Raw genomic sequence first — 43,717 nt, forward strand, 5'->3', positions numbered from 1 at the left:
CCGCCCGCCCGGGCGGGCCAGCGTCAGCGCGGCCAGGGCCAGCGCCAGGGCCAGCACCCCCGACAGGGCGGCAAATTCGGCCGTGTAGGCCCAGTCGCTGAAGCCGATCTCCTTGTTCGGCCACAGCCAGGTCAGCGCCCCCAGCAGGGCCCAGGCCAGCGCCGCCACCAGCCCCTGGCGCCACACGCGCGCTGGGCGCAGGGCGCTGGCGGGCGCCAGGGGCAAGTCCCAGGAAGCTTGGGCCCCGCTCATGACAGCACGTCCTGGGTGATGTGGCGGGCAAAGCGCACGGGGTCGGTGCTCTTTTTCAGGATGCCGGCCTCGCGGAAGTCCTTGGCAAAGGCCAGCACCTCGTCCTGCAGGCGGCCACCGTGCGGGTGGTGCTTGTAGGTCAGCTCGGCAATCAGGCGCTGCAGGTCCGCCACCTCGAACTTGGGGGTGTAGCGCGCAAAGATCCGGGCCGATTCGTTGGGGTTCTCGGCCACGTAGTTGGAGGCCTGCGCCAGCGCCCGCACCACGGCGGCCGCGCTCTTGCGGTCCTCACGCACAAACTTGGCACCGGCGCCCAGCACGCAGCAAATCTTCTCGGCGTATTCGCCCGTGGCGCTGTTGCCCAGCTCGGCAAACACACCCGGGTTGCGCTTTTCGATCAGGTACAGGTTGGGGTCGCCGTCGGCAATCGCGTGGATCTCGCCCTTCTTCACGGCCACGTCCAGCAGATCGGCCGGGAACACGCGCCACTCGATGTCCTTGTCGATGTCCAGACCCTTCTTGGCCAGGTGGATGCCATAGAACTGCTTGGCCGGGCTGTTCAGGTCGGACACACCGATCACCTTGCCCTTGAGGGTGCGCACATCGGTGGTCACACCGGCCGACTTGACCCCCACCAGGCGCAGGCAGCCGCCGTGCACGCTGCCCACGATTTTCACGTCCAGGCCTGCTTCCAGCGGCTTGACCCAGCGGTGGATCAGGCCCACGCCCACTTCCGCCTTGCCGGTGGCCAGTGCCTCCAGCAACTGGTCGGCCGCGCCGCCCCAGTTCAGCACTTCCACATCCAGGCCGTTCTGTGTGAAAAAGCCGCGCTCCAGCGCAATCGGCACGGGCACCTGGCAGAAGCTGGCCTGGCTCCAGGCCAGGGTGATCTTGCGGGGCTGCGAGCGTGCCACCTGCGGCAGCAGGCCCGCGGCCGCGCCCACGGTGGCCGCGCCTGCGGCGGCACCCAGAAAGTGGCGACGCTGCCATGCACTGCGTGGTTCTTGCGAAAAATCTGCCATGTCGTCCCTCGTGATGAAGATGGAATGTGCCGCCACGATAGGCCGCCCCCTTGCGGCGCCACAAGGAACAAAAACAGGTATCGATATGCGCAAAACCGCAGATCCACCGTGCACAGCCTGCTCACAAAAAACGCATAAGCAAACACGCAAAACTTCGTAGCCGGGGCCGCGGGCCTGGCCAACCATGGCGTCTTTCCCCTTCCCACTTCCCACCTCACCGGAGTACCGCCATGGGCCTGAACAACTACCTCTCCCACAAACGCGCCGCCGTTCTGGCACGCCAGCAACGCATTGCCGAGGGCACGGCGCAGGCCAACCACCTGCACGCCCACGTCACCGCCGAATGCCGCAGCGGCGTGCGCCGCCTGCGCATCCGTGAGCACCAGATCCTCAGCGACAGCCCCTACGACTTCGCCGGCTTCAACCTGGGCCCCTCCTCGCCCGAGCTGCAACTGGGCGTGCTGGGCACCTGCGTGACCCACATCTTCGAAATCCAGGCCGCGCTGCTGCAGGTGCCGCTGGACAGCATCAGCGTGGATGTGCGCGGCACCATCGACCCGCGCGCTGGCCAGCCCGGCCACGAGGCCACGCCCATCTGGCCCCACGACATCCGTTACGAGGTGCAGGTGCAGTCCAGCGCCGACGACGCCCAGCTGCAAACCCTGTTTGACGCGGTCGAAAAGGCCTGCCCCATCCTGAACCTGCTGCGCAACCCCCAGTCCATCGCCGGCAGCTGGGTGCGCGCCCAGGCCGGCAGTGCCCACGCTGCCACCAGCGCCCCCCACCCCGAGGCCGTGCCCGCATGAGCACGGCGCCCGCCCCCCACTGGCAGGCCGACACCGTGGTGCTGCATGCCGGCTACGACGGCCTGCAGCACCAGCGCAGCGCCGCCGTGCCCATCTACCCCTCCACCTCCTACCTGTTCGAGAACGCCCAGCAGGGCGCCGAGCTGTTCGACCTGGTGCAGGAAGGCCACATCTACGCCCGCACCAGCAACCCCACCCAGGCGGTGCTGGAGCAGCGCATCACCCAGCTGGAGGGCGGCACGGCCGCCGTGGCCGTGGCCTCCGGCATGGCGGCGATCGACATCGCGCTGGCCACCCTGGCCCAGGTGGGCGACCACGTCATCGTGGCCTCCACCCTGTATGGCGGCTCGCACAACCTGATCACGCACGTGCTGCAGGGCCGCGGCATCCGCAGCAGCGTGGTGGCGCGCCAGGACAGTGACGCCCTGCGCCAGGCCATCACCGCCCAGACCAAGGCCGTGTTCGTGGAGTCCATCGGCAATCCTTCGGGCGATGTGGCTGACCTGGCCGCCATCGCCGCCGAGGCCCATGCCCACGGCGTGGCCGTGGTGGTGGACAACACCTGCGCCACGCCGCTGCTGATCCGTCCTTTCGAACACGGGGCCGACCTGGTCGTGCACTCGGCCACCAAGTACATCGGCGGCCACGGAGTGGCCATGGGCGGGCTGATCATTGATGGCGGTCGCTTCGACTGGCAGGCCCACGCCCAGCGTTACCCGCAGCTGACCCGGCCCGACCCGGCCTTCCACCAGGTGGTGTTCACCGAACGCTACCCCGAGGCCCCGGCCGTGGCCCGCGCGCGCACCGTGCTGCTGCGCAATGCCGGTGCCACGCTGGCGCCCCACTCCGCCTTTCAGCTGCTGCAGGGGCTGGAAACGCTGGCCCTGCGCATCGAGCGCATCAGCAGCAACACCCGCGCGGTGCTGGCCTTTTTGCAGGCCCACCCGCTGGTGCGCCACATCCAGCATGTGGCCCACCCCAGCCACCCGGACCATGGCCACGCCGCGCGCTACCTGCGCGCCGGCCGCATTCCGGGCCTGCTGTCGTTCGAGCTGCACGGCGGCCGCGCCAGCGCCCAGCGCTTTTACGACGCCCTGCAACTGTTCCAGCGGCTGGTGAACATTGGCGACAGCAAGTCGCTGGCCGCCATCCCCGCCGAAACCACCCACCACCTGCTGACCGATGCCGAACTGGCCCGTGCCGGCATTGCCCCCGGCCTGGTGCGCCTGTCCATCGGCATCGAGCACCCGGACGACCTGCTGAGCGACCTGCGCCAGGCCCTGTCCTACCAGCCCGCCCCCGTGACCGCGTCCCCATCCCTTCAGGAGTCTTTATGAGCACCCTTGCCTCCGCCCTGCGCCCCGCGCCCGCCCTGGACGCCCTGCCCGTCATCAACCTGGAAGAGCTGGGCGATGGCGAACAGCACACCCCGGCCCACAGCCGCCTGGCGCGCATTGCCCGTGAAATCGGCTTTTTCTACCTCGAAGGCCACGGCATCGCCCCGGACCAGATCGCCCGCCTGGAGGCCGCGGCGCGCCAGTTCTTTGCCCTGCCCCCGGCGGCCAAGCAGCAGATCGCCATGGTGCAGACGCGCCACTTTCGCGGCTACAACGGCGTGGGCGGCGAAATCACCCGCCTGCAGCCCGACCTGCGCGAACAGATCGACTTTGGCGAAGAACTGCCCGCCGTGCCACCCGGCCCGGACACCCCGCAGTGGTGGGGGCTGCAAGGCCCCAACCAGTGGCCCGCGGCGCAGCCTGAGCTGCAGGCCGACATCCTGCTGTGGCTGGACACCACGCGCGCCGTGGCGCAGCGCCTGCTCAAAGCCTTTCTGATCGCGCTGGAGCAACCGGCCAGCGCCCTCAACCAGCTGGTGGCGCCACCGCACAACAACCGGCTGAAGATCATCCACTACCCCGGCCAGGCCAGCGGCCAGTCGGACCAGGGCGTCGGTCCGCACAAGGATGGCGGTCTGCTGACCCTGCTGCTGCAGGACCAGGTGGGCGGCCTGCAGGTGCAGACCCCGCAAGGCTGGCTGGATGTGCCACCGCGCAAGAACGCCTTTGTCATCAACATCGGGGAAATGCTGGAGCTGGCCACCAACGGCTATTTGCGCGCCAACGTGCACCGCGTGCGCTCGCCCGGCGCGGGCATCAGCCGCTACTCCATCGCCTATTTCTTCTCGCCCAGTCTGCATGCGCACGAGGTGCCGCTGCTGCAGCTGCCGCCCCACCTGGCCAGCCAGGCGCGCGGGCCGGAGAGCGATCCGCTCAACCCCCTGTTCAGCCACATCGGCACCAACGCCCTCAAGGGCCGCGTGCGCTCGCACCTGGACGTGGCCCAGCGCTTTTACCCACAGCAGTACGCCGAGCACCAGGCCGCCCTGGCCAGCCTGGACCCGGCACAGACGGCCGCCGCCCAGGCCTACGCCTACTGACGGGCCGTCCCCAGCCCACCAAAAAGCCCGCACTTGGCGGGCTTTTTTCTTGTCGGTCGCTGGGGGGGGTGGGCTGCGGTGGCGCAGCAGCGGGTTGACCGCCTTCACACCAACACCCCTGGCCACCCATGCCCACCCGCAACCGGGCCGGCACAGCCGCCCCTCAAATCCCCAGGAACTGGAACGGTGCCGAGGGCTTGAACTGCGCCGTCGCATTGCCCGAATAGGTGTGGCTCTGGTCCGCGCCCAGGTCCAGCTTCAGCACCTTGCCGGTTGTGGGGCTGAAGTCCAGGGCCTTCAGGTCCACCCAGAAGGTGTTGGGCGTCAGGGCCGACTCGAAGAAATACAGCTTGCGCTGGTGGTCAAACACCGTGCGCCAGCGGGTGGAGGAAATATTCGGCTGCCCGGGCGTGCTGATGCCATACGGCACCGACACATTGCGGATCACGCTGAACACGCTGGCCAGGGCCTTGTTCGGGTTTGCGTCCTTGGGAATGGCATTCACATAGAACGCAGCGCGCGCAAACCGGTCGGCCGCGCGGTTGGTGCCCGGCAGCATGGTGGTGCCGCCAATCTGCTGCCAGTAGCTGTTGAGGGCCAGCTGTTCCTCAAAAACCGGCGAATTGGTCATCACCTGGTAGCTGCGGCTGTGGTGGATGACCTGCTTGCCCCCGATGTACTCGACGATGGCACTGTCCCCGCTGGCGTCCGACATGGACAGGTGCAGCGTGGTCAGGCGGTTCTCGCCGGGCACGCTGTCCGACACGATGGTGAACGGCTCGGCCGCCAGCGCCGTCACGGCCTCCTGGACCGTGGCAAAGTTGTCCAGCACGTACTGCGCCCAGGCCGCAATCGTCAATCCCGGCTTGCTGCTGGCGTCAAAGGCCGGGTACTGCGACTCCACCAGCCACAGCAGGTTGGCGTTCAGGCCGGCCTCGTTCACCCCGTCGGTGGTGGAAATGTCGTAGCCCGAAGTGATGACGCTGCCGTACTTGGACGTCCAGCGAATGGTGTGCGCCCCGGTCTGCCCCGTGCGCGCCATGCCGCGCGGCAGCACCCACAGGTTGCTGACAATGTCGCTCTTCCAGTCCATGGACCGCGCCGTCATCACCTGACCGTTGGCGCCATGGAACACCAGCCGGGTGCAGGCCCAAGCGCTGGAGGCGGCGGCCACACCGGCCAGACCCAGCAACATGGCCGCGAAGGAGGGACGAATGCGTGGAATGTGCATGGATGCAAGCCTTTCTGGATGAAAAAGTGGCAACAGAAACCGACAACACCCGGTTATACCGGCTGGACGCGACAGGCCATCGACAGAACCACGCTAGGTTCTGAGCGCCCACAGGGCTGAAGGTCCAGGCCAACATCGCGCCCACCACGCCCGGTGGCAGGTACCAGCGCTGGCCCAGGGTCGGCACCATGGATTGGCGAAGGCCTGGCGAGGACCTGGTGCCATGCCAGCACACCAGGGCTTCACACGGCGCCGCATGCCCTGTGCGAATCAAGACCCAAAATGGCTGCAGCGCTGATGCAGCAAGCGCTGACAGCTCTAGTTTTTATGCCACCGCATCCGCCTCGGCTTCCGGCCACAGCTTGGGGAACAGAAAGCGCAGCGCATGCTGCGGCAAGCCCAAGCGCACCTTGCCCTGCGGGCTGTCACTGCGCAAGAAGCCGCGTTTGACCAGGGCCCCCAAGGCATCGGTGGCGATGCGGTCACTGAGCCCCAGCATGGATTTGAACTCCCCGCGCCCCAGCTCCTCACCGCTCAGGAAAAGATAGTGCAAGGCCCGCAAGCTTTCTATGCGCACCCCGGATTTGTTCACGGAGCCCTCATAGACTAGCGCGCCCTCAATGCGCTGTTTGATGGCATCAAAATCCAGCATCTGCTGCATGAACGCCACCTGGTCCAGGCAGATGTCCAGCACATAGTCGGCCCACGCCACCAGGGCCTGTTCGCTCAGATTGCCACGGCCATCCAGGTCACCCCGGCGGGTGTGGTCAGCCTCGGCCAGCAGCAGGTAATAACGCTCCTGGCTGCGCGCAAAGCCACGCAGCGGCGACCACAGGCCATTGCTCAGCCCCAAAGCGTGCAGCACCAGGTGCGTGTGCAACCGCATCACGCGGCCATTGCCATCCATGAAAGGGTGGATCCAGCCCAGGCGGTGGTGGGCACAGGCCATGGCCACCAAGGCCGCCTCGCCCCGGCGCACGCTGCCGTAACGCTGCGCCCAGCGCGCCAGAAACTCCGGCACATGGGCGGCGGCAGGCGCAATGTGCTGCCCCACGCTCACCTCCTTGTCGCGCCACTGGCCGGGCACCACGGTCTGGCCCTGGTTCACCTCCCAGTCCTGCGCGGGCAAACGGCCAAACAACTCGCGGTGCACGTCCTGCACCGCCTGCGGGCTGTACAGCGTGGCCACGGCCGCTTCGCCGCTGTAGCGCTGCTCCAAGGCCGCCTCGGCCTCAATGTGCGCCACCGCCAGACGCTGCTTGGCCGCCAGTTCCTGGTTGGCAGAGAAGTCCTTGCGCAAGGCCTGCTCAATCTCATGCGGGCGCGTGTGCTGGCCTTCAATGCGGTTGGTGTAGTAGGAATTCATGCTGCGCAGCAGCACATGCAGCTCTGGTGGCACACGCTGGCCCGCCAAGGCCGTGGCCGCACGCACCAGGTCACCGGCCTTGGACAGCAAGGCCTCTTGCCGGGCGTCCGAGGGCAGCAAGGGTTCAAACTGGTGGGGTGAGTTGTAGAGCGCAGTCATTCGCCAAGTTTATGGCATTCCCAAATCATTGTTTTTAAAATATTTACCAGTGATTTCTCCAAGTTGTTCGCCAAGTTTTTTACCAAGCTGTCTGCCAAGTGCTGCACCATCCTGGAAGCCGGTTGCTTTAAACAAAAAAATTGGCCTTTAGCGCTTACCCAACAAGGGCTAACAGCTCTCAAAATTGAAAACGTCCGCCTTCTCCTTGGCTGGTACGGGCCAGGCAACGGGCAGACGCCCCCGCAGACGGTCATGCAGATGGTGCGCTCACTGTGGCGCACCAGCGATGGGCCTGCGCAGGAAGCACGCACAGATTCATAGCAAAAACGGCTTCTAGCGCTGATCCATCCTGCGCTGGCAGCTATCAAAACCACCCAGCAGGCACAAAAAAAGCAGCCGAAGCTGCCTGTGTTTCCACGTCCAAGCGGTGGATGCTGCTACGGGTGGCCCAGATGGCGCAGGCCCCCTACGCCTGTGCGGCCGCGGCTCACAGCTTCCACCACCCTACCATGCCCAGGGCCGACAAGGCCCACATGCCCAGCAGCGCATGGCGGCGCCAGGTGGTGCGCTGGCGCAACACGGCATAGAACAGCACGGCGCAAGCCACGGCAATCACCCCGGCCATCACCGGCAGCATGGCCATCAAAGCCTGGGCCCGCTCCGCCCCCGAGGTGCCCACATCGCGCGTCAGCAGCAAGGCCAGCGGCAGGCACCCCGTGATCGTCAGCGCGAACGCCGCCAGGGCAAACGACCAGCCATAGGTCAGCCCAAACAGGGAGGCAGGCGTGGAAGGCTGGGTCATGATGGGTGGTCTTTCGGAGAGAAATTCAAAGGGAACGCTGAATTTTAGAGGGCCTTCAGCTATCAAAACTGGGGCTGCCATGGCATCCATGCGTTGTACGCGGGCTTCGCCTCTAGATGGTTTCCATCTACAGATCAATGCTGAAAGATGCAATTACCAGTTAGCCCGAAGACGGCCGCAGCTATCAACACCAACGCTTTTGCACTCCAGCAGAACTCGCCGCATGCGCCGTTTAGGCTCCTAGTCGTGGGAGGCTGAGCTCGGCCATTAGCTGTCTGTCTACACGTTTTCTTGAATGACAGCTTTCTTAAATGATTCGCTCTATCAGTGTGCATGGCCTCCAACAACCGCCACAGCAGCGGTGACCAGCAAGGATCCAACTAGCAGCCACACCATCTGAACGACCGTTTGGCGCAATCCCATGGGTCTATTGAGCTGCGGAATCAGGTCTGCCAGAGCCACATAAGCAAAACTGCTGGCTGCAAACACAAGGAACAACGGCAGCCATTCGCTCAACTGACCCACGATGAGATAGCCGACCAACCCTCCGACCACAGTCATAGAACCAGCCAAAGACACCTTAAGCACGGCTTTCCTTGGCTGGCTGCTGCCACTACCCACCACTGCCAAATCTCCCATGTGGTGTGGCACTTCGTGCAGCAGCACCGCAAATGTCGCAGCAACGCCCAGCTTCCAGTCAGCCAAGAATGCGGAGGCAATCAGAATTCCATCGGCAAATGCATGCACGCCATCACCAAAGAGCACTGACCAGCTCCCTGTAGGGCCGTGCGCACGGTGAGCATGCTGATGCCCGCACTGTTCTCCAGCTTGGCCGTGTTCGTGCGCGTGGTGCCAGACTTCGGCTTTGTCCAGCACGATGACAACCAGCAATCCCGCGAAGAAGATCAAGAACAGGGAGTGGACGGAGTATTCGCTCTCGAAGGCCTCGGGCATCAAATTGATGAACGCCGTGGCCAGCAGCGCTCCGGCGGCTAGGCTCAGCATGTGCTGCGGATACCGGGATAGAAAGCTTTTGCTCAGCACCCAAGCCAGCCACACACTAGCCACACCGGCCAGCAAAGTGCCTAAGACGATTTGAATCAACATGGTTTTACCAATTCACAAAGACCGCGCTCTGCATGGTGCAGAACGCGGTACATGGTTCAGCTTTAGCGCCTGATTACTGGCGCGACAACTTTTCGTAGTCGCCAGCGACCTTCAAGGTCATCGTGACGTCCGCCTGGCCACGGTTGCGCCAGAACCAGCCGTGGTTGCCTGTGAACGCCGCTGTCAGCTCTCCCGCCTGAGCAGGGACAGCACGCCCTTTCTCGTAGCTGATGCTTTTGCCAAAAGCATCGCCATGGGTGTCGTAATTGACCACGCCGCCTTGGACAGCCCAGGCAAACTGGGCCTTGGCATCGCCTTTCATGCGCAGCTTGTACTCCACCCCTTCGCCGGGTTTGAGGACAAAGGTGACCTCATCCTTCCATTGCGGTGCCGCGACCTGTGCAGCCGCAGGTTGTACGGGTGCCGATGCTTGTGCTGAAGTGGCGCCGACAAGGCCAGCCACTGCGGTAGTGGCAGCAGGCGCGGCAGGAGTTGCTGCAAGGTCAGCTTCGGCTTCCGCAGCCAACTGGGTCTTGATCTCGCCCATTTCAGTCAGGCCCAGTGCGCGCCCAATCCCGGTTGGATCAATCGCATACTCGGAGGGCAACACCACGGTCACCAGCAGCACGGCCGCAGTGACAATCGCTGTGCACGTGGATTTGAGCAGTTGTTGGCTGCTGGGCAGCTCGACGGAAGTGGGGATATGACGTGTATTCATGGCATTCAACTCAGCTGGCGGTGGAGACAAACAGACCTGTCAGTTGCATGCCAAACAGCACAAAACCTGCGGTCATCATGGCGACGTTGGCGGTATAGGCATACCGGCCAAAGCTGGCACTGCGGCGCCAGTAGCCCATGGCAATCAGAATGGCGCCAAGGGCCAGCAACTGGCCCAGCTCCACACCGACGTTGAATGCCAACAAATTGGGCACAAGCCCGTCGCGGCTCATTTCGTATTCCTGGATCTTGGTGGCCAGGCCAAAACCGTGGCACAGACCAAAGACGAATGTCGCGGTGCGGGGATTGGGCTGAAACCCCAGCCAGCGCTCGAAGGCGCCCATGTTGTCGAGGGCCTTGTAGACCACGGACATACCAATGATGGCGTCAATCGCGTAGCTGCTGATGCCGATATCAAAGTACACCCCGATGAGCATCGTGGTGGAGTGACCGATGGCAAACAGGCTCACATACAGACCAATATCCTTGAGTCGGTAGAGGTAGAAGATCACCCCGAACAAAAACAAGATGTGGTCATAACCGGTCACCATGTGCTTGGCTCCCAGGTATGTATAGGGAATCAGGTTGATGCCCGAAATCTCTTGGATATAGCCCTTGTCACCCTCGGTGACAGCATGCGCCAGTACATCCATTGGCATCACGGCCAACATGGCAAGCAGCAGCAAGCAAAGACGCAAAGGCACACTCAGCCCTCTCGTCTGCAAAAACGAATATTCACGAAGCATGAAAACTCCAAATAGACCTAACCAACCCGCATGTGGAATGCGGGCTACCTTTTAGAGGTAGAGGTTGGGCATTGGAGGCCGCTCAAGACGCTGTGGGTCGTGGCTGAAGAACCCCTCAGGGGGGATGAGTGCCAGCCGGTGGCGCAAGTGTCCAGACGGCTGGGCAATCAGAGGCGGAAGGTTGGCAGTCTCATGGCTGTGATCCAGCGGGTTGTGTCCATGCTGGCCGTTGTCTGCTGCATGTGAGTGCACCACATCGGCCTCTGGTAACACTACGATTTCCTCTGGAGCATCCTCGTCATGCTCGTGGCCGTGCGAGGCATGGATTTCCCCATGAGGTTCATGCCCTGCGGCATCCAGCAATGCGATGCCGTGCGACTGAAACATACCCAAGCTGGACAGCAGCAAGCATGCGGTCATCAAGGACAGCACACACAGATGCAGCAACTTTTGTTTGAACAAGTGCACGGTTTTGACCAAAGCCACGCAGAAGCAGGCAAAGCAGGCCCAAGGGCCAGCGCCTGCCCCTTGACTGGCGCATAATTTGGAAATTCTAGCATCCCCCCCAGGGGGATAAACCTAAAGGGCATTGCATGTCAGAACCCCACATTCACGCCAGTCATCCTGCGTTGATCAACCGACTCAAGCGAGCGAACGGTCACCTGGGCAGCGTGATCGCCATGCTGGAGGACGGTCGTTCTTGCGTAGATGTCGCCCAGCAGTTGCAAGCAGTCGAAAAAGCTATCCAACAGGCCAAGAAAACGCTGATTCAAGACCACATTGACCACTGCCTGGAGCATGCGATGCGTGGCGACCACCAGCACGGGCATGGACACGATTTGTCTGAGTTCAAAGAAATCACCAGATACCTCTGATCTGCTCGCAATCCCGCCACCACCCGCGCACGTCATGTCCGAACACTCAATCTGCTGAATCATGTCCATCCGTAATGCTGCCCCCGCACTGGCTGCCGCTGCACTCTTTGGCGCGAGCACCCCATTTGCCAAGCTCTTGGTCGGTGATGTGGGCCCACTGCTGCTGGCAGGGTTGTTGTACCTGGGCAGCGGCGTTGGCTTGAGCCTGCTGCTTGGACTGCGTCGCATGCGTCCCAGCGCCGCAGATGAGCGTGCTTCCCTGCGTATTCCAAAGGCGGAATGGCCATGGCTGCTGGGTGCTGTGGCCTTTGGCGGTGTGCTTGGCCCAGTGTTCTTGCTGCTCGGGCTGACCCAGACCAGTGGCGCAGCCGCCTCGCTTTTACTGAACATCGAGGGCGTGTTTACCGCAGTGATTGCTTGGTTTGTCTTCAAGGAAAACGCAGACCGGCAAATCGTGTTGGGCATGCTCACGATCATGGGTGGTGGCTTGCTGCTGTCTTGGGCGCCAGGTGCCGCCAGTTTTTCTATGGGAGCGCTGCTTATCGTGGCAGCCTGCCTGTGCTGGGCAATCGACAACAACCTCACGCGTAAAGTGTCCACCAACGACGCGATGCTGGTGGCCGCCATCAAAGGCTTGATTGCCGGTATCAGCAATACAAGCTTCGCCCTATTCAGCGGTGACAGCTTGCCTGAGGCAAGCACCTTGGGTGCCTGCATGGCTGTCGGCTTCTTGGGCTACGGCCTCAGCCTGACACTGTTTGTTGTGGCCCTGAGGGGACTGGGCACCGCACGAACTGGTGCGTACTTCTCGATCGCCCCGCTCTTTGGCGTCATCATTTCCTTCGCTATCTGGCCCAGCATGCCGGGGCTGCTGTTCTGGTTGGCTGCTGCGTTGATGGCGATTGGCACATGGCTGCACATTCGTGAGCGTCATGAGCATGTGCACACGCATGAGCCTTTAGAGCACAGCCACCGTCATCGGCATGACGAGCATCATCAACATAGCCACGACTTCGCCTGGGATGGAGTAGAGCCACATACCCACCCGCACCAACATGTGGCTATGACCCACAGCCACCCGCATTACCCAGACATCCATCATCGCCACCAGCATCCGAAGCGTCGCGATTGACCATCTGGCAACGACACAAAGCAGTCACAGCAGCGCCCGCCCTTGAAGACTGCTATGGGTCGTTTACTGACATTGACAAACACAAACCTGCAGATCGTCAATTGGCAAGATTGAGACCCAACCTGGTCAGCATTCACAGGAATAAAAAAGGCAACCCGAAGGTTGCCTTTTTGCTTTATGCAGCGACTGCTTAGGAAGCGAGCTTACTTCCGTGCCGGCGGCACATCCGTGCAAGACCCATGCGCCACTTCCGCCGCCATGCCGATGCTTTCGCCCAGCGTGGGGTGCGGGTGGATGGTCTTGCCGATGTCCACGGTGTCGGCGCCCATTTCGATGGCCAGGGCGATTTCACCGATCATGTCGCCCGCGTGCGTGCCGACGATGCCGCCGCCCAGGATGCGGCCATGGCCGTGCGCCTCGGGGCTGTCATCGAACAGCAGCTTGGTGAAGCCTTCGTCGCGGCCATTGGCGATGGCGCGGCCGGAGGCGGCCCAGGGGAACAGACCCTTCTTGACCTTGATGCCTTGGGCCTTGGCCTGGTCTTCGGTCAGGCCCACCCATGCCACTTCGGGGTCGGTGTAGGCGACGGACGGGATGACGCGGGCGTTGAAGGCGGCCGCGGCCAGTTCCTTGTTGCCCTGCAGTTCACCGGCGATGACTTCGGCGGCCACATGCGCTTCGTGCACGGCCTTGTGCGCCAGCATGGGCTGGCCCACGATGTCGCCAATGGCAAAGATGTGCGGCACGTTGGTGCGCATCTGAATGTCCACGTCGATGAAGCCACGGTCGGTCACGGCCACGCCCGCCTTGTCGGCGCTGATCTTCTTGCCGTTGGGCGTGCGGCCCACGGCTTGCAGCACCAGGTCGTAGGTCTGGGGTTCGGGCACGGTGACGCCGTCCTTGGCGGGGGCGAACGTGACCTTGATGCCTTCGGGCGTGGCTTCGGCACCCACGGTCTTGGTGTTGACCATGATGTTGTCGAAGCGGTGCGCGTTCATCTTCTGCCAGACCTTGACCAGGTCGCGGTCCGCGCCCTGCATCAGGCCGTCCATCATTTCCACCACGTCCAGGCGGGCGCCCAGCGTGCTATAGACGGTACCCATTTCCAGGCCGATGATGCCGCCGCCCAGGATCAGCATGCGCTTGGGCACGCCCTTGAGGTCCAGCGCGCCGGTGGAGTCCACCACGCGTTCGTCCCGGGGCATGAAAGGCAGGTGCACAGCTTGCGAACCCGCCGCGATGATGGCCTTCTTGAACTGGACGACCTTCTTGGTGCCGGTCTTGTCTTGGCCCTGGCCGGTGGTTTCTTCCACTTCCAGGTGGTTCGCACCGACAAAGCTGCCGTAGCCGCGCACGATGGTGACCTTGCGCATCTTGGCCATCTGGCCCAGGCCGCCGGTCAGCTTGCTGATGACCTTTTCCTTGTGGCCACGCAGCTGGTCGACGTTGACCTGGGGCGCGCCGAACTGGATGCCGGCCACTTCGAGGTGCTTGACCTCATCCATGACAGCAGCCACGTGCAGCAACGCCTTGGAGGGGATGCAGCCCACGTTCAGGCACACGCCACCCAGGGTGGCGTAGCGCTCGACCAGCACGACCTTCAAACCCAGGTCGGCGGCGCGGAAGGCAGCGGAGTAGCCACCAGGGCCACCGCCCAGCACCAGCACGTCGCAGTCCAGGTCGGCCGTGCCGCCAAAGCTGGCGGCGGCCGGTGCGGCCACGGCCGCAGGTGCTACAGAAGCTGTAGCTGCTGGCGCAGGCGCTGCATGGGCTGGAGCCGAATTTGGCGCAGCAGCTGCAGGGGCAGCCGCAGCGCCCTCTGCAGCTTCCAGGGCGATGATGATGGAGCCTTCGGCGACCTTGTCGCCGATCTTGACCTTCACCTCTTTGACCACGCCGGCGTGGCTGGAGGGGATTTCCATAGAGGCCTTGTCGGACTCCACGGTGATCAGGGACTGGTCCACGGTGACGCTGTCACCGGGCTGCACCAGCAGTTCGATCACGCCGACTTCGGCGAAATCGCCAATGTCGGGCACTTTGATGTCGATGATTGCCATGTGTGTCAGCCCCTTGGTTACAGCAGGATGCGGCGGTAGTCCGCCAGCACGGCGCCCAGGTAGGCGTTGAAGCGGGCGGCCGCAGCGCCGTCGATGACGCGGTGGTCGTACGACAGGCTCAAGGGCAGCATCAGGCGCGGCTGGAAGGCCTTGCCGTCCCACACGGGCTGGATGCTGGACTTGGACAGGCCCAGGATGGCCACTTCCGGCGCGTTGACGATGGGGGTGAAGTCGGTGCCACCGATGCCGCCCAGGGACGAGATCGAGAAGCAGCCACCCTGCATGTCGGCCGCGCCCAGCTTGCCGTCGCGGGCCTTCTTGGCCAGCTCGCCCATTTCCTGGCTGATCTGCATGATGCCCTTCTTGTCGGCATCCTTGAGCACGGGCACCACCAGGCCATTGGGCGTGTCCGCCGCAAAGCCGATGTTGAAGTACTGCTTGTAGACCAGGGTGTCACCATCCAGGCTGGCGTTGAACTCGGGGAACTTCTTCAGCGCAGCGACCACGGCCTTGATGACGAAGGCCAGCATGGTGACCTTGACGTCGCTCTTGGCCTTGGCCTGCTCGGCGTTGGTGGAGACGCGGAAGGCTTCCAGGTCGGTGATGTCGGCCAGGTCGTTGTTGGTGACGTGGGGAATCATCACCCAGTTGCGGTGCAGGTTGGCGCCCGAGATCTTCTTGATGCGCGACAGGTCCTTGCGTTCCACGGGGCCGAACTTGGCGAAGTCCACCTTGGGCCAGGCCAGCACTTCCAGGCCACCGACGTTGCCGCCGGACGACTTGGGCGCTGCGGCCTGTTGGGCCAGGGTCTGCACCGCGCCGGCCATGACGGACTTGGTGAAGCCCATCACGTCTTCCTGCGTGATGCGGCCCTTCTGGCCGGAACCCTTGACTTCCGCCAGGGGCACGCCCAGCTCGCGTGCAAACTTGCGCACGGAGGGCGAAGCATGGGGCAGCGCGCCCGAGGGGGCCACGGTGGGGTTGTGGGCCGGTGCGGCCACGGCTGCTACCGCGGCAGGAGCAGCGGGCGCAGGTGCAGCAACGGTGGGGGCCGTATTTTGTGCGGCAACCGGTGCGGCTGCGGCAGGTGCGGCCACAGCGGCGGGGGCTGCACCCTGCACGCTCATGGCGCCGACCACATCGCCGACGTTGACCTTGTCGCCGATCTTCAGCGTCAGGGCGGTGATGGTGCCGGCGGCGGGCGATGGGATTTCCATCGAGGCCTTGTCCGACTCCACGGTGAACAGCGACTGCTCGGCCGTGACGGTGTCACCCACCTTGACCAGCAGCTCAATGACGGCCACGTCCTTGAAGTCACCGATGTCGGGGATGGCGATGTTCACGCTGCTGGGCGCTGCAGCAGGTGTAGCAGCCTGCGCAGGCGCAGCGGGCGCTGGCGCCACATTTTGTGCTGCAACGGGCGCGGCAGCAGCCGGTGCGGGTGCCGCCGCCGCGGGGGCCGAGGCCACATCGGCGGTTTCGATCACGGCGATCACGGCGCCCTGCGCCACCTTGTCGCCCAGCTTGACCTTGAGCTCCTTGAGCACGCCGGCGTGGCTGGAAGGGATCTCCATGGACGCCTTGTCGGATTCGACGGTGATCAGCGATTGCTCAACCTTGATGGTGTCGCCCACGTTGACCAGCACCTCGATCACGCCGACGCTGTCGAAGTCACCGATGTCCGGGACCTTGATTTCTGTCAATGCCATGTGTGTGTCTCCGGTGCTCGATTAGGCGTACAGGGGGTTGATCTTGTCGGCTTGGATGCCGTACTTGGCAATGGCTTCGGCCACCTTGGTGACGGGCAGCTTGCCCTCTTCCGCCAGCGACTTGAGCGCGGCCACGACGATGTAGTGGCGGTCGATCTCGAAGTGCTCGCGCAGCTTGCGGCGGAAGTCGGAACGGCCGAAACCGTCGGTGCCCAGCACCTTGTAGGTGCGGCCCTTGGGCATGAAGGGGCGGATCTGCTCGGCGTAGGCCTTCATGTAGTCGGTCGATGCGATCACCGGACCTTGCGAGGTCTGCAGCTGCTGCGTCACGAACGGCACCTTGGCGGTTTCCAGCGGGTGCAGCATGTTGTGGCGCTCGGCGTCCTGGCCATCGCGGGTCAGTTCGTTGAACGATGGGCAGCTCCACACGTCGGCGGCAATGCCCCAGTCCTTTTCCAGCAGCTCTTGCGCAAAGAAGGATTCGCGCAGGATGGTGCCCGAGCCCAGCAGTTGCACGCGCTGGCCCGATTGGGGCACCTTCTGGCCGGGCTTGACCAGGTACATGCCCTTGATGATCTGCTCTTCCGTGCCTTCGGTCAGACCGGGCATGGGGTAGTTCTCGTTCAGCAAGGTGATGTAGTAGAAGACGTTTTCCTGGTTCTGCACCATGCGGCGCAGGCCATCCTGCATGATCACGGCCACTTCGTGGGCGAAGGTGGGGTCGTAGGAGATGCAGTTGGGGATGGTGTTGGCCAGGATGTGGCTGTGACCGTCTTCGTGCTGCAGGCCTTCGCCGTTCAGCGTGGTGCGACCCGAAGTGCCGCCCAGCAGGAAGCCGCGCGCCTGCATGTCACCCGCTGCCCAGGCCAAGTCGCCAATGCGCTGGAAGCCGAACATGGAGTAGTACACGTAGAACGGGATCATGATGCGGTTGGACGTGCTGTAGCTCGTCGCGGCCGCAATCCAGCTGCTCATGCCGCCGGCTTCGTTGATGCCTTCCTGCAGGATCTGGCCGGCCTTGTCCTCGCGGTAGTACATAACCTGGTCCTTGTCGACCGGGGTGTACTGCTGACCGTGGGGGTTGTAGATGCCGACCTGGCGGAACAGACCTTCCATACCAAAGGTGCGGGCCTCGTCCACCAGGATGGGCACCACGCGGGGGCCGATGTTCTTGTCGCGCAGCAGCTGCGTCAGGAAACGCACATAGGCCTGGGTGGTGGAGATTTCACGGCCTTCGGGCGTGGGCTCCAGGATGGCCTTGAAGGTGTCCAGCGACGGGGCGGTGAAAGCTTCGTCGGCCTTCACGCGGCGGTGCGGCAGGTAGCCGCCCAGGGCCTTGCGGCGCTCGTGCAGGTACTTCATTTCCGGCGTGTCGTCGGCCGGCTTGTAGAAGGGGATGTCCGCGATCTGGCTGTCGGGGATCGGGATGTTGAAGCGGTCGCGGAAGGCCTTGATGTCCTCGTCGCTCAGCTTCTTGGTCTGGTGCACGGTGTTCTTGCCTTCACCGATCTTGCCCATGCCGAAGCCCTTGACGGTCTTGACCAGCAGCACGGTGGGCTGACCCTTGTGGCTGTTGGCCGCGTGGAAGGCAGCGTAGACCTTCTGCGCGTCGTGGCCACCACGGCGCAGGTTCCAGATCTCGTCGTCGGACATGTGCTCGACCATCTTCAGCGCACGGGGGTCGCGACCAAAGAAGTGCTTGCGCACGTAAGCGCCATCGTTGGCCTTCATGGCCTGATAGTCCCCGTCGTTGCACTCCATCATGATCTTCTTGAGGACGCCGTCCTTGTCCTTGGCCAGCAGCTCGTCCCAGCCACGGCCCCACAGCAGCTTGATCACGTTCCAGCCGGAGCCGCGGAATTCGCCTTCCAGCTCCTGGATGATCTTGCCGTTGCCGCGCACCGGACCGTCCAGGCGTTGCAGGTTGCAGTTGATGACGAAGATCAGGTTGTCGAGGTTCTCGCGTGCGGCCAGGGAGATGGCGCCCAGCGATTCGACTTCGTCCATTTCACCGTCGCCGCAGAACACCCAGACCTTGCGGTTTTCGGTGTTGGCAATGCCACGGGCGTGCAGGTACTTTAGGAAGCGCGCCTGGTAGATGGCCATCAGCGGGCCCAAGCCCATGGACACCGTGGGGAACTGCCAGAACTCGGGCATCAGCTTGGAGTGGGGGTAGCTGGACAGGCCCTTGCCGTCCACTTCCTGGCGGAAGTTCAGCAGCTGCTCTTCGGAGATGCGGCCTTCCAGGTAGGCGCGGGCATAGATGCCGGGCGATACGTGGCCCTGGATGTACAGGCAGTCGCCGCCGTGGTTTTCGCTCTCGGCGTGCCAGAAATGGTTGAAGCCGGCCGCAAACATGTTGGCCAGCGAAGCGAAGGAGCCGATGTGGCCGCCCAGGTCGCCGCCTTCCGGTGGGTGGTGGCGGTTGGCCTTGACTACCATGGCCATGGCGTTCCAGCGCATGTAGGCGCGCAGGCGGCCTTCGATCTCCAGGTTGCCGGGGCAGCGGGCTTCCTGGCTGGGCTCGATGGTGTTGACGTAGCCGGTGTTGGCCGAGAACGGCAGGTCCACGCTGTTCTGGCGGGCGTGTTCCAGCACTTCTTCAATCAGTTGGTGCGCATATTCGGCACCTTCGCGGTCGATGACGGCGCTCAGCGCCTCCATCCATTCGCGGGATTCCTGGGGATCCAGGCTGGGCTTGGCGTTGGCGCCGGCCTGAGGGTCGGTCTGAGCGGTCATATGTGTCTCCTGTTCAAGAGGCTGCAGGGGGTGGTCGGGAATTGCATCCATCGAACGCGCTTGTCTGCGGCCACAGTTGAAGCGGTGTGTGCCGAGCCTTCAGCTTAGCGGAAGCCCACACCGTGCCTGCGAAACAAATACGCCCAATTTGGCGACCTTTCGGCGCGCAGTTTCGCACATTTTTCCATTTTTCAATGATGCATACAACTCTCATATTATGAAAAATTGCTGCAACTGCACATTAAAAACAAGACGTTGCCATCGTCACGGGGATGACCCGCGCCGCCAGGGAATCCCCCTACACTGCACACATGGTTTCCCCTGAACAAAAGTCCCCGGCCCCGGTTGCCTCCCCCGCCTTCACCAGTGCCGATCCCACGCAATGGTGGCGCATGTGGTGGCGCAGCCTCTCGCCGACCCGCCAGGACCGCTTGGCCGCACTGGCGCCGCTGGTGTCAGTGGCACTGTTCATGGCAGCAATCATTGCGGCTTTCTGGTATTTGCGCGCAGAGGAAGTCGATCGCGGCGAGCAAGCCCTCAAGCGCGATGTGGAATATGCCCAGCAGCGCATGCGCCTGCGCCTGCTGGAACGCCAGGAACAGGTGATGCGCATTGCGCGCGACCTGAGCTATGGCGACATCGGCACGGTGGAGTTTGGCAACCGCGCCGAGGTGCTGGTTACCCAGTACCCCGAACTGCAGGTACTGACCTGGGTGGACCGTGACGGCCGCATCATCACCAGCTATGCGGCGCCCACCGTGCCGCGCGAGCAACTGCGCATGCCGGCCGAGCGTCTGGGCAACGACAGCGCGGGCGAGAGTTTCCAGCAGGTCAAAGACAGCTACCAGTCGGTCTACCACCAGCCGGTGGTGGTGCCCGGCCAGAACCCGCCGCTGCTGCAGTTCCATGCCCCGGTCATGGGCACCAGCAGCTTTGGCGGCACGGTGATGGCCGAGTATTCGGTCGACAGCCTGATGCGCTATGCCACGCCCAGTGAGTTGCTGGCCCGCTACGCCATCACCATGACCGACGCCCAGGGTGTGCTGATTGCCGGCACGCCGCTCAAGCGCCCACACACCGCCGAGCACTGGTACCAGATCGCCAAGCCCGAGGCCAGTGAATACCAGATTCCCATCTCCCCGGTAGGCAACTCGCTGCAGATCAAGGGGCAGGCCTACAGCACCTCCTTGAGCATGGTGGGCAACGGCATGTTCTGGCTGGTGGCCTCGCTGAGCATGATGACCGCCTGGCTGCTGCTGGGCACCTGGCGCCACACCCGCAAGCGCCTGCGCGCCCAGGAAGCCCTGGTGGCGGAAACCAATTTCCGCCGCGCCATGGAAAACTCGCTGCTGACCGGCATGCGCGCGCTGGATATGCAGGGCCGCATCACCTACGTGAATGCCGCCTTCTGCCAAATGACCGGCTGGAGCGAAAGCGAGCTGGTGGGCCAGACACCGCCCTATTCCTACTGGGCGGAAAGCGACTACGACTACCTGCACAGCAAGCTCAATGACGAGCTCAGCGGCAAGACCCTGCAAGGGGGCTTCCAGGTGCGCGTGCGGCGCAAGAACGGCAGCATGTTCGATGCGCGGCTGTACATCTCGCCGCTTATCGATGCCCGCGGGCAGCAGACGGGCTGGATGTCGTCCATGACCGACATCACCGAGTCCAAGCGCATCCGCGACCAGCTTGCAGCCTCCCACGACCGTTTCACCATTGTGCTGGAAGCGCTGGATGCTTCTGTTTCTGTAGCACCACTGGGCAGTGCCGAGCTGCTGTTCGCCAACAAGCTGTACCGGCAGTGGTTTGGCTCGCAGACCACGGGCCACCTGCAGCTGGTGCAGCAGGCCGGCCTGCCGGCCGAGCGCAGCGAAACCGTGGACGACGAAGACGGGCTGATGGGCTTTCCCACCGATCCGATCACCAGCGCCTCCAGCAACAATGCCGAGATCTATGTGGCCGAACTGGGCAAATGGCTGGAAGTGCGTTCGCGCTACCTCAGCTGGGTCGACGGCCGCCTGGCCCAGATGGTGATCGCCACCGACATCACCCAGCGCCGTCTGGCGGAGGAACAGGCCGCGCGCCAGGCCGAACAGGCCCAGAGTGCCAGCCGCCTGATCACCATGGGCGAGATGGCGTCCAGCGTAGCCCACGAGCTGAACCAGCCCCTGACCGCCATCAGCAACTACAGCAGCGGCATGCTGACGCGCCTGGCCAACGGCACGCTGACCGAAGAGCAGATGAAGTTTGCGCTGGAAAAGACCGCCCACCAGGCCCAGCGCGCCGGGCAGATCATCCAACGCATCCGCTCCTTCGTGAAGCGCAGCGAACCCAATCGCACCATGGCCCAGGTGGAGTCCATCGTCGACGAGGCGCTGGAGCTGGCGAACATCGAAATGCGTCGGCGCAACGTGCGGCTGAGCCATTTTGTGGCGGCCCGCATACCGCCTGTGCTGGCCGACACGATTTTGATTGAGCAAGTGCTGATCAATCTGATAAAAAATGCGGGCGAGTCCATCGACCAGGCACAGCGCACCACGGCGCAACGGCTGGTGGAGTTGCGGGTCGTCCCCAAAGAGGTAGAAGGTCAGTTGGGAGTGGAATTCTCCGTCCAGGACTCCGGCAAGGGCCTGGCACCCGAGGTCCAGGAGCGTTTGTTCGAAGCCTTCTTCTCCACCAAGAACGAAGGCATGGGCATTGGTCTGAATCTGTGTCGCTCGATTGTGGAGTCTCACGATGGCCGTATGGCTGCGGAGAACCTCTACAATGGTTCCGAGGTGGTTGGCTGCCGGTTTTCCTTCTGGATTCCGCTGGCCACGCCCCAGGAAAAGGGAGACAACCTTTCTACGGTTATTAATCCAAATACAAGGAATCCTGCATGAGTTTGACACCCAAAAAAGGAACGGTTTACGTCGTGGATGATGACGAGGCCGTGCGCGACTCGCTCCAGTGGTTGCTGGAAGGCAAAGACTATCGTGTGCGCTGCTTCGACTCGGCCGAATCCTTTCTCGCACGCTACGACCCCCGCGAAGTCGCCTGCCTGATCGCCGACATCCGCATGGGCGGCATGACCGGCCTGGAGCTGCAGGACAAGCTGCTGGAACGCAAGTCTCCCCTGCCCATCGTCTTCATCACCGGCCACGGCGACGTGCCGATGGCCGTGAACACCATGAAGAAGGGTGCCCTGGACTTCATCCAGAAGCCCTTCAACGAGGATGACCTGCTGAGCGTGGTCGAACGCATGCTGGACCATGCCCGCGAAGCCTTTGCCGGCCACCAGCAGGCCGCCAGCCGCGAGGCCCTGCTGTCCAAACTGACCGGGCGCGAATCCCAGGTGCTGGAACGCATCGTTGCCGGCCGCCTGAACAAGCAGATCGCCGACGACCTGGGCATCAGCATCAAGACCGTGGAAGCCCACCGCGCCAACATCATGGAAAAGCTGGGTGCCAACACGGTAGCCGACCTGCTCAAGATTGCTTTGGGCTCCAGCGCTGCAGGCGGCAAAGTCCCGGCATAAACTTCAGGGGTTTCCCTAAAACTGCCAGCCACTTGGAAACAGGTCGCTGGCAGTATTTTTATTTCTGACGCAGATACACCATGACAGCCCAAATCATCGACGGCAAAGCCCTCTCCGCCCAATTGCGCACCGAAGTTGCCCAGCGCGCCGCCACCCTGACCGCCCAGGGCACCAAGCCCGGTCTGGCCGTGGTGCTGGTGGGTGACAACCAGGCTTCGCAGGTGTATGTGCGCAACAAGGTCAAGGCCTGCGAAGACGTGGGCTTCCACTCCGTGCTCGAGAAGTACGACGCCTCGATGACCGAAGCCGAATTGCTGGCCCGCGTTGACGCGCTGAACAACGACCCCAGCATCCACGGCATCCTGGTGCAACTGCCACTGCCCAAGCACATCGACGACCACAAGGTTATCGAAGCCATCTCGCCCCTGAAGGACGTGGACGGTTTCCACGTGGCCAGCGCCGGTGCGCTGATGGTCGGTGAAGTTGGCTTCAAAGCCTGCACGCCCTACGGCTGCATGAAGATGCTGGAATCCATCGGCATGAAGGACCTGCGCGGCAAGCACGCCGTGGTGATCGGCCGCTCCAACATCGTGGGCAAGCCCATGGCTATGATGCTGCTGGCCGCCAACGCCACCGTCACCATCACCCACAGCGGCACGGCCGACCTGGCAGCCATGACCCGCCAGGCCGACATCGTGGTGGCGGCCGTGGGCAAGGTCAACGTGCTGACTGCCGACATGATCAAGCCGGGTGCCGTGGTGATCGACGTGGGCATGAACCGCAATGCCGAAGGCAAGCTGTGCGGCGACGTGGACTATGACGGCTGCAAGGATGTGGCCGGCTACATCACCCCCGTGCCCGGCGGCGTGGGCCCCATGACCATCACCATGCTGCTGGTCAACACCATGGAAGCGGCCGAGCGCACCGCGGCAGCCCGCTAAAGCGCCTGACGGCCCGCGGCCGGGACTGTGGATCGGCACCATGGCACTCTGTATTTCATAGCTGCCCGCGCGCTCTGCGCGGGCGTTAACTGCCTATTTGGCACAGATGCATGCTCCCTAGTGGTTGTTCCCAGGGCCACAGGCAGTCGCGTTTTGTATACACAACGCTCTGTTACAGTGGTTCGGCGAATACCACCACAAAGGGGCAAGCATGCAGCCAGACTCCATCGCACCCACCTCGGGCGTCCACTGGATCGTCCGGATGAACTGGAAAAACCGGTCGATCTGCTTCGTCCTGCTGGCGCTGACCGTGGCCTCGCACATGGCAGGCCGGCAGCCCGGCCCCATCGCCTGGCTGCTGCTGGTGCTGCAATTCGTGGTGTATCCGCATGTGCTCTACCTGCTGACCCGGCGCCTGCCCCAGCAGCGCCAGCGGCAGGTCGAAGTGCGCAACATGCTGCTCGATGCCCTGGGCTTCGGACTGTGGTGCAGCTTTCTGGGCCTGCCGCTGTGGATCACCTTCACCATGTACATCGGCGTCAGCATGAACCTGCTGGTGTTTGCAAGCTTTCGCGGCTGGGTCCAGGCCACGCTGTGCATGGCACTTGGCATCGCGGTGATGCAAGGGCTGCATCCCACCCCCTGGCAGGCCGACACCAGCTTGCTGACCACGGGCCTGAGCATGTTCACGCTCGGCCTGTACATCCTGGCCTTCGCCTACGACGCCTACCTGCGCGCCACGTCCTTGCACCGCCACCGTGCCCAGCTGCGCCAGCAGCTCGAAGCCAACCACCGGCTGCAGACCCAGCTGACGGAGCTGGCCCTGCGCGATCCGCTGACCGGCCTATACAACCGCCGCCACCTCGATGAAACCATGCAGCTGCAGCTGCAGCGCTGCGCCGTGATGGGCTCGGGTGCGGCCGTGCTGCTGCTGGACATCGACCATTTCAAGCAGATCAACGACCGCCACGGCCATGCCGTGGGCGACCAGTTGCTGCAGACCCTGGCCCAGCTGTTGCTGCGCAATTGCCGGGCGGGTGATACGGCCTGCCGCTATGGCGGTGACGAGTTCCTGCTGCTGCTCACCGAAGTCACGCTGGACGCCGCGTTGGCCCGGGCCCAGCAATTGCGCCAAGACTTCGCCGTGCAGCAGTTGCGGGTCGAGGGCCCATCCCTGTCGACCACCCTGTCCTGCGGGCTGGCGCTGTTCCCCGCCCATGGCACCGAGCCCGCACGGCTGATCCAGCGCGCAGACCAGGCGCTGTACCAGGCCAAATTACACGGACGCAACGCCGTGGTCGTGTTCGAACACCACCTTGAAACCTGTACGGATGGCGCAAAATAGCAGGCATGACCAATGCTTTGCTTGAAACTGCCAGCCTGCCGTTGTTCGACCGCATCACCCCGCCGGACGTCGCTCCCGCCATCGAGGCCTTGATGGCACGTGCCAGCGCGGCCCTGGAAACGGTGACGGCCCCCGATTTCCCGGCCGACTGGAATGCCATCGCCCAGGAACTGGATGTCGCCACCGAGAAGCTGGGCATGGCCTGGAGCGCGGTCAGCCACCTGTCCAGCGTGGCCGACAGCCCCGAATTGCGCGCCGCCTACAACGAGGTGCTGCCCAAGATCACCGAGTTCTGGACCAATCTGGGTGCCGACGAGCGCCTGTACGCCAAGTACAAGGCCATTGACGTGAACAGCCTGACGGCCGAGCAGAAAAAGGCCCACGCCAATGCCCTGCGCGGCTTCGTGCTGTCGGGTGCCGAACTGCAGGGCGCGGCACGCGAGCGCTTTGCCAAGATCCAGGAGCGCGCCGCCGAGCTGGCGCAAAAGTTCAGCGAAAACACCCTGGATGCCACAGACACCTGGGCCTATTACGCCACAGAAGCCGAGCTGGACGGTGTGTCAGCCGACGTGGCCCAGGCTGCCCGCGCCGCCGCCCAGGCCGAGGGCAAGGACGGCTACAAGCTCACGCTGAAGATGCCTTGCTACCTGCCGGTGATGCAGTTTGCGCACAGCAGCGCCTTGCGCGAGAAGCTCTACCGCGCCTACGTCACGCGCGCTTCCGACCAAGCCGAAGGCGACGCCGTGCAATACGACAACGCCCCCCTGATCAAGGAAATCCTGGCCCTGCGCCTGGAAGAGGCCCAATTGCTGGGCTACGCCAACTTCGCCGAAGTCTCGCTGGTCCCCAAGATGGCCCAGTCGCCCCAGCAGGTCATCGGCTTCCTGCGCGACCTGGCACAGCGTGCGCGCCCCTACGCCGAAAAAGACGTGGCCGACCTGCGCGCGTTTGCCGCCAAGGAACTTGGACTGAGTGATCCACAGCCCTGGGACTGGACTTACATTGCCGAAAAGCTCAAGGAAGCGCGCTATGCCTTCAGCGAGCAGGAAGTCAAACAGTACTTCACGGCCCCCAAGGTGCTGGATGGCTTGTTCAAGATCATCGAGACCCTGTTCGATGTGAAGATCAGCCGTGACACAGCCGCCGTCTGGCACCCTGCTGTGCAGTTCTACCGCCTGGAGCGCCAGGGCCAGACCGTGGGCCAGTTCTACCTGGACCAGCCCGCGCGCAAGGGCAAGCGCGGCGGCGCCTGGATGGACGATGTGCGCAGCCGCTGGCTGCGCCCCGACACCGGCCTGCTGCAGACGCCCGTGGCCCACATGGTCTGCAACTTCGCCGACGGCGTGGATGGCAAGCCCGCGCTGCTGACGCACGATGACGTGATCACCCTGTTCCACGAATCCGGCCACGCCCTGCACCACCTTCTGACCCAGGTGAACGAAAAGGATGTGTCCGGCATCAACGGCGTGGAATGGGATGCGGTGGAGCTGCCCAGCCAGTTCATGGAAAACTTCTGCTGGGAATGGGATGTGCTGCGCCACATGACCGCCCATGTGGAGACCGGTGAGCCTCTGCCGCGCGCCCTGTACGACAAGATGATCGCCGCCAAGAACTTCCAGGCGGGCATGGGGACGCTGCGCCAGGTCGAGTTTGCGCTGTTCGACATGCTGCTGCATACCGAGCACCAGCCCGACGCCGACTACAACGCCCTGCTGCAACAGGTGCGCGCTGAAGTGGCCGTGCTGCCCACGACCGCCTACAACCGTTCCACTAACACTTTCAGCCACATTTTTGCCGGTGGCTATGCGGCAGGTTATTACAGCTACAAGTGGGCCGAGGTGCTGAGCGCCGACGCCTATGCGGCCTTCGAAGAAACCCAGGGCTCCGACGGCAGCACCAGCCAGACCACGGCGCAGAAGTACCTGCACAACATTCTGGAAATGGGCGGCAGCCGCAGCGCCATGGACAACTTCAAAGCCTTCCGCGGCCGCGAACCCCAGCTGGACGCCTTGCTGCGCCACCAAGGCATGGCAGAGCCTGTGGCGGCCTGAAGCGCCCGCGAGGACCACACGCACAAGGGAGGCAGCAGCCTCCTTTTTTCATCGCAGCATCTGTCGCACAGGGCTGTGGCTTGCAGGCAGCCGCATCCCCCGCTGCTTTTCAAGCCCTAATCCCGCAGATGGCTGGGACACCAAGACGCCAGTCACTCCGTACCGATTCCTTTGCCTGCGGTGACAGTGTTTGCGGGCAGCACATCCCCAACTAGGACGAGACCGCACGCCAGCCAAAGCTGGCGGCGCGCCGCGGTTTGACCCGTCTTCCTTCACCGCGCCTTCAGTAGGCCGTTGACGATTGCGCCGCCCAGAGGTGGGCCCCCACGAGCGCACGCCATGGCGAGAATGGGGTCAGCCAGTCCTCGGCCTCTTGCTGGCTGACCTTGTCCGGCCGCCCCCAGAGCGTTTGCAGTCCACGGCGTACCGCCGCATCGCCATGCAGCGACCCGTCCAGCCAGCCATAACCGCGCAGCAAAGTGTAGTTCACGGTCCATGGGCCGATGCCACGGATGGCCAGCAGTTGTTCCCTCACGGCCTGCTCGCCAGGAAAGTGCAGCGCCCAGGCGTCCAGCGGCACCGCACCCTCAGCCACCAAATCGGCCACCGCCTGCAAGGTCTGGGTCTTCGCGGCCGAAAACCCCGCCTGGCGCAGCGCTTGCGGCGGCAGCGCGGCGATCTGTTCAGCCCCGGGGTAGCAGCGCAAGCCGCTGCTGTGGCGCAGATTGGTGGCCAAAATCAGCTTGCGGCGCAGCGAGACCGCCGCAGCCACGCTGATCTGCTGGCCGGTGATGGCCCAGGTCAGCGCCTCGAACGGGGTCGCGGCCACCGGCACACGCAAGCCCGGGTGGCGGGCGATCAGCGCCCCCAGTTGGGGGTGCTGCGCATGGCACAGCTCAAACGCCTCCACCTGCTGCGGCAGGCCCAGCATGCGGCCCACCATGGCGGCCAGCAGCGCCTGGTCACTGTCGGGCGCTATGCCATCGACGTGCAAGTCGGCATGCACCTGCTGGGGTGTGAAGCGCAGCGACAACCGGGCGGCCGAGGTCCACCAGAGCAGGCCTTTTTCCAGTTCAGCATCGCCCACCCGTTCCGCGGTGGGCTGCGGATCGCGCCGGTGGAAGGCCAGGATGTCCTGCGGCCGAAAGCCAGCGGGCAGCGCCAGCGTGAGGGTGAATGCGGTGGACATGGGCGGCACGGGGTATGTAGAAAATGGGAATAGCGCGCAGGCCTAGGCAGCGTCGTGCAAGATGATGCCCAGCGCATGGCGCACCCCGGAGCGGATGCGCGACACACCATGCCGCATGCGAACCCGGTGGCTGCCACGCGTGCCCGCCACGGGGCGCTGCTGCACCGCAAACACCACGGCATCGCCCTGGCACAGGGACAGCACGTCGACGCGCGACTGCATCCGTGGCCGCTGCTCGGTCAGCACCAGTTCCCCGCCCGTGAAATCCTGGCCCGGCTGCGCCAGCAGCACCACCATCTGCAGGGGGAAGACGTGCTCGCCATACAGGTCCTGGTGCAGGCAGTTGTCATCACCGGCCTGGTACTGCAGCAGCAGGGGCGTCGGTCGCCACTGCCCGGCCGCATGGCAGCGCGCCACAAAGTCGGCGTGCGCTGTGGGAAAGCGCGGTGCCAGGCCCATCCGGGCGTACCAATCGTTGGCCACCGGTGCCAGCCGGGCGTAGACGCTGCTGCGCAAGCTGGCCACCAGATCCGGCAAGGGGGCCGCAAAGTACTTGTACTCCCCTCTGCCAAAGCCATGGCGCTGCATCACCACACGGCTGCGGAACGGCGCATCCTGCGCATACAGCGCCGCCAGGGCGCGGCAGTCCTGCGGTGCCAGCAACTGCGGGATCACGGCGCTGCCGTGGAGGTGCAGCGCTGCGCCAAGTGCCGCCCAGTCCACCGCGGCCAGGCGCTGCGAAAGACGCTCCACCGCCCCCACACTCATTGCGTGGCCTCCCGCGCCAGCAAGGCGCGCTTGCGCTCCACCCCCCAGCGGTAGCCCGACAGGCTGCCATCGGTCCGCACCACGCGGTGGCAGGGAATGGCCACCGCCAGCGCATTCGCCGCGCAGGCCCCGGCCACGGCACGCACGGCCTGGGGCGCACCAATGCGCTGGGCAATGTCGGTGTAACTGGCGGTCTGCCCCACAGGAATGTCGCGCAGCGCCTGCCAGACGCGCTGCTGGAAGGCCGTGCCGCGCACATCCAGTGGCAGGTCCAGGCCCAGCTTGGGCATTTCGACAAAACCGACCACCTGGGCCATCCATTGCTCGAATTCGGCATCGCCGCCGATGAACTCCGCCTTCGGGAAGCGGTCCTGCAGGTCCCGCACCAATGCCTCCGGATCGTCGCCCATCAGGATGGCGCAGAGGCCGCGCGCGCTGGCGGCCACCAGGATGGCCCCCAGCGAGCATTCGCCGATGGCAAAGCGGATCGTCACCTGCGCCCCGCCGCCCCGGTAGGTGGATGGCGCCATGCCCAGCAGTTGCTGCGAAGCGTCGTAGAAACGACCGCTCGAGTTGTAGCCCGCCTCGTAGATGGCCTGCGTGACCGAGCTGGCGCGCCCCAGCTCCGCCCGCACCCTCTCGGCGCGCAGCGCGGTGGCATAGGCTTTGGGCGTCACGCCGGTGACGGCCTGGAACACCCGGTGCACATGGAAACTGCTCATCTGGGCCAGTTGGGCCAGCTCCTGCAGGCTGGGCGGCGTCTCGGCCGCGGCGATGTGACGGCACAGCCGGGCCACCAGGTCCGCGTGCTGGACCCGCTGTGGCGGCTGCTCGGGCTTGCAGCGCTTGCAGGGGCGAAAGCCGGCCTGCTCGGCCGCCGTACGCGTCTGGAAGAAACCCACGTTCTCAGGCCGCGGTGTACGGGCGCCGCACGAGGGACGACAGTACACCCCCGTCGTCTTGACTGCGTAAAAGAACTGCCCATCGGCCTGCCGGTCGCGCGCGACGACCACGGCCCAGCGGGGATCGGACACCACGGCCTGTGCCAGCGCCTCAGTCTGCTTCGACATGGTCACGCCTTTCATCCAAAAACTGCATGTCGACACTGTAGATGCCGCGCCCGCTTCCAGCACTCCGGGTCTTGCTTTTGAATTCGCCAGCCGACAGCGACCGGCGCAGGAGGATGTGGGTGCCGCGGGCAGCAGCGGTGCATCGTGCGTGCGCTGGCAGGCCCTGGGCATGCAGCCGCAGGGCAGGACATGGCCCGGTCCATGGCCGAGGCGGGTGGCGGTGGCCATGCAGCGCCCGCTGGTGTGCCGAGTTCGCTGCAAGCCGCGCCACGGAGGCGGAACTTCCCAGGCCTGGGATGGTTGGTCCTGGGGTAATCATGCCTGGCGCCGTGCCCTTCGACGGCGGTGCGCTGGCAGGCCGGGCGCTTGCCCACCCAGCCGCAGGCCACACAATCCCCAATTTTGATAGCTGTAAGCGCTTGCCAGGTCTGCGCCAGCAGCCATTTTCTTCACAAATTCAACGCCCTCCGGCGTTTCACTGCTCGGGCACGATGGCTTCGGCCCAGTCGTAGAGCGCGCCCAGGATGTCTTCGGAGCGTTCGTCTTCCAGGGTTTCCGACAGGGCGTCGATCTGGGCAAACATCTGGGCGGCCGTGCGGGCGCCGCCCTGCCCATCGATCAGCGCAGCAGCGCAGCGCTGCTGCCAGCGGGCAGTGTCCTGCTCGCTCAGGCTGTCAGGCCAGTTGCGGGCGCGCCAGCGGAACACCAGCTCGGCCAGGCGCGCATCGTCAAAGCCGGTGCGGTCCACAGCCAGCTCCTGCGGCTTCAGCGCGCGCAGCTGGGTCAGGCGGCGGCGGTCGGCCGGGCCGACAAAGCCGTTGTACAGGTCCTGGTCCACATCCTGCGGGCCATGGCCTTCGAGACGGCTGTAGACCTGCTTCCACAACGCACTCATGTCGGGCAGCGCCCGCGCGGTGACGGCGTGCGCCAGGCAGGTGTCCATGTCGATGCCCCAGCGCGCCGCCATTTCGGGCGTCAGCGTCTTGAGGTTGCGCACCACCATGGGCGACTTGTTGATGTGGATGCCCTTAATCGGCAGGCGCGTGACGCCCTCAGGCAGCTCGGCCGCCTTGGTGAACATGCGCAGGCGCAGGGTGTCGGCGTCCAGGCTGGCCAGCTCGGCCGGGTCGGCGTTCAGGTCCCAGCAGATGACCTCGTTCTTGTTGGTCGGGTGCTGGGCCAGCGGCCACATCACGGCAATGCAGCCGCGCTGCGGCGGGATCATGCCGGAGACATGCAGGAAGGGGCGCGCGTCGAACTGCTCGGCCGGCAGGCCCATTTCGTGCAGCACCTTGTCTTTCTTGCGCAGACCGAAGGCAAATTCAAACAGCTTGGGCTGGCGCTCGCGGATCAGCCGCGCCAGCGCGATGGTGGCGCGCACATCGCTGAGTGCGTCGTGGGCCTGGTCGTGCAGCAGGCCGTTGGCACGGGCCAGGTCCTCGAGCTTGAAGCTGGGGCTGCCGTCTTCCTTGGTCGGCCACTGGATGCCCTCGGGGCGCAGGGCGTAAACCATGCGCACCACATCCAGCAGGTCCCAGCGGCCACAGTCGTTCTGCCATTCGCGCGCATACGGGTCGATCAGGTTGCGCCAGAACAGGAAGCGCGTCACCTCGTCGTCAAAGCGGATGGTGTTGTAGCCCACGCCGACGGTGCCGGGCTGGGTGAAGGCGGCCTCGATCTGGCGCGCAAAGGCGTCCTCGGGCAGGCCTTGCTCCAGGCATTGCTGGGGGGTGATGCCGGTGATCAGGCAGGATTCGGGGCTGGGCAGGTAGTCCGGCGCGGGCTGGCAGTAGCACATCAGCGGCTCGCCGATTTCGTTGAGCTCCAGGTCCGTGCGGATGGCCGCGAACTGCGCGGGCCGGTCATAGCGGGGGTTGGCACCAAAGGTTTCGTAGTCGTGCCAGAGGAAGGTGTGTTCAGCCATGCTGCGAGTATGCCGCACGCCAGCTTCTGCCAAAGAGAGAGCGGCCTGCGCTGGATTTATCTGGCTTTCCGAGCCTTTTCAGCCGGAAATCCTTATTTACCGAGCGCAAGAAGCTCCTGGATAAATAGCAGCCGCTACAACAGCGGCGAGCACAGCCGCGCCAGCGAGTCGCCCAGGCGCTGCAGGAAGTGCTGGGGCCGTGCATAGCCCACGCGCCGGGCGTGCTGGAGGTCTTCGTAGAACTGCTGCTCCAGCTTGGCGGCAAAACTTTCGCCATAGACCACGGCGCAGACCTCGTAGTTCAGACGGAAGCTGCGGTTGTCGAAATTGGCCGTGCCGATGATGCCCACCATGTCGTCCACCAGCATGGTCTTGGAGTGCAGCATGCTGGCGTGGTACTCGTACACCTTGACGCGGCAGGCAATCAGCTCGTCAAAGTAGGAGCGCGCCGCAGCGGTGACGATGCGCGAATCCGATTTTTCCGGCACCAGCAGGCACACGTCCACGCCGCGCAATGCGGCATTGGTGAGCGCCAGCATGGCCGCCTCGGTGGGCACGAAGTACGGCGTGGTCAACCACACGCGTTGGTGCGCGGCATGGATGGCTGCAACGTGCACGCGGTGGATGGCCTCCATGTTGCTGTCCGGGCCCGAGGTCATGATCTGCACCACCTGGTCGCCGTCGGGCAGCTCGGGCAGCAGGGCCTCCCAATCGCGGGGTTCGGTCTTGCGGTTGTAGTCCAGCGCATAGGACCAGTCCTCGAGAAACACCGTCTGCAGCCAGTTGACCACCGGCCCCTCCAGCCGCACGTGCACGTCGTGGTAGGCATCGGACTGGATGCGTTTGTCCTCCTCGTTGGTGATGTTCACGCCACCGGTGTAGCCGATGCGCCCGTCGATGACCACGATCTTGCGGTGGCTGCGGAAATTGATCACCGGCCGCACGCTCCGCCCCAGGCGTGTGGGGTGGAAAAGCGCCACCTCGCCGCCCGCGGCCTCCAGCGGCGCGTAATGCCGCCGCGCCAGGCGCTTGGAACCCAGGGCGTCCACCAGCAGGCGCACAGCCACGCCTTCGCGCGCCTTCTCACACAGCGCCGCGATCAAGCCCAGCCCGGTCTGGTCGGGCTCGAAAATGTAGTATTCCAGATGGATGTGCTGGCGCGCCTGGCGCACGGCCGCCAGGATGCTGTCGAAGGTGGCGGCGCCGCCCACCAGCAGCTCGACCCGGTCGGCGGTGCTGACGGGGAAATTCGTGGCCGCGGCCACCAGCTTGACCACCTGGTGCAGGCGCTCGGGGGCTTGCGGCACCTTCTCCTTGAGCCGCGCCATGCTGCCGCGCACGCGCGAACGGCGGCGGCTGCGCAGGCGCCGCAGACGCTGGCGCTTGAGCCGCCGTGGGCCCAGGAAGTAATAGATCACCAGCCCCAGCACCGGAATCACCGCCATTGACAGCAACCAGCTGAGCGTGGCCACCGGCGCGCGGCGCTGGAGAACGATCCACACCCCGACCACGGCCACATAGGCAGGCCAGAGGATGGACAGCAGTCCGACGACATGCTCGCGCGTCAACCAGGGTGATATCGCGTCCACATCTCCTCCTTCTGATATGGGCACAGACTGTAGCCTGCCTGCCCGGTAGCCACCGCCTTGCCGACACAAAAAAAGCCGACAGTGCGAACACTGTCGGCTTTTGGCTGCGCGCCAGACGCTCAGTCTGCAGCGGCCGCCTCTTCAGGCTCGGCGGGCTCGGACTTGGTCTCCGCCTGCGGCACGCTGCTGATCTCCAGCAGCACATCGCCCACGCCGTTGTTGGCGGCAGCATCCCAGTCCACTTCCAGGCGACCACCGTTGACCAGACGACCGAACAGCAGTTCGTCGGCCAGCGAGCGGCGGATGGTGTCCTGGATCAGGCGCTGCATCGGGCGTGCGCCCATCGAAGGATCGAAGCCCTTGGCCGCCAGATGCTTGCGCAGCTTGTCGGTGAAGGTGACTTCCACCTTCTTCTCGGCCAGCTGTTGCTCCAGTTGCAGCAGGAACTTGTCCACCACGCGCAGGATGATCTGTTCGTCCAGCGGCTTGAAGCTGACAATGGCGTCCAGGCGGTTGCGGAACTCGGGCGTGAACAGGCGCTTGATGTCGCCCATTTCGTCGCCGGGTTGGCGCTGTGTCGTGAAGCCGATGGTCGCCTTCTGCATGGTCTCGGCCCCGGCGTTCGTGGTCATGATGATGATCACGTTGCGGAAGTCGGCCTTGCGCCCGTTGTTGTCTGTCAGCGTGCCGTGGTCCATGACCTGCAGCAGCACGTTGAAGATGTCGGGGTGCGCCTTCTCGATTTCATCCAGTAGCAGCACCGAATGCGGCTTCTTGGTGATGGCCTCGGTCAGCAGACCACCCTGGTCGTAGCCCACATAGCCCGGAGGTGCACCAATCAGGCGGCTGACGGCATGGCGCTCCATGTACTCGGACATGTCGAAGCGGATCAAGTCCACCCCCAGGATGTAGGCCAGCTGCTTGGCGGCTTCCGTCTTGCCGACACCGGTCGGGCCGGAGAACAGGAAGGAGCCAATTGGCTTCTCGGGCTTGCCCAGGCCGGAGCGCGCCATCTTGACGGCGCTGGCCAGCACTTCCAGGGCCTTGTCCTGACCGAACACCACGCTCTTGAGGTCGCGCTCCAGCGTCTGCAGCTTGCTGCGGTCGTCGTTGGAGACGTTGGCAGGGGGAATCCGGGCGATCTTGGCCACAATTTCCTCAACCTCCAGGCGGCCGATCGTGCCCTTGCGCTTGCTGACTTCCATCACGCGCTGGGCGGCACCGGCCTCGTCGATCACGTCAATGGCCTTGTCGGGCAGGTGGCGGTCATTGATGTACTTGGCCGACAGCTCGGCTGCCGCCTGCAGTGCCTCGGTCGCGTACTTCACGCCGTGGTGCTCTTCGAAGCGGGGCTTAAGGCCCTTGAGGATTTCAATCGTCTCTGGGACGGTCGGCTCAACCACATCCACCTTCTGGAAGCGGCGCGACAGGGCCGAGTCCTTCTCGAAGATGCCGCGGTATTCGGTGAACGTGGTGGCGCCAATGCACTTGAGCTGGCCGCTGGACAGAGCTGGCTTGAGCAGGTTGGACGCATCCAGCGTGCCACCCGAGGCCGCACCGGCACCGATCAGGGTGTGGATCTCGTCGATGAACAGGATGGCATTGGGCTTTTCCTTGAGGGTCTTGAGCACACCCTTGAGGCGTTGCTCGAAGTCGCCGCGGTACTTGGTACCCGCCAGCAGCGCGCCCATGTCCAGCGAATAGACCACGGCTTCGGACAGCACTTCGGGCACCGTGCCCTCGGTGATGCGCCAGGCCAGGCCCTCGGCAATCGCGGTCTTGCCCACGCCGGCCTCACCCACCAGCAGCGGGTTGTTCTTGCGGCGGCGGCACAGGATCTGGATGGTGCGCTCGACCTCATAGTCACGGCCGATCAGCGGGTCGATCTTGCCATCCTTGGCCGCCTGGTTCAGGTTCAGCGTGTACTGCTCCAGCGGCGACGCCTTCTCGGAACGCTCGTTGCCCATGGATGCTTCTTCGCCCTCCATGCCGTTGTCGGACTTGGCGGGCTCGGGCGGATCGCTCTTGCGGATGCCGTGGGCGATGTAGTTCACCACGTCCAGGCGCGTCACCCCCTGCTGGTGCAGGTAGTAGACGGCGTGGGAGTCCTTCTCGCCAAAGATGGCGACCAGCACGTTGGCGCCTGTCACCTCTTTCTTGCCGTTGCCGGTGGACTGCACGTGCATGATCGCGCGCTGGATCACCCGCTGGAAACCCAGCGTGGGCTGCGTGTCGACCTCTTCCGTGCCGGCGACCTGGGGGGTGTTGTCCTTGATGAAGTTGCTCAGAGAGGCACGCAGGTCATCAATGTTGGCGGAGCAGGCGCGCAGGACATCGGACGCACTGGGGTTGTCCAGCAGGGCCTGCAGCAGGTGCTCCACGGTTATGAATTCGTGACGTTGTTGACGCGCTTCAACAAACGCCATGTGCAAGCTGACTTCCAGTTCTTGGGCAATCATGCGTTCGCTCCTTTGTGCTTGCGGGTTACTTGACTGACTTGGTAGGTCGGGGCAATTGCCATTTATTCAATAGGCTCGCTGACAGCTTGCAACGGATGTCCCGCCTGCTGGGCTGCTTGCATCACCTGGTCCACCTTGGTGGCTGCAATGTCCCTGGAATAAACGCCACACACGCCCCGTCCATCCAGATGGATTTTGAGCATGATTTGCGTCGCCTGTTCCCGGTCTTTGCCAAAGAATTCCTGTAACACCACGATCACGAACTCCATCGGTGTGAAGTCGTCATTCAGCATGACTACTTGGTACATCGGGGGTGGCGCCAGCTTTTGCGTGCGCCGCTCCAGCACCACGGCCTGGTCATCGTCCTCCCGAGAGATGGGGTCAGGCGAGGCGGGGCGGTGCGGGATTGGTGGGGTAGCCATGAATTTCATTCTAGCGATCTGCCCAAGCTCATTCTTCCTGGGCTGAGTTGGGACCGATTAGGGATATTTCAAGAAACATCATGTAGGACACTGCAAGCTGCAGGCCTACATGGGGTCTGAGGAGGAACTGCCTCAAGCGTTGCGCCACACCAGTTGGCAGCTGGCCGTGCCGACTTCGGCGCGCCATGCCGCCAGGGCCGCATCGCTGGGGTAGAACTTGTGCTGCTCGCCCAGATCGACTTCGGCCAAGGCCGTCATGCCGTCAGCTTCGCAGCGCACGCCCAGGCGCACGCGCAGGCCGCGCCGCAGTTCGCCCTCCGGCGTGACCTCGCGCTGTGCCGGGAACTCCCGCAGCAGGCGCTGCACATCCGGCAGCTTGTGGGCGGCATCCACCTGCAGATAGCGCGCAAAGCGGCAGCGCGCATCGGCCAGGCTGAACACGTTCTGCGCCTTGATGCGCAGGCCGCCACTGAAGTGGTCGTGCTGCACGCGGCCGCTGAGCACTACGAACTCGTCATCCTTGAGCAGATCACTGTGCGCATTCAGCGTGGCCTCGTCCACCGAGGCTTCCAGCACCGCAGTCTTGTCGTCCAGCTTGAACAGGCACAGCTTGCCGCGCTGGCCGTTGATCACGCGCAGGTCGCTCACGATACCGGCCAGCAACTGCGGCTCGCGGCTGTCGCCCAGCTCGCTCAGCGGGGTGCGCAGGAAATTGCGCACCTCGTGCTCCACCTCGTCGAACAGGTGGCCCGACAGGTAAAAACCCACCGCCAGCTTTTCCTGCGTCAGGCGCTCCTTGACGCCCCAGGGTAGGACTTCGGCCAAAGCGGGTTCCTGGTTGCTGGAGCCCTGGGCATCGTCGCCCATCATGTCGAACAGGCCGCCCTGGTTGGCATTCGCCAGCTGGGCGTTCGCGTACTCGAACGCATGGTCGACCGAGGCCACCAGGGCCGCGCGGTCCAGGTGGATGCTGTCGAAGGCCCCTGCCTTGATCAGGGCCTCCAGCGTGCGCTTGTTCAGCTTGCTGCGGTCCACGCGCGCACAGAAGTCGCACAGGCTCTTGAAGGGTCCCTTGACATGTCCGTCCGGACCCACGCCCTGGCCTTCGCGCGCGGCGATGATGGCTTCGATCGCCTGCTGGCCCGTGCCCTTGATCGCGCCCAGGCCATAGCGGATGACCTGGTCCGTGACGGGCTCAAAGCGGTACATGCCGCGGTTGACGTCGGGCATCTCGAAGCTCATGCCCATCTTCAGGGCATCTTCGTACAGCACCTTGAGCTTGTCGGTGTTGTCCATTTCCACGGTCATATTCCCGCAGAAGAACTCCGCCGTGTAGTGCACCTTGAGCCAGGCGGTGTGGTAGGCCAGCAGCGAATAGGCGGCCGCGTGCGACTTGTTGAAGCCGTAACCCGCGAATTTCTCCATCAGATCAAACACTTCACCGGCCTTGTGCTCATCGATGCCCTGCTTGGCCGCGCCCTCGCAGAAGGTGGCACGGTGCTTGACCATTTCCTCCACCTTCTTCTTGCCCATGGCCCGGCGCAGCAAGTCGGCGCCGCCCAGCGAGTAACCGCCCAGCACCTGGGCCGTCTGCATCACCTGCTCCTGGTAGACCATGATGCCGTAGGTTTCGGCCAGCACCTGCTCCACCAGCGGGTGCGGGTACTCGATCTCTTCGCGGCCGTGCTTGCGCGCCACGAAGGACGGGATCAGGTCCATGGGGCCGGGACGGTACAGCGCGTTCAGCGCGATCAGGTCTTCCAGGCGCGACGGCTTGGCATCGCGCAACATGCCCTGCATGCCGCGCGATTCAAACTGGAACACGGCCTCGGTCTTGCCCTCCTGGAACAGCTTGTAGGTCGGGTAGTCGTCCAGCGGGATTTCCTCGAAGCGGAAGTGCTCCTGGCCCTTGTGACGCTTCATGATGAACTCGCGCGCGATCTCCAGGATGGTCAGCGTGGCCAGGCCCAAGAAGTCGAACTTCACCAGGCCAATCTGCTCCACGTCGTCCTTGTCGAACATCGCCACGGCCGAATCGCTGCCCGGCTGCTGGTACAAGGGGCAAAAATCCGTCAGCTTGCCCGGTGCGATCACCACACCCCCGGCGTGCATGCCGATGTTGCGGGTCATGCCTTCGAGCTTTTGCGCCAGCTCGATCAGGTTCTTGACGTCTTCCTCCTGCTCGATGCGCTGCGCCAGCACGGGCTCCGCCTCGATCGCATAGGTGTACTTGTCGCCCTCCTTCTTGGGATTGGGCGGGTACTTCAGCGTGACATGCAGGCCCGGCTTGTTCGGGATCAGCTTGGAGATGCCGTCACAGAAGGTGTAGCTCATGTCCATGGCCCGGCCCACGTCGCGGATCACCGCCCGTGCGGCCATGGTGCCGAAGGTCGCGATCTGGCTGACCGCATTGCGGCCGTAGCGGTCCTTCACGTAGTCGATCACCCGGTCGCGGTTGGCCTGGCAAAAGTCCACGTCGAAGTCGGGCATGGAAACCCGCTCGGGGTTCAGGAAACGTTCAAACAGCAAGTTGTAATGGATGGGATCCAGGTCCGTGATCTGGAGCACATAGGCCACCAGCGAGCCCGCCCCCGAGCCACGGCCCGGGCCCACCGGGCAGCCGTTGTTCTTGGCCCAGTTGATGAAGTCCGCCACGATCAGGAAGTAGCCGGGAAAGCCCATCTTCAAAATGATGCCCAGCTCAAACTCCAGACGTTCCACGTACTGCGGGCGCTTGGCGTTGCGCACGGCGACATCGGGGAACAGCAGCACCAGGCGCTCTTCCAGCCCCTCGAACGAGGCATGGCGGAAGTAGTCCGTGATCGACATGCCGTTCGGCGTGGGGAAGTCCGGCAGGAAATACTTGCCCAGCAGCAGGGAGACGCTGCAGCGGCGGGCGATTTCCACCGTGTTCTCGATGGCCGAGGGAATGTCGGCGAACAGCTGCTCCATGTCGGCGCTGCTCTTGAAATACTGCTCCCGCGTGAACCGGCGCACCCGCTTGGGGTTGCCCAGCACCTCGCCTTCGGAAATGCACACCCGCGTTTCGTGGGATTCGTAATCCGCAGGCTTGTAGAACTGGATCGGGTGCGTGGCCACCACTGGCAGGTGCAGGCGCGCCGCCAACTGCACAGTCTGCATCACCAGCTTTTCATCCTCGCTGCGCCCGGCGCGCTGCAACTCCAGGTAAAAGCGGTGCGGGAACATGCTCGCCAGCTGCAGCGCCATGTCCGCCGCGCCCTGGGAGTCCCCCCGCAGCAAGGCCTGACCGATCGGCCCGGCGTTCGCCCCGGACAGCAGCAGCAGGCCCTCGCCCAGCTCCTGCAACCACTCCCATTTGAAAAACGGCTGCGCCTGGACCTTGGAGACATTGCCGGTCCAGCCCCGCGCCAGAATTTCCGACAGGTTGTGGTAGCCATGCTGGCTTTGCACCAGCACCAGCACCCGGCTCGTGGGCCCGCCCGCCAGCCCCTCCATGTTGAGCTCCGCGCCCAGGATGGGCTTCACGCCTTTGCCCCGGCCGGCCTTGTAGAACTTCAGCGCCCCGAACAGGTTGTTCAGATCGGTAATGGCCAGCGCGGGCTGGCTGTCCGCCGCCGCAGCGTTGATAACGTCATTGATACGACAAGTTCCATCGACGACGGAGAACTCGGTGTGCAGGCGCAAGTGAACAAACATATGGGGCAGATTGTAGAAAAAGACGGAGCCTCCTTGACCAAGCCACCGCCATGCCCACAGCCATTCACGGAGGCCACGCGCTTTCGGGAGACCAGATTTAGCCCTATACAATGCACCTCACATTACGGATTGCGGGCTGTCCCTGGGCGGCCCGACTCGGAACTCGTTTCAACTTCTGCCCGAAAGCTGTTTGTCATGCTGCGTATTTCACGACCTGTTCTTGCTGCTGCGTTTGCAGCCGGCCTGCTGGCTGGTTGCTCTTCGACCAAAGAAGACCCCACAGCAAACTGGTCCCCCGATCGCATCTACACCGAGGCCCGGGACGAAGCCACGGCCGGCGCCTTCGACAAGGCCGTGCCGCTGTTCGAAAAGCTGGAAGGTCGCGCTGCAGGCACCCCGCTGGCCCAGCAGGCCCAGATCGAGAAGGCCTACGCCCAGTACAAGGCCGGTGAAAAAGAGCAGGCCCATGCCACGCTGGACCGCTTCATCCGCCTGCACCCCACCAGCCCCGCCATCGACTACGCGCTGTACCTCAAGGGTCTGGTGAACTTCAACGACAACCTGGGCATGTTCGCCTGGCTGTCGCGCCAGGACCTGTCCGAGCGCGACCAGAAGGCTGCCAAGGACTCCTACGAGTCCTTCCATGAGCTGACCAGCCGCTTCCCGGCTTCGCGCTACGCCCCCGATGCCCGCCAGCGCATGACCTACATCATCAACTCGCTGGCGCAGTACGAGGTGCACGTGGCCCACTACTACTACAACCGTGGTGCCTATGTGGCTGCGATCGCCCGCGCCCAGAGCGCGCTGGCCGACTACCAGGGCGTGCCCGCCAGCCAGGAAGCGCTGGACATCCTCGTCAACTCCTACGACAAGCTGGGCATGAACGACCTGCGCGACGACGCCAAGCGCGTGCGCGAAGCCAACTTTGCGAATGCGCCCGACGCCACCAAGACCACCCAGAAAAAAGGCCCCTGGTGGAAACTCTGGTGATGACCTGGGTGGACCGCCCAGCGCACCACCCTTTTTTCACTGGAAATTTTTGCGCATTTGCCCGGAAGGCACTTAGAAAGCTGCTATAGTTTGTGCTTCGAACAAACACAGGCGCGTAGCTCAGTTGGTTAGAGCACCACCTTGACATGGTGGGGGTCGTTGGTTCGAATCCAATCGCGCCTACCAAATACCGCAAGCCCAACCAGCTTGCCCCAATGCCCGCTACCACGCGGGCATTTTGCTTTTCGGGCTCCCCATTGACGGCTGCGGAGCAAGCAGACGGCGCACAGCCGGGCACCGCGCAGCTGCCCGTCAGACCTCCTCGACCGGCGATGCCCCCTCAGCCAACCGGCCCAGGGCCTGGCGCCAGGCCGCGGCCGAACCAATCCGGTGCATCGCCGGCAAGGCCTGGACGAGCCGCCGGCCATAGGCCTTGGTGCGCAGGCGCACATCGGCCACCACCAGGATGCCGCGGTCGGTTTCACGCCGGATCAGGCGGCCCGCGCCCTGCTTCAAGGCCATGGCCGCCTCCGGCAGCATGTAGTCGGCAAAGGGGCTGCGCCCCACGGCCTCCAGCTGGCGCGTACGCGCCTCCACCAGCGGATCGTCCGGCGGCGGAAATGGCAGCTTGTCGATCACCACCAGCTGCAGCGCATCGCCCGGAATATCCACCCCCTCCCAGAAGGTCGACGAGGCCACCAGCACGCAACCGCGCCCCTGGACAGTGCCAGCGCGAAAGCGCTCCATCAGCACATGCTTCGGGCTTTGCCCCTGGACCAGCACATCCACCGGCTCCAGCAGGCCCAAGCGCTGCTGCAGGTGCTGGCCAATGCTGTCCAGCGCCTTGAGCGTGGTGGTCAGCACCAGCGTGCGCCCGCCCAGCGCCAGAGCCCCTTCGGCCGCCAGCTGCGCCACGGCGGCGCTGTGGGCGGCCTGCTGCGCGGGCTCGGGCATGTCTTCGGGCACGTACAGCACCGCCTGCCGGGCATAGTCGAAGGGGCTGTCCACCTTGAGCACCTGGGCCGAGCGCAGGCCGCAGGTTTCCGCGAACCAGCGCAGGTCCGCGTCATCCCCCAGCGTGGCCGAGGTGAAGATCCAGGCGCGGGGTGCCGCCGGCGGCGTGCCCCCCTCTTCCTGCGCCTCGGGTTCCATGTGCGCGCGCATCAGCCGCGCAATGCTCAGCGGCGACTCCATCAGCTTCAGGTGCTGGCGCGTCACTTCCAGCCAGCGCACGGCGTCATCGGGCACCGGCTGGGCAAAGCTGGCCAGCTGGGACAGCAGGCGCGCACCGCGCTCGTACAGCGGCAGCAGGGCGCGGGCGGTTTCCGCCACCTTGGCCAAGGCCAGCAGCAGCGCGCGCAGGGCCTGGCCCACGGCATGCAGCCCCTGGCGCCAGCTGGCCTCAGGCAAGTCTTCCGGCGCCACGCCCAGCCAGCGCAGACGACTGCCGGACGGGCATGCACCCCCGACGGCACGCCAGGCATTGATGGCCTGCTCCAGCTGCGCCAGCAGCTGCATCCAGTCGGCCAGCCCGCGCGCATGCAGGGTCACATCGGCCAGCACATCCTTGATATAGCCCTGCAGCTGGCGCGTGCCCAGGGTCCAGCCGGCAAACTGGATGCCGGTTTCATTGAGCTGGTGAGCCTCGTCCAGCACCACGACGCCGGCCGAGGGCAGCAACTGCGCCACGCCGGAATCGCGCACCTCCATGTCGGCAAAGAACAGGTGGTGATTGACCACGCACACATCGGCGGCCAGGGCCTGGGCGCGTGCGGTGTTGACGTGGCACTGCTCCCAGTGGGCGCAGGCGCTGCCCACGCAGTTGTCCTTGGTCGACGTCACCATGGCCGCGACGGTAGAGTTTTCCACCCAGCCCGGCAGCTCGGCCAGATCACCGCTGCGGGTGCCGTGCGACCAGTCCTGCACCCGCGCCACGGCGCGCAGCACCTGCGGGTCCAGCGGCACCCGGCTTTGGTGCACCTGGCCCAGGCGGTGCAAGCACAGGTAGCTGGAACGCCCCTTGAGCCGCGCCACCCGCAGGGGCAGGCCCAGGGCCTGGACCAGGCGCGGCACATCGCGCAGGAACAGCTGGTCCTGCAGCGCCTTGGTGGCCGTGGAAATGAGCACCCGCTGGCCGCTGAGCAGGGCTGGCACCAGGTAGGAGAAAGTCTTGCCGACGCCGGTGCCCGCCTCGACCACCAGCACGCCGCCGTCTTCCACGGTGCGCGCCACGGCCAGGGCCATGGCCGTCTGGCCAGGGCGTGGGCGAAAGTGCGGCTCTGCACGCGCCAGCCAGCCATCCTGGACAAAGGCGGCGGCCACTTGGTCGTGCAGGTTCAGGGGCAGCAAGGTGTTTTCAATAAAAAGTGAGCTGGTTGCGCAGGTTTTGTAGGCGAATCACCTATAAAACCATGTGAAACGCGCGATAGGCTTGCGCCAACAGCTCCTCTTTTTTAGGGCTGCGGCAAGCCCTTGGGAGTGGGCAAGGGTTCGCCACGGCGCGGTTCTGCGCCACGGGCGCGGCGCGCCTCGGCCGCCTTTTGCTTGTCCTGCAGCGCCTGCACGCGCTGGGCGCGCTCGGCCTCGGACTTGGCCTCGCGCTCGGCCACCCCGGCGG

The 43,717-nt window shown here is 64.4% G+C and carries 32 protein-coding genes, 1 tRNA gene and 1 pseudogene; 12 read left to right on the plus strand and 22 right to left on the minus strand.

Annotation, left to right across the window (positions count from 1 at the left end):
* Together SJH88_RS08695 and SJH88_RS08700 are read right to left on the minus strand one after the other, a co-directional pair.
* Positions 1–252 (minus strand): annotated as a pseudogene (locus SJH88_RS08695) (ABC transporter permease); the annotation flags it as partial.
* Positions 249–1,274 (minus strand): ABC transporter substrate-binding protein, encoded by a 1,026-nt coding sequence (locus tag SJH88_RS08700; RefSeq protein WP_274754223.1) that lies wholly within the window; start codon positions 1,272–1,274, stop codon positions 249–251. The pseudogene SJH88_RS08695 and the gene SJH88_RS08700, both read right to left, overlap by 4 nt.
* A 230-nt stretch (positions 1,275–1,504) precedes the next feature.
* Here SJH88_RS08700 and SJH88_RS08705 point away from each other — a divergent pair, with 230 nt between their 5' ends.
* The 3 genes from SJH88_RS08705 to SJH88_RS08715 are packed head-to-tail and all read left to right on the plus strand — an operon-like array spanning position 1,505 to position 4,517.
* Positions 1,505–2,080, plus strand: a complete 576-nt coding sequence (locus SJH88_RS08705; RefSeq protein WP_274754224.1) for an OsmC family protein — start codon at positions 1,505–1,507, stop codon at positions 2,078–2,080.
* A complete protein-coding gene (locus SJH88_RS08710; RefSeq protein ID WP_274754225.1) occupies positions 2,077–3,417 on the plus strand; it encodes an O-acetylhomoserine aminocarboxypropyltransferase/cysteine synthase family protein in 1,341 nt (446 codons plus the stop codon). Before SJH88_RS08705 ends, SJH88_RS08710 begins: the two co-directional genes overlap by 4 nt.
* The gene (locus tag SJH88_RS08715) at positions 3,414–4,517 is read left to right on the plus strand and encodes an isopenicillin N synthase family dioxygenase (RefSeq protein ID WP_274754226.1); all 1,104 of its coding nucleotides are present in this window, start codon (positions 3,414–3,416) and stop codon (positions 4,515–4,517) included. The genes SJH88_RS08710 and SJH88_RS08715 overlap by 4 nt, the downstream gene beginning before the upstream one ends.
* Positions 4,518–4,680: 163 nt before the next feature.
* Here SJH88_RS08715 and SJH88_RS08720 read toward each other — a convergent pair whose 3' ends face one another.
* From SJH88_RS08720 to SJH88_RS08755, 8 genes are all read right to left on the minus strand, one after another.
* Positions 4,681–5,748 (minus strand): linear amide C-N hydrolase, encoded by a 1,068-nt coding sequence (locus tag SJH88_RS08720; RefSeq protein WP_420921731.1) that lies wholly within the window; start codon positions 5,746–5,748, stop codon positions 4,681–4,683.
* 325 nt (positions 5,749–6,073) lie between these two features.
* Positions 6,074–7,273, minus strand: a complete 1,200-nt coding sequence (locus tag SJH88_RS08725; protein WP_274754227.1) for a Fic family protein — start codon at positions 7,271–7,273, stop codon at positions 6,074–6,076.
* A gap of 9 nt (positions 7,274–7,282) precedes the next feature.
* Positions 7,283–7,408, minus strand: coding sequence for a hypothetical protein (locus SJH88_RS08730; protein ID WP_274754228.1), 126 nt, complete (start codon positions 7,406–7,408; stop codon positions 7,283–7,285).
* A gap of 352 nt (positions 7,409–7,760) precedes the next feature.
* Entirely contained in the window at positions 7,761–8,075 is a 315-nt protein-coding gene (locus SJH88_RS08735) for a hypothetical protein (protein WP_274754229.1), read from the minus strand.
* A gap of 324 nt (positions 8,076–8,399) precedes the next feature.
* Positions 8,400–9,182 (minus strand): ZIP family metal transporter, encoded by a 783-nt coding sequence (locus SJH88_RS08740; RefSeq protein ID WP_274754230.1) that lies wholly within the window; start codon positions 9,180–9,182, stop codon positions 8,400–8,402.
* Positions 9,183–9,255: 73 nt separating this feature from the next.
* Complete coding sequence (locus SJH88_RS08745) at positions 9,256–9,900, minus strand: transmembrane anchor protein (RefSeq protein ID WP_274754248.1); 645 nt, start codon at positions 9,898–9,900, stop codon at positions 9,256–9,258.
* Positions 9,901–9,910: 10 nt separating this feature from the next.
* Positions 9,911–10,645 carry a HupE/UreJ family protein gene (locus SJH88_RS08750; protein WP_274754231.1) on the minus strand — a complete coding sequence of 245 codons (735 nt, stop codon included), beginning with the start codon at positions 10,643–10,645 and terminating at the stop codon, positions 9,911–9,913.
* Positions 10,646–10,696: 51 nt separating this feature from the next.
* On the minus strand, positions 10,697–11,131 hold the full coding sequence (locus SJH88_RS08755; RefSeq protein WP_274754232.1) for a hypothetical protein: 435 nt from the start codon (positions 11,129–11,131) through the stop codon (positions 10,697–10,699).
* 194 nt (positions 11,132–11,325) lie between these two features.
* Between SJH88_RS08755 and SJH88_RS08760 the strand changes: the two genes are divergently transcribed.
* Both SJH88_RS08760 and SJH88_RS08765 read left to right on the plus strand, forming a co-directional pair.
* Complete coding sequence (locus SJH88_RS08760) at positions 11,326–11,520, plus strand: metal-sensing transcriptional repressor (RefSeq protein ID WP_442877331.1); 195 nt, start codon at positions 11,326–11,328, stop codon at positions 11,518–11,520.
* Positions 11,521–11,581: 61 nt separating this feature from the next.
* On the plus strand, positions 11,582–12,652 hold the full coding sequence (locus SJH88_RS08765) for a DMT family transporter (protein WP_274754234.1): 1,071 nt from the start codon (positions 11,582–11,584) through the stop codon (positions 12,650–12,652).
* A 203-nt stretch (positions 12,653–12,855) separates the two neighbouring features.
* Here the strand turns inward: SJH88_RS08765 and lpdA are convergent, their stop codons facing one another.
* From lpdA to aceE, 3 genes are read right to left on the minus strand one after another with little or no spacing between them, the layout of a single operon-like run.
* A complete protein-coding gene (gene lpdA / locus SJH88_RS08770) occupies positions 12,856–14,709 on the minus strand; it encodes a dihydrolipoyl dehydrogenase (protein WP_274754235.1) in 1,854 nt (617 codons plus the stop codon).
* 17 nt (positions 14,710–14,726) lie between these two features.
* On the minus strand, positions 14,727–16,418 hold the full coding sequence (gene aceF, locus SJH88_RS08775; RefSeq protein ID WP_274754236.1) for a dihydrolipoyllysine-residue acetyltransferase: 1,692 nt from the start codon (positions 16,416–16,418) through the stop codon (positions 14,727–14,729).
* Positions 16,419–16,439: 21 nt separating this feature from the next.
* A complete protein-coding gene (gene aceE / locus SJH88_RS08780; protein ID WP_274754237.1) occupies positions 16,440–19,157 on the minus strand; it encodes a pyruvate dehydrogenase (acetyl-transferring), homodimeric type in 2,718 nt (905 codons plus the stop codon).
* A gap of 311 nt (positions 19,158–19,468) precedes the next feature.
* Here aceE and SJH88_RS08785 point away from each other — a divergent pair, with 311 nt between their 5' ends.
* The 5 genes from SJH88_RS08785 to SJH88_RS08805 all read left to right on the plus strand — a co-directional run bounded on the left by SJH88_RS08785 (position 19,469) and on the right by SJH88_RS08805 (position 27,011).
* A complete protein-coding gene (locus tag SJH88_RS08785) occupies positions 19,469–22,039 on the plus strand; it encodes a PAS domain S-box protein (protein ID WP_154163878.1) in 2,571 nt (856 codons plus the stop codon).
* Complete coding sequence (locus SJH88_RS08790) at positions 22,036–22,674, plus strand: response regulator transcription factor (RefSeq protein ID WP_042418500.1); 639 nt, start codon at positions 22,036–22,038, stop codon at positions 22,672–22,674. The genes SJH88_RS08785 and SJH88_RS08790 overlap by 4 nt, the downstream gene beginning before the upstream one ends.
* 80 nt (positions 22,675–22,754) lie before the next feature.
* Entirely contained in the window at positions 22,755–23,615 is an 861-nt protein-coding gene (gene folD / locus SJH88_RS08795) for a bifunctional methylenetetrahydrofolate dehydrogenase/methenyltetrahydrofolate cyclohydrolase FolD (RefSeq protein ID WP_043383411.1), read from the plus strand.
* A gap of 211 nt (positions 23,616–23,826) precedes the next feature.
* Positions 23,827–24,960: a sensor domain-containing diguanylate cyclase gene (locus SJH88_RS08800; protein ID WP_274754238.1), complete on the plus strand. Its 1,134-nt coding sequence runs from the start codon at positions 23,827–23,829 to the stop codon at positions 24,958–24,960.
* Between the two features lie 5 nt (positions 24,961–24,965).
* Positions 24,966–27,011 carry a M3 family metallopeptidase gene (locus SJH88_RS08805; RefSeq protein WP_274754239.1) on the plus strand — a complete coding sequence of 682 codons (2,046 nt, stop codon included), beginning with the start codon at positions 24,966–24,968 and terminating at the stop codon, positions 27,009–27,011.
* A 283-nt stretch (positions 27,012–27,294) separates the two neighbouring features.
* Here SJH88_RS08805 and SJH88_RS08810 read toward each other — a convergent pair whose 3' ends face one another.
* The 8 genes from SJH88_RS08810 to dnaE form a co-directional block, all read right to left on the minus strand.
* Positions 27,295–28,200, minus strand: a complete 906-nt coding sequence (locus tag SJH88_RS08810; RefSeq protein WP_274754240.1) for a DNA-3-methyladenine glycosylase 2 — start codon at positions 28,198–28,200, stop codon at positions 27,295–27,297.
* Between the two features lie 42 nt (positions 28,201–28,242).
* On the minus strand, positions 28,243–28,968 hold the full coding sequence (locus SJH88_RS08815) for a 2OG-Fe(II) oxygenase (protein WP_274754241.1): 726 nt from the start codon (positions 28,966–28,968) through the stop codon (positions 28,243–28,245).
* Entirely contained in the window at positions 28,965–30,038 is a 1,074-nt protein-coding gene (gene ada, locus SJH88_RS08820; RefSeq protein ID WP_274754242.1) for a bifunctional DNA-binding transcriptional regulator/O6-methylguanine-DNA methyltransferase Ada, read from the minus strand. Before ada ends, SJH88_RS08815 begins: the two co-directional genes overlap by 4 nt.
* Positions 30,039–30,513: 475 nt before the next feature.
* Positions 30,514–31,962, minus strand: coding sequence for an exodeoxyribonuclease I (gene sbcB / locus SJH88_RS08825; RefSeq protein WP_154163872.1), 1,449 nt, complete (start codon positions 31,960–31,962; stop codon positions 30,514–30,516).
* A gap of 134 nt (positions 31,963–32,096) precedes the next feature.
* Entirely contained in the window at positions 32,097–33,551 is a 1,455-nt protein-coding gene (cls, locus tag SJH88_RS08830) for a cardiolipin synthase (protein ID WP_274754243.1), read from the minus strand.
* A 119-nt stretch (positions 33,552–33,670) separates the two neighbouring features.
* Positions 33,671–36,010, minus strand: coding sequence for an ATP-dependent Clp protease ATP-binding subunit ClpA (clpA, locus tag SJH88_RS08835; protein WP_274754244.1), 2,340 nt, complete (start codon positions 36,008–36,010; stop codon positions 33,671–33,673).
* 62 nt (positions 36,011–36,072) lie between these two features.
* A complete protein-coding gene (clpS, locus tag SJH88_RS08840) occupies positions 36,073–36,432 on the minus strand; it encodes an ATP-dependent Clp protease adapter ClpS (protein WP_225890621.1) in 360 nt (119 codons plus the stop codon).
* A gap of 132 nt (positions 36,433–36,564) precedes the next feature.
* Positions 36,565–40,110, minus strand: a complete 3,546-nt coding sequence (dnaE, locus tag SJH88_RS08845; RefSeq protein ID WP_274754245.1) for a DNA polymerase III subunit alpha — start codon at positions 40,108–40,110, stop codon at positions 36,565–36,567.
* Positions 40,111–40,305: 195 nt separating this feature from the next.
* Here dnaE and SJH88_RS08850 point away from each other — a divergent pair, with 195 nt between their 5' ends.
* Together SJH88_RS08850 and SJH88_RS08855 are read left to right on the plus strand one after the other, a co-directional pair.
* Positions 40,306–41,100: an outer membrane protein assembly factor BamD gene (locus SJH88_RS08850; RefSeq protein WP_274754246.1), complete on the plus strand. Its 795-nt coding sequence runs from the start codon at positions 40,306–40,308 to the stop codon at positions 41,098–41,100.
* A gap of 109 nt (positions 41,101–41,209) precedes the next feature.
* A tRNA-Val gene (locus SJH88_RS08855) sits at positions 41,210–41,286 on the plus strand.
* A gap of 126 nt (positions 41,287–41,412) precedes the next feature.
* Here SJH88_RS08855 and SJH88_RS08860 read toward each other — a convergent pair.
* On the minus strand, positions 41,413–43,446 hold the full coding sequence (locus SJH88_RS08860; RefSeq protein ID WP_274754249.1) for a DNA repair helicase YoaA: 2,034 nt from the start codon (positions 43,444–43,446) through the stop codon (positions 41,413–41,415).
* Positions 43,447–43,717: the final 271 nt, after the last annotated feature.

The sequence above is a fragment of the Comamonas sp. GCA5 genome (assembly GCF_036541385.1).
Classification (GTDB): Bacteria; Pseudomonadota; Gammaproteobacteria; order Burkholderiales; family Burkholderiaceae_C; genus Comamonas; species Comamonas aquatica.

What these genes read in the sequence shown, in the direction of transcription:
- SJH88_RS08700 (WP_274754223.1), bottom strand. Translation starts at nt 1,274, where the DNA reads ATGGCAGATTTTTCGCAAGAACCACGCAGTGCATGGCAGCGTCGCCAC.
- SJH88_RS08705 (WP_274754224.1), top strand. Translation starts at nt 1,505, where the DNA reads ATGGGCCTGAACAACTACCTCTCCCACAAACGCGCCGCCGTTCTGGCA.
- SJH88_RS08710 (WP_274754225.1), top strand. Translation starts at nt 2,077, where the DNA reads ATGAGCACGGCGCCCGCCCCCCACTGGCAGGCCGACACCGTGGTGCTG.
- SJH88_RS08715 (WP_274754226.1), top strand. Translation starts at nt 3,414, where the DNA reads ATGAGCACCCTTGCCTCCGCCCTGCGCCCCGCGCCCGCCCTGGACGCC.
- SJH88_RS08720 (WP_420921731.1), bottom strand. Translation starts at nt 5,748, where the DNA reads ATGCACATTCCACGCATTCGTCCCTCCTTCGCGGCCATGTTGCTGGGT.
- SJH88_RS08725 (WP_274754227.1), bottom strand. Translation starts at nt 7,273, where the DNA reads ATGACTGCGCTCTACAACTCACCCCACCAGTTTGAACCCTTGCTGCCC.
- SJH88_RS08735 (WP_274754229.1), bottom strand. Translation starts at nt 8,075, where the DNA reads ATGACCCAGCCTTCCACGCCTGCCTCCCTGTTTGGGCTGACCTATGGC.
- SJH88_RS08740 (WP_274754230.1), bottom strand. Translation starts at nt 9,182, where the DNA reads ATGTTGATTCAAATCGTCTTAGGCACTTTGCTGGCCGGTGTGGCTAGT.
- SJH88_RS08745 (WP_274754248.1), bottom strand. Translation starts at nt 9,900, where the DNA reads ATGAATACACGTCATATCCCCACTTCCGTCGAGCTGCCCAGCAGCCAA.
- SJH88_RS08750 (WP_274754231.1), bottom strand. Translation starts at nt 10,645, where the DNA reads ATGCTTCGTGAATATTCGTTTTTGCAGACGAGAGGGCTGAGTGTGCCT.
- SJH88_RS08760 (WP_442877331.1), top strand. Translation starts at nt 11,326, where the DNA reads ATGCTGGAGGACGGTCGTTCTTGCGTAGATGTCGCCCAGCAGTTGCAA.
- SJH88_RS08765 (WP_274754234.1), top strand. Translation starts at nt 11,582, where the DNA reads ATGTCCATCCGTAATGCTGCCCCCGCACTGGCTGCCGCTGCACTCTTT.
- lpdA (WP_274754235.1), bottom strand. Translation starts at nt 14,709, where the DNA reads ATGGCAATCATCGACATCAAAGTGCCCGACATTGGCGATTTCGCCGAA.
- aceF (WP_274754236.1), bottom strand. Translation starts at nt 16,418, where the DNA reads ATGGCATTGACAGAAATCAAGGTCCCGGACATCGGTGACTTCGACAGC.
- aceE (WP_274754237.1), bottom strand. Translation starts at nt 19,157, where the DNA reads ATGACCGCTCAGACCGACCCTCAGGCCGGCGCCAACGCCAAGCCCAGC.
- SJH88_RS08785 (WP_154163878.1), top strand. Translation starts at nt 19,469, where the DNA reads ATGGTTTCCCCTGAACAAAAGTCCCCGGCCCCGGTTGCCTCCCCCGCC.
- SJH88_RS08790 (WP_042418500.1), top strand. Translation starts at nt 22,036, where the DNA reads ATGAGTTTGACACCCAAAAAAGGAACGGTTTACGTCGTGGATGATGAC.
- folD (WP_043383411.1), top strand. Translation starts at nt 22,755, where the DNA reads ATGACAGCCCAAATCATCGACGGCAAAGCCCTCTCCGCCCAATTGCGC.
- SJH88_RS08800 (WP_274754238.1), top strand. Translation starts at nt 23,827, where the DNA reads ATGCAGCCAGACTCCATCGCACCCACCTCGGGCGTCCACTGGATCGTC.
- SJH88_RS08805 (WP_274754239.1), top strand. Translation starts at nt 24,966, where the DNA reads ATGACCAATGCTTTGCTTGAAACTGCCAGCCTGCCGTTGTTCGACCGC.
- SJH88_RS08810 (WP_274754240.1), bottom strand. Translation starts at nt 28,200, where the DNA reads ATGTCCACCGCATTCACCCTCACGCTGGCGCTGCCCGCTGGCTTTCGG.
- SJH88_RS08815 (WP_274754241.1), bottom strand. Translation starts at nt 28,968, where the DNA reads ATGAGTGTGGGGGCGGTGGAGCGTCTTTCGCAGCGCCTGGCCGCGGTG.
- ada (WP_274754242.1), bottom strand. Translation starts at nt 30,038, where the DNA reads ATGTCGAAGCAGACTGAGGCGCTGGCACAGGCCGTGGTGTCCGATCCC.
- sbcB (WP_154163872.1), bottom strand. Translation starts at nt 31,962, where the DNA reads ATGGCTGAACACACCTTCCTCTGGCACGACTACGAAACCTTTGGTGCC.
- clpA (WP_274754244.1), bottom strand. Translation starts at nt 36,010, where the DNA reads ATGATTGCCCAAGAACTGGAAGTCAGCTTGCACATGGCGTTTGTTGAA.
- clpS (WP_225890621.1), bottom strand. Translation starts at nt 36,432, where the DNA reads ATGGCTACCCCACCAATCCCGCACCGCCCCGCCTCGCCTGACCCCATC.
- dnaE (WP_274754245.1), bottom strand. Translation starts at nt 40,110, where the DNA reads ATGTTTGTTCACTTGCGCCTGCACACCGAGTTCTCCGTCGTCGATGGA.
- SJH88_RS08850 (WP_274754246.1), top strand. Translation starts at nt 40,306, where the DNA reads ATGCTGCGTATTTCACGACCTGTTCTTGCTGCTGCGTTTGCAGCCGGC.